Source organism: Litorisediminicola beolgyonensis, from assembly GCF_042679605.1.
Taxonomy (GTDB): Bacteria; Pseudomonadota; Alphaproteobacteria; order Rhodobacterales; family Rhodobacteraceae; genus Litorisediminicola; species Litorisediminicola beolgyonensis.
Genome location: NZ_JBHTMU010000004.1, coordinates 107,502 through 150,147 on the forward strand (window position 1 = coordinate 107,502; position 42,646 = coordinate 150,147).

Annotated in this window: 46 protein-coding genes and 1 riboswitch (1 of these 47 running past the window's edge); of the genes, 24 read left to right on the plus strand and 22 right to left on the minus strand. The window is 68.6% G+C overall.

Annotated features, from left to right (window positions below; genetic code table 11):
- The 3 genes from gcvH to ACFQ4E_RS03790 form a co-directional block, all read right to left on the minus strand.
- Positions 1-258, minus strand: partial view of a glycine cleavage system protein GcvH gene (gcvH, locus tag ACFQ4E_RS03780; RefSeq protein ID WP_386801587.1) — the 5' portion only. It extends 105 nt beyond the left edge of the window; 258 of the gene's 363 nt are visible here — the first part of the coding sequence; it begins with the start codon at positions 256-258; the stop codon falls past the left edge of the window.
- 28 nt (positions 259-286) lie between these two features.
- Positions 287-1,564, minus strand: a complete 1,278-nt coding sequence (gcvT, locus tag ACFQ4E_RS03785) for a glycine cleavage system aminomethyltransferase GcvT (protein ID WP_386801588.1) — start codon at positions 1,562-1,564, stop codon at positions 287-289.
- Positions 1,565-1,738: 174 nt separating this feature from the next.
- Positions 1,739-1,828: riboswitch (glycine riboswitch) on the minus strand.
- Between the two features lie 18 nt (positions 1,829-1,846).
- Positions 1,847-2,326, minus strand: a complete 480-nt coding sequence (locus ACFQ4E_RS03790; protein ID WP_386801589.1) for an RrF2 family transcriptional regulator — start codon at positions 2,324-2,326, stop codon at positions 1,847-1,849.
- A 121-nt stretch (positions 2,327-2,447) separates the two neighbouring features.
- Between ACFQ4E_RS03790 and ACFQ4E_RS03795 the strand changes: the two genes are divergently transcribed.
- Both ACFQ4E_RS03795 and ACFQ4E_RS03800 read left to right on the plus strand, forming a co-directional pair.
- On the plus strand, positions 2,448-2,975 hold the full coding sequence (locus ACFQ4E_RS03795; RefSeq protein ID WP_386801590.1) for a gamma-glutamylcyclotransferase family protein: 528 nt from the start codon (positions 2,448-2,450) through the stop codon (positions 2,973-2,975).
- On the plus strand, positions 2,972-4,225 hold the full coding sequence (locus ACFQ4E_RS03800; RefSeq protein WP_386801591.1) for a DUF2254 domain-containing protein: 1,254 nt from the start codon (positions 2,972-2,974) through the stop codon (positions 4,223-4,225). Before ACFQ4E_RS03795 ends, ACFQ4E_RS03800 begins: the two co-directional genes overlap by 4 nt.
- A gap of 62 nt (positions 4,226-4,287) precedes the next feature.
- Here the strand turns inward: ACFQ4E_RS03800 and gltX are convergent, their stop codons facing one another.
- Positions 4,288-5,625, minus strand: coding sequence for a glutamate--tRNA ligase (gene gltX, locus ACFQ4E_RS03805; RefSeq protein WP_386801592.1), 1,338 nt, complete (start codon positions 5,623-5,625; stop codon positions 4,288-4,290).
- 121 nt (positions 5,626-5,746) lie between these two features.
- On the opposite strand from gltX, the gene thpR reads away from it, so the two are divergent.
- Entirely contained in the window at positions 5,747-6,277 is a 531-nt protein-coding gene (gene thpR, locus ACFQ4E_RS03810) for an RNA 2',3'-cyclic phosphodiesterase (RefSeq protein ID WP_386801593.1), read from the plus strand.
- On the opposite strand, the gene ACFQ4E_RS03815 is transcribed toward thpR, so the two are convergent.
- On the minus strand, positions 6,274-6,687 hold the full coding sequence (locus ACFQ4E_RS03815; RefSeq protein ID WP_386801594.1) for a DUF1801 domain-containing protein: 414 nt from the start codon (positions 6,685-6,687) through the stop codon (positions 6,274-6,276). The two genes, thpR and ACFQ4E_RS03815, sit on opposite strands and share 4 nt — an antisense overlap.
- Before the next feature lie 39 nt (positions 6,688-6,726).
- Positions 6,727-7,278, minus strand: coding sequence for a prolyl hydroxylase family protein (locus ACFQ4E_RS03820; RefSeq protein ID WP_386801595.1), 552 nt, complete (start codon positions 7,276-7,278; stop codon positions 6,727-6,729).
- Between the two features lie 127 nt (positions 7,279-7,405).
- Here ACFQ4E_RS03820 and ACFQ4E_RS03825 point away from each other — a divergent pair, with 127 nt between their 5' ends.
- Entirely contained in the window at positions 7,406-7,795 is a 390-nt protein-coding gene (locus ACFQ4E_RS03825) for a metallopeptidase family protein (protein ID WP_386801596.1), read from the plus strand.
- Between the two features lie 22 nt (positions 7,796-7,817).
- On the opposite strand, the gene ACFQ4E_RS03830 is transcribed toward ACFQ4E_RS03825, so the two are convergent.
- Together ACFQ4E_RS03830 and ACFQ4E_RS03835 are read right to left on the minus strand one after the other, a co-directional pair.
- Positions 7,818-8,249 (minus strand): phosphate-starvation-inducible PsiE family protein, encoded by a 432-nt coding sequence (locus ACFQ4E_RS03830; protein WP_386801597.1) that lies wholly within the window; start codon positions 8,247-8,249, stop codon positions 7,818-7,820.
- Between the two features lie 41 nt (positions 8,250-8,290).
- Positions 8,291-9,958, minus strand: coding sequence for an NAD+ synthase (locus ACFQ4E_RS03835; RefSeq protein WP_386801598.1), 1,668 nt, complete (start codon positions 9,956-9,958; stop codon positions 8,291-8,293).
- Between the two features lie 171 nt (positions 9,959-10,129).
- On the opposite strand from ACFQ4E_RS03835, the gene ACFQ4E_RS03840 reads away from it, so the two are divergent.
- From ACFQ4E_RS03840 to ACFQ4E_RS03850, 3 genes are all read left to right on the plus strand, one after another.
- On the plus strand, positions 10,130-11,602 hold the full coding sequence (locus ACFQ4E_RS03840) for an MORN repeat-containing protein (RefSeq protein WP_386801599.1): 1,473 nt from the start codon (positions 10,130-10,132) through the stop codon (positions 11,600-11,602).
- 239 nt (positions 11,603-11,841) lie between these two features.
- The gene (locus ACFQ4E_RS03845; RefSeq protein ID WP_386801600.1) at positions 11,842-12,054 is read left to right on the plus strand and encodes a hypervirulence associated TUDOR domain-containing protein; all 213 of its coding nucleotides are present in this window, start codon (positions 11,842-11,844) and stop codon (positions 12,052-12,054) included.
- 66 nt (positions 12,055-12,120) lie between these two features.
- Entirely contained in the window at positions 12,121-12,915 is a 795-nt protein-coding gene (locus ACFQ4E_RS03850) for a glutathione S-transferase family protein (protein ID WP_386801601.1), read from the plus strand.
- Between the two features lie 3 nt (positions 12,916-12,918).
- On the opposite strand, the gene ACFQ4E_RS03855 is transcribed toward ACFQ4E_RS03850, so the two are convergent.
- From ACFQ4E_RS03855 to truA, 3 genes are all read right to left on the minus strand, one after another.
- The gene (locus tag ACFQ4E_RS03855) at positions 12,919-14,445 is read right to left on the minus strand and encodes a cryptochrome/photolyase family protein (protein ID WP_386801602.1); all 1,527 of its coding nucleotides are present in this window, start codon (positions 14,443-14,445) and stop codon (positions 12,919-12,921) included.
- Positions 14,442-15,107, minus strand: a complete 666-nt coding sequence (locus ACFQ4E_RS03860; protein WP_386801603.1) for an SDR family NAD(P)-dependent oxidoreductase — start codon at positions 15,105-15,107, stop codon at positions 14,442-14,444. The genes ACFQ4E_RS03855 and ACFQ4E_RS03860 overlap by 4 nt, the downstream gene beginning before the upstream one ends.
- 178 nt (positions 15,108-15,285) lie before the next feature.
- Positions 15,286-16,056 (minus strand): tRNA pseudouridine(38-40) synthase TruA, encoded by a 771-nt coding sequence (gene truA / locus ACFQ4E_RS03865; protein ID WP_386801604.1) that lies wholly within the window; start codon positions 16,054-16,056, stop codon positions 15,286-15,288.
- A 114-nt stretch (positions 16,057-16,170) separates the two neighbouring features.
- Between truA and ACFQ4E_RS03870 the strand changes: the two genes are divergently transcribed.
- The 9 genes from ACFQ4E_RS03870 (at position 16,171) to ACFQ4E_RS03910 (ending at position 26,451) form a co-directional block, all read left to right on the plus strand.
- Complete coding sequence (locus ACFQ4E_RS03870; RefSeq protein ID WP_386801605.1) at positions 16,171-17,580, plus strand: YcjX family GTP-binding protein; 1,410 nt, start codon at positions 16,171-16,173, stop codon at positions 17,578-17,580.
- A complete protein-coding gene (locus ACFQ4E_RS03875; protein WP_386801606.1) occupies positions 17,577-18,023 on the plus strand; it encodes a GNAT family N-acetyltransferase in 447 nt (148 codons plus the stop codon). Before ACFQ4E_RS03870 ends, ACFQ4E_RS03875 begins: the two co-directional genes overlap by 4 nt.
- A complete protein-coding gene (locus tag ACFQ4E_RS03880; protein ID WP_386801607.1) occupies positions 18,020-19,048 on the plus strand; it encodes a YcjF family protein in 1,029 nt (342 codons plus the stop codon). The genes ACFQ4E_RS03875 and ACFQ4E_RS03880 overlap by 4 nt, the downstream gene beginning before the upstream one ends.
- 375 nt (positions 19,049-19,423) lie before the next feature.
- A complete protein-coding gene (locus ACFQ4E_RS03885) occupies positions 19,424-19,747 on the plus strand; it encodes a CBU_0592 family membrane protein (protein ID WP_386801608.1) in 324 nt (107 codons plus the stop codon).
- Between the two features lie 203 nt (positions 19,748-19,950).
- Complete coding sequence (ileS, locus tag ACFQ4E_RS03890; protein ID WP_386801609.1) at positions 19,951-22,953, plus strand: isoleucine--tRNA ligase; 3,003 nt, start codon at positions 19,951-19,953, stop codon at positions 22,951-22,953.
- 166 nt (positions 22,954-23,119) lie between these two features.
- Positions 23,120-24,883 carry a DNA polymerase III subunit gamma/tau gene (locus ACFQ4E_RS03895; protein ID WP_386801610.1) on the plus strand — a complete coding sequence of 588 codons (1,764 nt, stop codon included), beginning with the start codon at positions 23,120-23,122 and terminating at the stop codon, positions 24,881-24,883.
- A gap of 166 nt (positions 24,884-25,049) precedes the next feature.
- Positions 25,050-25,394 (plus strand): YbaB/EbfC family nucleoid-associated protein, encoded by a 345-nt coding sequence (locus ACFQ4E_RS03900; RefSeq protein ID WP_386801611.1) that lies wholly within the window; start codon positions 25,050-25,052, stop codon positions 25,392-25,394.
- Positions 25,395-25,401: 7 nt separating this feature from the next.
- A complete protein-coding gene (gene recR / locus ACFQ4E_RS03905; RefSeq protein WP_386801612.1) occupies positions 25,402-25,995 on the plus strand; it encodes a recombination mediator RecR in 594 nt (197 codons plus the stop codon).
- An 87-nt stretch (positions 25,996-26,082) separates the two neighbouring features.
- Positions 26,083-26,451 carry a DUF805 domain-containing protein gene (locus tag ACFQ4E_RS03910; RefSeq protein ID WP_386801613.1) on the plus strand — a complete coding sequence of 123 codons (369 nt, stop codon included), beginning with the start codon at positions 26,083-26,085 and terminating at the stop codon, positions 26,449-26,451.
- 139 nt (positions 26,452-26,590) lie between these two features.
- Here ACFQ4E_RS03910 and ACFQ4E_RS03915 read toward each other — a convergent pair whose 3' ends face one another.
- Positions 26,591-27,361 (minus strand): DUF1013 domain-containing protein, encoded by a 771-nt coding sequence (locus tag ACFQ4E_RS03915; RefSeq protein WP_386801614.1) that lies wholly within the window; start codon positions 27,359-27,361, stop codon positions 26,591-26,593.
- Between the two features lie 140 nt (positions 27,362-27,501).
- Between ACFQ4E_RS03915 and ACFQ4E_RS03920 the strand changes: the two genes are divergently transcribed.
- A complete protein-coding gene (locus ACFQ4E_RS03920) occupies positions 27,502-28,131 on the plus strand; it encodes a ribonuclease T2 family protein (protein ID WP_386801615.1) in 630 nt (209 codons plus the stop codon).
- Positions 28,132-28,353: 222 nt separating this feature from the next.
- On the opposite strand, the gene ACFQ4E_RS03925 is transcribed toward ACFQ4E_RS03920, so the two are convergent.
- Both ACFQ4E_RS03925 and ACFQ4E_RS03930 read right to left on the minus strand, forming a co-directional pair.
- Positions 28,354-29,100 carry an FG-GAP repeat domain-containing protein gene (locus ACFQ4E_RS03925; RefSeq protein ID WP_386801616.1) on the minus strand — a complete coding sequence of 249 codons (747 nt, stop codon included), beginning with the start codon at positions 29,098-29,100 and terminating at the stop codon, positions 28,354-28,356.
- On the minus strand, positions 29,100-29,423 hold the full coding sequence (locus tag ACFQ4E_RS03930) for a 2Fe-2S iron-sulfur cluster-binding protein (protein ID WP_386801617.1): 324 nt from the start codon (positions 29,421-29,423) through the stop codon (positions 29,100-29,102). Before ACFQ4E_RS03930 ends, ACFQ4E_RS03925 begins: the two co-directional genes overlap by 1 nt.
- Before the next feature lie 165 nt (positions 29,424-29,588).
- On the opposite strand from ACFQ4E_RS03930, the gene ACFQ4E_RS03935 reads away from it, so the two are divergent.
- The 4 genes from ACFQ4E_RS03935 to ACFQ4E_RS03950 all read left to right on the plus strand — a co-directional run bounded on the left by ACFQ4E_RS03935 (position 29,589) and on the right by ACFQ4E_RS03950 (position 31,690).
- Positions 29,589-30,008 carry an OB-fold nucleic acid binding domain-containing protein gene (locus ACFQ4E_RS03935; protein WP_386801618.1) on the plus strand — a complete coding sequence of 140 codons (420 nt, stop codon included), beginning with the start codon at positions 29,589-29,591 and terminating at the stop codon, positions 30,006-30,008.
- A gap of 39 nt (positions 30,009-30,047) precedes the next feature.
- Positions 30,048-30,557: a peptidoglycan-binding domain-containing protein gene (locus ACFQ4E_RS03940; RefSeq protein ID WP_386801619.1), complete on the plus strand. Its 510-nt coding sequence runs from the start codon at positions 30,048-30,050 to the stop codon at positions 30,555-30,557.
- A gap of 25 nt (positions 30,558-30,582) precedes the next feature.
- Positions 30,583-31,197, plus strand: coding sequence for a glutathione S-transferase family protein (locus ACFQ4E_RS03945; RefSeq protein WP_386801620.1), 615 nt, complete (start codon positions 30,583-30,585; stop codon positions 31,195-31,197).
- Positions 31,198-31,279: 82 nt separating this feature from the next.
- Positions 31,280-31,690: a VOC family protein gene (locus tag ACFQ4E_RS03950; RefSeq protein WP_386801621.1), complete on the plus strand. Its 411-nt coding sequence runs from the start codon at positions 31,280-31,282 to the stop codon at positions 31,688-31,690.
- A gap of 81 nt (positions 31,691-31,771) precedes the next feature.
- Here the strand turns inward: ACFQ4E_RS03950 and ACFQ4E_RS03955 are convergent, their stop codons facing one another.
- The 8 genes from ACFQ4E_RS03955 to ACFQ4E_RS03990 form a co-directional block, all read right to left on the minus strand.
- Positions 31,772-33,214, minus strand: coding sequence for a DegQ family serine endoprotease (locus ACFQ4E_RS03955; RefSeq protein ID WP_386801638.1), 1,443 nt, complete (start codon positions 33,212-33,214; stop codon positions 31,772-31,774).
- Positions 33,215-33,505: 291 nt separating this feature from the next.
- Complete coding sequence (locus tag ACFQ4E_RS03960) at positions 33,506-33,703, minus strand: DUF2065 domain-containing protein (RefSeq protein ID WP_386801622.1); 198 nt, start codon at positions 33,701-33,703, stop codon at positions 33,506-33,508.
- A 4-nt stretch (positions 33,704-33,707) separates the two neighbouring features.
- Positions 33,708-34,787, minus strand: a complete 1,080-nt coding sequence (gene hflC, locus ACFQ4E_RS03965; protein ID WP_386801623.1) for a protease modulator HflC — start codon at positions 34,785-34,787, stop codon at positions 33,708-33,710.
- A complete protein-coding gene (hflK, locus tag ACFQ4E_RS03970; RefSeq protein ID WP_386801624.1) occupies positions 34,787-35,944 on the minus strand; it encodes an FtsH protease activity modulator HflK in 1,158 nt (385 codons plus the stop codon). Before hflK ends, hflC begins: the two co-directional genes overlap by 1 nt.
- A 62-nt stretch (positions 35,945-36,006) precedes the next feature.
- Positions 36,007-37,512 carry an FAD-dependent oxidoreductase gene (locus ACFQ4E_RS03975; protein ID WP_386801625.1) on the minus strand — a complete coding sequence of 502 codons (1,506 nt, stop codon included), beginning with the start codon at positions 37,510-37,512 and terminating at the stop codon, positions 36,007-36,009.
- 107 nt (positions 37,513-37,619) lie between these two features.
- Positions 37,620-38,108: a T6SS immunity protein Tdi1 domain-containing protein gene (locus ACFQ4E_RS03980; protein ID WP_386801627.1), complete on the minus strand. Its 489-nt coding sequence runs from the start codon at positions 38,106-38,108 to the stop codon at positions 37,620-37,622.
- An 11-nt stretch (positions 38,109-38,119) separates the two neighbouring features.
- A complete protein-coding gene (gene rpiA, locus ACFQ4E_RS03985; protein ID WP_386801628.1) occupies positions 38,120-38,908 on the minus strand; it encodes a ribose-5-phosphate isomerase RpiA in 789 nt (262 codons plus the stop codon).
- A 78-nt stretch (positions 38,909-38,986) separates the two neighbouring features.
- Complete coding sequence (locus ACFQ4E_RS03990) at positions 38,987-39,595, minus strand: Hint domain-containing protein (RefSeq protein ID WP_386801629.1); 609 nt, start codon at positions 39,593-39,595, stop codon at positions 38,987-38,989.
- 281 nt (positions 39,596-39,876) lie between these two features.
- Here ACFQ4E_RS03990 and ACFQ4E_RS03995 point away from each other — a divergent pair, with 281 nt between their 5' ends.
- From ACFQ4E_RS03995 to ACFQ4E_RS04005, 3 genes are all read left to right on the plus strand, one after another.
- Positions 39,877-41,250 carry an L-serine ammonia-lyase gene (locus tag ACFQ4E_RS03995; RefSeq protein WP_386801630.1) on the plus strand — a complete coding sequence of 458 codons (1,374 nt, stop codon included), beginning with the start codon at positions 39,877-39,879 and terminating at the stop codon, positions 41,248-41,250.
- A gap of 115 nt (positions 41,251-41,365) precedes the next feature.
- Positions 41,366-42,355: a pyruvate dehydrogenase (acetyl-transferring) E1 component subunit alpha gene (gene pdhA / locus ACFQ4E_RS04000; protein ID WP_386801631.1), complete on the plus strand. Its 990-nt coding sequence runs from the start codon at positions 41,366-41,368 to the stop codon at positions 42,353-42,355.
- Positions 42,348-42,646 (plus strand): biotin/lipoyl-containing protein (locus tag ACFQ4E_RS04005; RefSeq protein WP_386801633.1); only part of this gene is annotated, 299 nt, incomplete at its 3' end. The genes pdhA and ACFQ4E_RS04005, both read left to right, overlap by 8 nt.

The window sequence follows — 42,646 nt, forward strand, 5'->3', positions numbered from 1 at the left end:
ATTGACCTTGCCGGGCTCGTCGACGATCGCCTCGTTGACCTCGACGATCTCCCCGTCGAGGGGCGCGAGGATGTCCGAGGCCGCCTTGACGCTCTCGATCACCACCACCTCGTCATCCTTCGAGACCGTGGCCCCGACCTCGGGCAGCTCGATGAAGACCACGTCGCCCAATTGCTCGGCGGCGTGTTCGGTGATGCCCACGACGACGATATTGTCGTCCTCGGGGCGGAGCCATTCGTGTTCTTCGGTGAATTTCATCGGCGCATCTCTCCCAATTGCCGTGTCGTTATCGTTTGAAATTCGCAGGGACGAAGGGCAGCTCCGCCACCTCGACCGCCATGCGCTTGCCGCGCACCTCGCCCCAGAGGCGTGTGCCCGGCGACTTGAGCGCGGCGGGGACATAGCCCATCGCCACGGGGCCGCCGACGGTCGGGCCGAACCCGCCCGAGGTCACCGCTCCCACCGCCTCGGCGGCGTCCTCGCTGTCGAAAAGCTGCGTGCCCTCGCGCATCGGCGCGCGTCCCTCGGGGCGCAGGCCAACCCGCGCGCGCGGCGCATTGCCGCCGAACTGCGGCAGGATCGCCTCGGCGCCGGGGAAGCCGCCCGCGCGGTCGCCGCCCTTGCGCCGGACCTTCTGGATCGCCCAAGCCAGCCCTGCCTCGACCGGCGTGGTGCCGGTGTCGATGTCGTGCCCGTAAAGGCAGAGCCCCGCCTCGAGCCGCAGCGAATCCCGCGCGCCGAGACCGATGGGCTCCACATCCTCATGCGCCAGGAGCCGCCGGGCGAGGGTTTCGGTCGCCGCCTCGGGCACCGAGATCTCGAACCCGTCCTCGCCGGTATAGCCCGAGCGCGACACCCAGCATTCCGCGCCCTCGAGCGTCACCGTGGCGACATCCATGAAGCGCATCTCGCGCAGTTCGGGCGCAAGCTCGGCCAGCACCGCCTCGGCCGCCGGTCCCTGCAGCGCCAGAAGCCCGCGATTGGTGATTTCCTTGATGGTGACATCTGGCTCCAGCGCCGCGCGCATCCGCGCGATGTCCTCGGCCTTGACCGCGGCATTGACGACCAGAAACAGGTGATCGCCGCGATTGGCGACCATAAGGTCGTCCTCTATCCCGCCGGTCTCATTGGTGAAAAGCGCGTAGCGCTGGCGCCCCTCGGCAAGGCCGATGACATCCACCGGCACCAGCGTCTCGAGCGCTTCGGCGGCGTCGCGCTTGCGCGAGCGCAGCACGACCTGCCCCATGTGGCTGACATCGAAGAACCCGGCCTTCGCGCGGGTGTGCTGATGCTCCTTCATCACGCCGAGAGGATACTGCACCGGCATCTCGTAGCCCGCGAACTCGACGATCTTGCCGCCGAGCTCGACATGCAGATCGTAGAGCGGCGTGCGTCTCGGCGCGTCCGGATCGGGGTCGGGCTCGGTTGCGCCGCCGCCCTGGTGATGGTGATGCTCGCCCGGACCATGCGCGACGCCGCACCCGCAGATGTCGCGCGTTTCCATGTCCTTGAACCGGTCCTCGCCCGTGCCGCCTCCGTTCCCGGTCTCGTCGCTGTCGCTCATGTCGCCCCCACGGTCTCGATGCGACAGGCCGTAAGGACCTGCCGGTGACGCTATCGCGGCGCGGAGAGACCCTCCCCGTGCCCGGAACGCCCCCTCTGTCCTTTCGCCTGAGATCGTTATCCCGTCGGCGGCCCCGCGCACTTCAGGAAGTGGCGGGACTCTCTCCAGAGTCTCGACATCGCAACGGTCCTGACAGCCTGAGAGTTTCCGGGGCGGTTGCTCCTTCGGCACCGGCGCGAGGGCCGGTTCTCCCGATGCGATAAAGCGACGCTAGATCAAGGCTCAGCCGCTGGCAACCCGTGCCGTGCGGAAGGGAGGCGGCTCGGACCGCCCACCGCCGAAGATGGCCACGAGGGGTGCATTGTCGTCGATCAGCGTGTCGAGGGTCACGCTGTCGAGACTTGCATAGAAGGCCTCCGCCGCTGCCGCGAGCGCCGGTTTCATCCGGCAGGCCGTGATCAACGGGCAGGTATTGGCCGCCTCGTCGAAGCACTCGGCCATCGGCACGGGGGCTTCAAGCTCGCGAAAGACCGATCCCAGGGATATCTCCGAGGCCGGTCGCGCCAGCGCGATGCCGCCGTACCGTCCACGCCAGGTATCGAGGAACCCGAGCGTCGCCAATTGGTTGACGATCTGCCCAAGGTGATGTTCGGACGCATTGCAACTTCGGGCAATGTCGCTTTTCGTGACGCGAGCGTCAGTATGTGCAGCGCAGTACATCAGTACGCGCATAGCTATGTTTGTACGCTTAGTGACGCGCATCGGTCCGCCTCCCGAAAGCCGCCTGGGGGTGCCAAAATGTAAAGGCACGATTTAGTAAATGCAGCATGCCTCGGATTCGGTTCCAATGACCACCTCTTTTTTCTTCGGTTACGGATCTTTGGTGGATCGCAGGACACATATCTACGCGCCGTCCTTTCCCGCGCGGGTCGTCGGCTGGCGTCGTTCCTGGCGCCAATCGCCGGTGCGGCGGGTGGCGTTTCTGACCGTGCAGCCCGACCCCGGGACGGTGCTCGACGGGCTTGTCGCGGCTGTCCCGCAGGGCGATTGGGCCGCACTCGATGCGCGCGAGGCGAGCTATGATAGGGTCGATACGACGCTGCAGGTCGATCCCCTGCCCGAGCGCGCGGCCCAGGTCGCGATCTACACCGTCCCGCATGAGCGCGCGGCGCCCGCGGGGGCCGACCATCCTATCCTTCTGAGCTATCTCGACGTCGTTCTCGGCGGCTATCTCGACCAGTTCGATGCCGCGGGGGCCGAGCGATTCTTCGAAACGACCGATGGCTGGGAGGCCCCGGTTCTCGACGATCGCGCCGCGCCGCTCTATCCGCGGTCGCAACCGCTCTCCGAGATGGTGCGGCATTGGGTCGACGGCGCATTGGCGCGCCGCGGCGTGGAGGTGACGAAATGAGCCTTTCGGCACTTCTCGACCGGCTGAAGCGGCTCTCGCGCAGGCTCGGCGTCCGGGTCCTGGCGATGGCGCTGGTGGCGCTTCTGGCCACGCTCTTCGCGCCGCTTCTGAACGGCTTCATCCCCGAGGGCCTGAAGGAGCGGTTCGATCGGCAGGCGGTCGAGCCGGTTCTGAACATCCTCGCCTCGACCATGCTGGCGGTCACGACCTTCTCGCTCGGCGTGATGGTGCAGGCGTTCCAGAGCGCCTCGGGCCAGGCGACGCCGCGCGCCTACCGCATCCTGATGCGCGACGGCACGACGCAGACGGTGCTCGCCACCTTCGTCGGCGCCTTCCTCTTCTCGCTCACCGCCTTCGTGCTGTTCCGCGCGGGCTTCTACGGCGATGCCGCCGCGGTGGTGGTCTTCGGACTGACGGCGCTGGTGATCCTCCTGATCATCATCGCGATCCTGCGCTGGATCGGCCATCTGAGCGAGCTCGGCAACATGGACCACACGCTCAGGCTCTGCGAGGACGCCGCGGCGATGGCGCTCGGCACCCATGCGCGGCAGCCCTATCTCGGCGGACGAAAGGCGCACGGCCCGGAGCCGCAGGGCTGGATCGCGCTCCCGGCGCCGCGGTCGGGCTATGTCGTGTCGGTGGCGATGGCCGCGATCGACGACGCCTGCGCCGAGAGCGACACCGAGGCCCGGCTGGCGGTGCGCCCCGGCGATTACGTGCTCGAAGGCGCGCCGCTCCTCTGGATCGCCCGCCCGGTCGACAGCGACGTGCTCGACACCGCGATCGCGCTCGGACCCGAGCGCGAGCCGCAGCAGGACCCGCGCTTCGGCCTTCTGGTGCTGGCGGAAATCGGTGCGCGCGCCCTGTCGCCCGGGGTGAACGATCCCGGCACCGCCATCGACGTCATTCACCGTCAGACGGCGCTTCTGTGGCACCACGCGCTCGAGGCCGAGCAGCCGGACGCGCCCGAATTCGAGCGGGTGAGCTGCCCCGGCATCGAGGCCGAGGCGCTGGTCGCGGACGCCGTCGCGGTCCTGATCCGCGACGGGCGCGCGCGGGTCGAGGTGATGGAGCGGGCGCTGAAGATGCTGGATCGTCTCGCCACCGCGCCCGAACCGGGGATCGCCGAGGCGGCCGCGGGGATGAAGAGCTATGCCGAGGCGCAGGCGCGGGACGGCATCGCGCTCGAGGCTGACCTGAAGGCGCTGGGTCTGACCGCCGAGATCACCCGCGACCCGGACGCGAGCTGAGCGCGACGGCCCGCTTTCCGAACCGGAAAGCGCGCGATTTCCGGTTCGGAAATCGGCCCCGCTCAGCCCTTGGCGAGATCGCGGGCCCGAACGGTCTGCATCAGCGGCATCACGTCCGCCATCTCCGGCCCGCGGTCCTGTCCGGTCACGGCGCGGCGGAGCGGCATGAAGAGCGCCTTGCCCTTGCGGCCGGTCTTGTCCTTGACCGCGCTCGTCCAGCTGCTCCAGGTGTCGCGGTCGTAGGGCGGCGGCGGCAGAAGCGCCATGGCGTCCGCGACGAACTCCGCGTCCTCCTCGGCGACGAGCGGCTCGGCGCCCTCGGTGAAAAGCCGCCACCAATGCGCGAGGTCCTTGCGCGTCGTAATATTCTCGCGCGCCACCTGCCAGACATCGGCACGCTGCGCCTCGGGGACGCCAAGTGCAGCCAGGTCCTCGGACACCGCCTCGAGCGGCAGCGCATGCAGCTTGCGCGCCGTCAGCGGATAGAGGTCGTTCACGTCGAACTTGGTCGGCGCCGATCCGAACTGCGACAACTCAAAGCCCTCGGCGATCTCCTCGAGGCTCATCCGCAGTTCCACCGGCTGCGACGAGCCAAGACGCGCCATCAGCGACAAAAGCGCCTCGGGCTCGACGCCCTGCTCGCGCAGGTCTTTCAGCGCCAGCGATCCGAGCCGCTTCGACAGCCCCTCGCCCTGCGGGCCGGTCAGCAGCGAATGATGCGCAAAGGAGGGATGCCCGAAGCCCAGCGCCGCCATGATCTGGATCTGCGTCGCGGTGTTGGTCACGTGGTCCGAGCCGCGCACCACATGGGTCACGCCCATCTCGGTATCGTCGACCACCGAGGCGAGTGTATACAGCACCTGCCCGTCGCGCCGGATCAGCACCGGGTCCGAGACCGAGGCCGCGTCGATGGAGATCTCGCCCAGGATCCCGTCCTGCCAGACGATGCGCTCCTGATCGAGCTTGAAGCGCCAATGCCCGTCGCCGCGCTCGGCCCGGAGCCGATCGCGATCCGCGTCCGAGAGCGCCAGCGCCGCGCGGTCATAGACCGGCGGCTTGCCCATGTTGAGCTGCTTCTTGCGCTTGAGATCGAGCTCGGTCGGCGTTTCGAACGCCTCGTAGAACCGGCCGTTGGCGCGCAGCTCGTCCGCCGCCGCGGCATAGCGGTCGAGCCGCTGGCTCTGCCGCTCGGTGCGGTCCCAGGTCAGGCCCAGCCATTCCAGGTCGCGCTTGATGCCGTCGACATATTCCTCCTTCGAGCGCTCTGCATCGGTGTCGTCGATGCGCAGGATGAAGGTGCCGCCTTCCTTCTTGGCGATCAGCCAGTTCATCAGCGCGGTGCGCAGGTTTCCGACATGGATGTGGCCGGTGGGCGACGGCGCGAAACGGGTGACGGTCATGGGTGCCTCCTGATTGGCGCTGGCTGTCTCACGGAACGCCGCGCTTGTCCAGTTGGGCGCGGGGTTGCGCACTGCCACGCGCGGCGCGAGGGTGGCCGAAACCACGACCCCCGGAGCCTCCATGCGCGCCTTCATCGCCCTGCCCCTGCCCCCCTCGGACGCCGAGGTCCTGGCCGCGATGGGCGAGCGGCTGGGCTTCGGCCGCGCCGTGCCCGAAGAGAACATGCACCTGACGCTGGCCTTCCTCGGAGAGGTCGAAGAGCCGGAGCTGCGCGACCTGGCCGAGGGGCTCGAGACGCTGACGTCGCCGGGGCTCGCCGCCCGGCTCTCGGGCATCGGCAGCTACGGTCCGGCGCTGGCGCTGGCTGCCGATGGTGGCGGTGCGCTGACCGACCTGCAGGCGCGGGTGAAGTCGCGCTGCCACGGCGCCGGTCTGGTGCTCGAACGGCGGCGCTTCCGGCCGCACGTGACCTTCGCCCGCCTGCCGCGCCGGCTCTCGCCCGAGGAAGAGCGCAAGCTCGCAGGGTTCCTGTCGGTCGAAGGCGCGATGGTGCTCGACCACGTGCCCTTCCCCGAGCTCGTCCTTTACGAGAGCCACCTCACGAAGGACGGCGCGATCTACGAGCCCCTGGCGGAGTTTCCCCTGGGCTAGGTCGGCGCGACCGGCCAATGGGTCGCGAGATCGTCGAGCCCGGCGCGGATCAGCTCGGCCAGCACCTCTTCGTCGACGCGGTCGAGCCGCGTGACATAGACGCAGGAGCGGCCCTTGCTGTGCGGCCCGAGCCGGTCGAGGATCGGCGCGAAATCGGTGTAGCCGGGCAGGATGTAGATCGTGAGCTTGGCCTTCCTGGGCGCGAATCCCGTCGCAAGCCAGGTGCCGGTGCGCCCCGAGGGATAGGTGTAGTCGTAGCTCCCGTAGCCCAGCATGTCGCCGCGCCAGAGCCGCGGCTTCCAGCCGGTCACGCGGCGGAAAAGCGCGTCGAGCCTCCGCGCTTCGTCGCGACGGGCCTCGGGCGTGACCTGTTCGAGATAGGCGTCGGCGTTTTCTGTGGGCTCGGACATGCGCGCAGAGTGCCTCTCCCGGGGAATCCCTGCAAGCGTCTAGCGGAAAGCCGGACCGTGGACCCATTGCGTGAGCGAGGCGCGCGTGCCTTCGGTCACCGGCGTCACGCGATGGAGCAGGAAGGATGGAAACAGGATCGCGCTGCCGCGCTCCCGCGGCGCGGCGATCACCTGCGCGCTCGGCATGATCTCGAGCGCACCGCCCGCGTAGGCCCCGGGGTCGGACAGCTGCACCACCAAGGTCAGCTTGCGCCGCCGGGCCACAGGACCCTCGCCGATATCGGCATGCCAGTCGAAATGCCCGCCCGTCGCCGCCGGGTATTCCGCGACCTGCGCGCTTTCGGCGAACTCGGTCAGATCGAAACCGAAGCTTTCGCGATTGGCCACGCGCACCAGATCGGCAAGCCGGTCGGCCACCCAACCGGTCTCTTCGGCCTCGTCGAGCCAGGAGAGCGTGGCGCGGCGCTGGCTTGGATCGTGCTGCTGGCCGACGAGCTGCGCCTCGCGCCGGGGCGCGGTCTTGGCGAGCGCCAGGATGCGGTCGCATTCGGCGGGGGAAAAGGCGGCGGGAACGGTCTTTGGGGTCAGCATCGGCGTCTCGAAGCACTGCGCGGACGGGCGGTGACACGATTGCGCGACGCCCGCATCTCCGGCGCCGACAGCGATGTCGTTTTCGGTCGCTCTTGCAGGCCCGCGCCCCGCGCGCCATGTCACGCAGATGACCGCGCCCAGCCTCTCCGAGATCGAGACCTTCGCCCGCCGCGCCGCCGAGGCGCTGCCCGCGCCGTTCCGCCGCTGGGCCGCCGAGGTGCTGATCCGGGTCGAGGACTGGCCTGAGAGCTGGATGCTCGACGAGCTGGAGATGGACGACCCGCTCGATCTGACCGGGCTCTATGACGGCATCCCTATGACCGAGAAATCGGTGGCCGAGCCGGACTGGCGGCCGGACACGATCTGGCTCTTCCGCGAACCGATCCTCGAAGAATGGCGCGAGCGGGGCAACGTCACGCTCGAAGCGCTCGTGGCCCATGTCACCGTGCATGAGTTCGCGCATCATTTCGGCTGGTCGGACGAAGAGATCGCCGAGATCGACCGCTGGTGGGAATAGCTCGGCGCGACCGGGCGGCGCGCTAGCCGGTATCCGTCTCGCGCTCGATCCAGACGAGGATCGCGAAAGCGATCCCGAGCGCCAGCACCGCCGCGGCCAGCCCCAGGAGCAAGGCGCCAGAGACGGCCTCGAGCTCGACCACGATGAGCTTGCGCACCACGGCCAGGAGCCCGATCACCAGGACGATCCGCACCTGCGCGTAGATCGACCCGCCGCTCAGCATCAGATGCACCGAATGCGCGAGCTCGATGGCGATCACCGCGCCGAGCAGGAGATCGAAGAGCGCCTGCAACGTGGTGTAGGAGACCGACAGCCCCGACTCTGCGGCGACCTGGAAGGTCAGGCGCAGGAAACTCGCGGTCGCGAGCCCGATCACCGCCATGGTGCCCAAAAGCAGCAGCACCGCAACGAGCGCCGTCGCATGATGGTAGAGCCGGTCGAACGCGTCCTTCATCTTCCGCAACCTAGGGCGTCAGGCCCGCGCGGAAATGCCGCTCAATCCTCGGACGAGGGCGAGCGCCAGCGGTTCACGATGGGGTAGCGGCGGTCGAGCCAGAACGCCTTGGCCGAGAGCCTCGTGCCCGGCGCGGACTGGAAGCGCTTGTATTCGCTGATGAAGAGCAGGTGCTCGACCTTGGCGGCATCCTCGCGCGCATAGCCCGCCGCGACGCAATCGGCGACCGATCCATCGAGATCCACGAGGATCTCCAGAATGCCGTCGAGCACCGGGTAATCCGGCAGCGAATCGCTGTCCTTCTGATCCTCGCGCAGCTCCGCCGAGGGCGGTTTCGAGATCACCCGGTCGGGCATCACCCGCCCGTCGGGGCCCTTCATCCAGTCGCGGTAATGGGCGTTGCGCCAGCGGCAGATCTCGAAGACGCGGGTCTTGTAGAGATCCTTGATCGGATTGTAGCCGCCCGCCATGTCGCCATAGATCGTGGCATAGCCCACCGCGACCTCGGACTTGTTGCCGGTGGTCAGGAGCATCTCTCCGAACTTGTTCGAGAGCGCCATGAGAAGAAGGCCGCGCAGGCGCGACTGGATGTTCTCTTCGGTCAGGTCCGCGGGCAGATCGCCGAAGAGCGGCGCCAGCGTCTCGGTGATCGCGGCGCGGCCCTTGTCGATCGGCACGAAATCATAGGTGCAGCCAAGCGTCTCGGCGACGGCCTTGGCGTCTTCCAGCGAATGGTCCGACGTATATGCCGAGGGCAGCATCACGCAGCGCACGTTCTCGGGGCCCAGCGCATCGACCGCGATGGCGGCGACAAGCGCCGAATCGACCCCGCCCGACAGGCCCAGGAGCACCTTGCCGAAGCCGGCCTTGCGGCAATAGTCGCGCAGCGCCTCGGTGGTGGCGCGGTAATCCTGCTCGAGCGCGTCCGGATGCGGCGCGACCGCACCGGGCGCCGCGCGCCAGCCCGCCTCGGTCCGCTCGAGGTCGAGATGCGCGATCTCCTCGTCGAAGACCGGCATCTTCAGCGCCATCTGCCCGCCGGGGTTCAGAACGAAGCTGCCACCATCGAAGATCTGATCGTCCTGGCCGCCGACGAGGTTGAGATAGACGAGCGGCAGGCCGGTCTCGACCACGCGCGACACCATGTGATTGAGCCGCAGGTCGAACTTGTCGCGGTGATAGGGCGAGCCGTTCGGGACCAGGAGGATCTCCGCGCCGGTCTCGGCCAGCGTCTCGGCCACGTCCTCGTACCAGGCGTCCTCGCAGATGGGCGAGCCGATCCGCAGCCCATCGACGACATAAGGCCCGGTGACCGGCGCGGAGGCGAAGATGCGCTCCTCGTCGAAGACGGCGGCGTTGGGCAGGTGGTGCTTGAGCACGCGGGCGGCGACATGCCCGCCCTGCAGGATGAAATAGGCGTTGAAGAGCGACGCGCCCTCGACCCAGGGGCCGCCGATGGCCAGCGCGGGCCCCTCGGCGCACTCGGCCGCCAGCGCCTCGATGGCGGCGATGGCCTCGAGGTGGAAGGCGGGCTTCAGCACCAGGTCCTGGGTGTTGTAGCCGGTGATGAACATCTCGGGCAGCGCCACCAGATCGGCGCCCGCATCGCGGCCCGCCTCCCAGGCGCGGCGCGCCGCGCGGGCATTGCCCTCGATGTCGCCGACCACAGCGTTCAGCTGGGCCAGGGTGAGGCGGAAGGTCTCGGCCATGTCGTCGCGTCCCGTCTGTCTTTGGGCGCCCACATAGCAGATCGCGCCCCGAGGGGAAGGCATGCGCGTCTCCGCCGCAGGCTGCGCCCTGTCGGGGAATTGCGTTGTGCCCTGCCAGCGCCTCCCCTATTTTCGGCCCGCAGCGAGGCAGGCAAGAGCGGAGACAGGCGGATGAGACGAGACCTGGCAGGCATACTGGGCGCGGCGCTTCTGGCTTTTCCGCTGGGCGCGGCCGCGCAATCGGGCGAAGTGCTGACCAAGCAGTACGATGACGGGGGCGTCTACCAGGGCACGTTCCGCGACGGGCTGCAGGACGGCACCGGCACCTACACCCTGCCCAACGGCTACGAATATACCGGCGACTGGGTCGCGGGCGAGATCCGCGGCCAGGGCGTGGCGCATTTCCCCAACGGCTCGATCTACGAGGGCAGCTTCGCCAAGGGCAAGCCCGAGGGCCAGGGCAAGATCACCTTCGCCGACGGCGGCACCTATGAGGGCAGCTGGCAGGACGGCAAGATCACCGGACAGGGCGTCGCGACCTATGCCAACGGCGTCCGCTACGAGGGCTCGTTCCGCAACGCGCTCCATCACGGGCGCGGAACGATGACCTCGCCGGGCGGCTACGCCTACGAGGGCGACTGGGTCAACGGCGTCAAGGAGGGGGTCGGCACGATCACCTATCCCGACGGCTCGGTCTACGAGGGCCGCGTCGCGGGCGGCGCGCGCGAGGGCGAAGGCAAGCTCGTGATGCCCGACGGGCTGGTCTACGAGGGTACTTGGGCCGATGGCCAGATCGACGGGATCGGGACGCTCACCCAGCCCAATGGCGATGTCTACGAGGGCGATCTCCGCGAAGGGCGGCGGCACGGCCAGGGCAAGGTCACCTATGCCAATGGCGATGTCTACGAGGGCCAGTTCGCCGACGACCAGCGCCAAGGCCAGGGCACGTTCCGCGGCCAGGACGGCTACGAATATTCCGGCCAGTGGGAGGCCGGCCAGATCGCGGGCCACGGCCGCGTCACCTATCCCGACGGCTCGGTCTACGAGGGCAGCTTCGACGGCGATCTCGCCAATGGTGTCGGCAAGATCACCTATCCCGACGGCTCGACCTACGAGGGCGAGTGGCGCGACGGGGTGATCGAGGGCGAGGGCCGCGCCGAATACGCCAACGGGCTTGTCTACGAGGGCGGCTTCCGCAACGCCCGCAACCACGGCCAAGGGGTGATGACCTATCCCGACGGCTACCGCTACGAGGGCGACTGGGTCGACGGGCAGCGCGAGGGCCAGGGCACCGCGACCTATCCCGACGGCACCGTCTATACCGGCGGCTTTGAGGGCGGCCAGCGCCATGGCGAGGGCCGGATCGAGATGGCCGACGGCTTCGTCTACGAGGGCGAATGGGCCGATGGCGAGATCTCCGGCCGGGGCGTCGCGACCTATGCCAATGGCGATGTCTACGAGGGCATGTTCGCCGCGGGCAAACGCCAGGGCGAGGGCGAGATGCGCTACGCCTCGGGCGAAACCGAACGCGGCGAGTGGGTGAACGGCGCCCTGGCCGAGCGCGAGGCGCCCGAAGAGGCGCCCGAGGCCTCGGATGAGACCGGCGACGGCGCCGCTGGCGAGGCCACGCCCGAGGACGGCTGAGGTCAGCGGTCCGGGTCCCTGCGGGCCCCGGGCATGTCTGGCGTGCTGATCGTGCCGATCATCACGCGATGCGAGGGGCGCTGCCCCTCGCGCTCCCCGGGATATTTTCGGACAGATGAGACCCGCTTGGCGGCGCGCCCGGCAGGGGGGACGTGGGTCACGCGGGCGGTCACGAGGTCACGGAACCGGGGCGGTTGCGCGCGGGTTCCCCTTCAGAGACGAACGTGACGAGGTGGATCATGGGCTATGCGACCGGCGACAAGGTGGAATGGGACTGGGGAAATGGCACCGGCACCGGCGAGATCGTCGAGCGGTTCACCGAGAAAGTGACGCGCACGATCAAGGGCACCGAGGTCACGCGCGACGCCAGCGTGAACGACCCGGCCTTTTTGATCGAGCAGAGCGATGGCGACCGGGTGCTGAAATCGGCCTCCGAGCTGCGCAAGGCCTGAGCCTCGCGTGGCAAGCCTCCCGCGCATCGTCACAGTACCGAGAGAGATTGCCGAAGGAGCGCTGCCATGGCCGACCGTCCCATCCTCTACCACATTCCCGCCTGCCCGTTTTCGCAGCGCCTCGAGATCCTCCTGGCCCTCAAGGGGCGGCAGGACGCGGTGGAGATGCGCGTGGTGGACATCACCAAGCCGCGTGATCCCGACCTTCTCAAGAAGACGCGCGGGACGACCGCGTTGCCGGTCCTCGAGATGCCCGACGGGCGGGTCCTGAAGGAGAGCCTCGTTCTTCTGGAGTTCTTCGATCTCTGGCTGGGCGGCCCGTCGATCCGGCGCGCCGATCCGTTCGAGCGCGCGGCAGAGGCGCTTCTGGTCACGCTCGAGGGGCCGTTCACCGGCGCGGGCTACCTGATGGTCATGAACCAGGACCGCGCCAAGCGGCAGGAGCATCTCGACAAGCTTCTGGAGGTCTACACCAAGATCGAAGGGCATCTCGAGGATGCGGGCGGCCCGGGGCCGTTCCTCTTCGAGGAGTTCGGCTATGCCGAATGCGTCTTCACGCCGATGTTCATGCGCTTCTGGTTTCTCGACTATTACGAGGATTTCACCTTCCCCGAGAGCGGCTTTGCCCGGGTCGCGGCCTGGCGCGAGGCCTGCCTTGCGCATCCCGCGGCCCAGCAGGTGAGCCGCGAGGAGATCGTGAAGCTCTATTACGATTACGCCCAGGGCTCCGGCAACGGGGCGCTGCCCGAGGGGCGCACGGTGTCGAGCTTTTCCTTCGAGCCGGATTGGCGCGACCGGCCCTGGCCGCCGACGGCGAAGTACGGAACCTCGGCCTCCGATGCCGAACTGGGCCTCGTCTGAGGCTCAGACCGTCTCGCCGCCCGAGAGTTTGCCGAGGAACGTCTCGGCCTCCGACAGGATGGTCTTGCGCTTGTCAGCGTCCATCCGTTCCCAGGTCGCGTACATCTGCGCCATGCGCGGGTTCTTTTCGAACCGGTCACGGTGGCGGTCCATGAAGGCCCAGTAAAGGAGGTTGAACGGGCACGCCCCCTCGCCCGTCTTGGTCTTCACGCTGTAATGGCACTCGGCGCAGTAATCCGACATCCGGTCGATATAGGAGCCTGACGACACGTAGGGTTTCGAGGCGATGATGCCGCCATCGGCGAACTGGCTCATGCCGACGACGTTCGGCGCCTCGACCCATTCGAAAGCGTCGATATAGACCCGGAGATACCATTCGTGGACCTCGTGCGGGGTCACTCCGGCGAGAAGCGCGAAATTGCCGGTCACCATCAGGCGCTGGATGTGATGGGCATAGGCCTCGTCGCGGGTCTGCTCGACCGCCTTCGACAGGCAGCGCATCTTCGTCTCCGCGCCCCAGTAGAGCGGCGGCAGCGCGCGCTGGTGGTTCAGGGCGTTGCGGCGCGGGTAATCCGGCCCCTCGCGAAAATAGATACCACGCATGTATTCGCGCCAGCCGAGGACCTGGCGGATATAGCCCTCGGTCGCGTTGAGCGGCGCGTCGCCTGCGCGGTAGGCGGCCTCGACCGCGTCGCAGATCTCGCGTGCCGACAAGAGGCCGATATTCAGATAGGCCGAGATCACCGAGTGATAGAGGAAGCGCTCCTCCCCCATCATCGCGTCCTGGTAATCGCCGAAGCGCGGCAGCGCGTGCTTGACGAAATGCGTCAGCGCCCGGCGCGCCTGGCCCTGATCGGTGGCGTACCAGAAGGGCCGGAGGGTGCCGAAACTGTTGCCGAAGCGGGCCTCGACGAGATCGAGCACCTCCTCGACGGTCTCGTCGGGGGTGAACTGCATCGGGCCGCCGAAGTCGATCTCGTCCGGGGCGGGCTTGCGGTTCTCCTGGTCGTAATTCCACTGGCCGCCCTCGGGATCGTCGCCATCCATGAGGTAGCCGTGCTCGCGCCGCATCTCGCGATAGAAATACTCCATCCTGAGGCTCTTGCGGCCCTTCGCCCAATCCTCGAACCTCTCGAGGCTGCAGAGAAACCGGGTGTCTGGGAGCTGGGTGACCTTCAGGCCCATCTCGTCGAGAAGGCCGATCAGTCGGAACTCGCCGGGCTGGGTGGCGATGACCTCGGTCGCGCCGGTCTCGTCGGCCCGGCGCAGAAGCTCGCCCGGGATCGAGCCGGTATTGTCGCTGTCGTCGAGCTCGGAATAGCGCACGTCCCAGCCGTCATTCCTGAGCCGCGCCGCGAACTTGCGCATCGCGGCGAAGATCAGGGCGATCTTCTTCGGGTGATGCTGGACGTAGCTCGCCTCGTCGGCGACCTCGGCCATGACGACGACATCGCCGTCCTTGTCGGCCTCCTGAAGCGCCGAGAGATCTTCGGAGAGCTGGTCGCCGAGGACGAGGATGAGACGGCTCACCAGGGGATCTCCTCGAAGGCGTAGTCGAAGAACCGGCCGGTATGCTCGGGCGTGAGCTGTTCGAGAAGGTCGACGAGCCGCGCCGCTGCGGTCTCGGGCGTCACGGTCGGGTGGCTGTCCTGGTAGTCGGCGGTGAAGCGGGTCTCGACCGTGCCGGGATGGAGCGCTACGCAGGCAAGCTGCCGGTGACTGCGGGAAAGCTCGATGGCGGCGGTGTGCACGATCTGGTTCAGCGCTGCCTTCGCGGCGCGGTAGCCGTACCAGCCGCCGAGTCCGTTGTCGCCGATCGACCCGACCCGCGCAGAGAGGCAGGCGAGGACGGCAGGCTCGCGCCGAGGCAGGAGCCGCTTGGCATGTTTCAGGATCAGCGCCGGACCGATGGCGTTGGTGGCGAACTGGTCGGCCAGCGGTTTGGCAGCGAGATCGGAGAGGCTTTTCTCCGGGGCCGCGCCGTCGATCTTGAGCGCGCCGGTGGCCACGAAGATCAGGTCGAACGGGCCCTCGAGCGCGCCGAGATGATGCTCGACCGAGGCCTCGTCGGTGATCTCGAGCCCGTCCTCGGCGCGCGAGAGGCCGGTGACCGCGACCCCGCGCGCCTCGAGCTCCTGGGCCAGGGCCGACCCGATGCCGCCCGAGCGGCCGATGATGAGGGCTGTCTTCATGTCCGGGCGAGCTAGCGGGCGACGGGGCGGGTTCAAGCGGACCGGTCCGGTCCCTCACACCGGCGTGACGCGGGCGGAGAGGTCGGATTGGATATTTATCTGACAGATGAAGCCTGGAGCGCCGCGCCCGGCAGATGGGCGTGGGACGCGCTGATGGTGGTCGGGAGGGGTGTCCCGCTCAATCGGCGAAGGGATCCTCGGGATAGCCCACCGCCATCAGGTAGAGGCCCTGCGGCGGGGCGACGGGTCCGCAGGCGGCGCGGTCGCGGGCGGAGAGCGCCTCGGACACGCGCCGAGGCTCCCAGGCCCCCGCACCGACCCGTTCGAGCGTGCCGACGAAGCTTCGGACCTGGTTGTGCAGGAAGGAGCGCGCGGCGAGGCGCAGCTCGATCTCGCGACCCGCGCCGGTCTCGATCTCGGTGATCTCGAGGCTGTCCAGCGTCTTGACCGGCGAGGCCGCCTGGCACTGGGTCGAGCGGAAGGTCGTGAAATCGTGCTTGCCCACCAGATAGGCGGCGCCCTCGCGCATGGCGCCGAGATCGAGCGGATGCGGCACCTGCCAGACGCGGCCTGCCTCGAGCGTCGGGCGCGCGCGGCGGTTGAGGATGCGGTAGAGGTAGCGCCGCTCCCGCGCCGAGAACCGCGCGTGCCAGTCCTCGTCGACCCGCGCGCCCGCGGTGATCGCCACCGGCGCGGGCTTCAGGTGGTGGTTCAGAGCCGAGACCAGCCGGAACGGATCCCAGTCCTTTTCGAGATCGCAATGGCAGACCTGCCCGCGCGCATGCACGCCCGCATCGGTGCGGCCCGCGGCGGCGATGGTGTGGGGGCCGGGCTCGAGCCGCGCCAGCGCCGCCTCGATCGCGCCCTGCACGGACGGATGCTCGGCCTGGCGCTGCCAGCCCGCGAAGGGCACCCCCTCGTATTCGACCCTGAGCGCATATCTCGGCATGGTGCCGCCTCTAGCGCCCCGCCCGGCCCGGAGCAAGCGCCGCCCTTCCCCTTTGGCCGTCCTGCGCCTATCTCTCCGAGCAGCGGATATGGAAGCACAGGAGCGGCAGACGGCATGATCGGACCCCTCGCGGACAGCCTCGCCCGGGGGGTGGAACAGGTCGCCGGCACGGTGTCCGAGACCTTCTTCGAGCCGGTCGTGCGGCTGGGCGTCACCGGGCTCGCGCGGTCGGGCAAGACGGTGTTCATCACCTCGCTCGTCGCCAACCTGATCGACCGGGCGCGCATGCCGCAGCTCTCCGCCGCGGCGCAGGGACGGATCAGCGCCGCCTATCTCCAGCCCCAGCCCGACGACACCCTGCCGCGCTTCGATTACGAGACCCATCTCGGACGCCTGATGGCCAACGAGCCGTCCTGGCCGGAAAGCACCCGGGCGATCTCGGAGCTGCGGCTGTCGTTCAATGTCCGCGCGGGCGGGTTTCTCGGCAGCGTGCAGGGGCCGCGCCGGGTGCATCTCGATATCGTCGATTATCCCGGAGAATGGCTTCTGGACCTGGCGCTGCTCGACAAGGATTATGCCGGCTGGTCGCAGGAGACGCTCGCCCGTCTGGAACACCGCGACTGCGCGCAGGCCTATCTGGCCGCGGCGCGGGCCGAGGACGGTGCCGCCAAGCTTGACGAGCCCCGGGCGCGCGCGCTCACCGATCTCTTCACCGCCTATCTCGAGGCGGCGCGCGTCGAGGGCTGGTCCGACCTGAGCCCGGGGCGGTTCCTTCTGCCCGGCGATCTGGCGGGCTCGCCGGTCCTGACCTTCGCCCCCTTGCCGCCCGCCGAGAGCGCGGGACGCGGATCGCTCTGGCAGGAGATGTCGCGGCGGTTCGAGGCGTATAAATCGCGCGTGGTCAAACCCTTTTTCCGCGATCACTTCGCCCGGATCGACCGGCAGGTGGTGCTGGTGGACGCGCTCGGTGCGCTTCATCGCGGGCCGCGCGCGGTCGAGGATCTGCGCCGGACCATGGCCGAGATTCTCTCGGCCTTCCGGCCCGGGCGAAACGCGTTCCTGACGCGGGTTCTCCTCGGCAAACGGGTCGAGAAGATCCTCTTCGCCGCGACCAAGGCCGATCACCTGCACCACACCCAGCATGGCCAGCTCACCCGGATCATGCAGGCGCTGACCCGCGACGCCGCCGAGCGCGCGCGCTTCGCCGGGGCCCAGACCGAGGCGATGTCGCTGGCGAGCCTGCGCGCCACCACCGAGGAGACGATCGCCCATGAGGGCCGCGACCTGCGCGGCGTGCGCGGGCGGCTCGCGAACGGGCGCACCGCGGTGGTCTGGCCGGGCGAGTTTCCGGACGATCCGGCGCGGCTTCTGTCCTCGGCGCGCGAGGGGCAACAGAGCTGGCTCGACGGCGATTTCGGCGGCACCCGCTTCGAGCCGCCGCGCCTCTCGCTCCGGCCCGACGAAGGCCCGCCGCATATCCGGCTCGACCGCGCGGCGCAGTTCCTGTTCGGAGACCGGCTGTGAGCGTGACGCTGCGCCCTGCCCGGCCGCTCGATGCGGGCGCGCTTGGCGCGATACTCGATGGTTGGGTGCGCGCGACGCCCTGGATGCCGCAGCTCTACAGCGGCGCCGAGGCGGTGTCATTCCTGTCGCAGATGATCGACGCGGGCTGGGTCACGACCGCCGAGACCGACGGCGCCCCGGCGGGTTTTCTCGCCCGGGACGGAGGCGATGTCCACGCGCTTTATCTCGGCGAGGGCGCGCGCGGGCGCGGAATCGGCGCGCGGCTTCTCGACGCGGCCAAGAGCGGGGAGAGCGCGCTGTCGCTCTGGACCTTCGAGGCCAATACCGGCGCGCAGCGCTTCTATGACCGCGAGGGGTTCGTGCCGGTCCGGCGCACCTCGGGCGACAATGACGAAGGCCTGCCGGACATCCAGTTCCGCTGGCAAAGGAGCGAGACGACATGAGCGACGCCAGCCGCAAGACCCGCTTCGGCCCCGTCACCATCGAGATCGACGAGGACGTGGCCAGCGCCCTGCCCGGCCCCGACCGCGCGCCGCCGGTCCCCGATGAGAGCGACCGTCCCGAGGGCCGCGCCATGACCACGGCGGCGGTCCTCGCCGCGCGCAAGCCCTCGCGGCTCGCGCGCTGGTTCTGGGGGCTGGCGGGCGCGATCCTGGCCACGGTGCTCGCGGCGGCGGCGTGGGAGTTCGTCACCGGGCTCTTGGCCGCCTATCCCATGCTCGGTTGGGCGGTGGCGGGGCTCTTCGGGCTCTTCGCCTTCGTGGTGCTGGCCATCGCGGTCAAGGAGATCGCCGCGATCTCGCGGCTCGGGCGTCTCGATGCGCTGCATCGTGATGCGCAGGCGGCGCGGGACGGCGGCGGGCTCGAGGCCGCGCAGGACGTGGTGGCACGGCTCGAGACGCTCTACGCGGGGCGCGAGGATACGAGCTGGGGCCGCTCGCGCCTTGCCGAGCGCAAGGGCGACGTGTTCGATGGCGAGGCGCTTCTCGACCTCGCAAGCCGCGAGCTTCTGGCGCCGCTCGACGCCGCCGCGCGCCGCGAGGTCGAGGCCGCCGCCCGGCAGGTCGCGGGCGTCACCGCCTTGGTGCCCCTGAGCTTTGCCGATGTCGCCGCCGCGCTGGTGTCGAACCTGCGCATGATCCGCCGCGTCGCCGAGATCTACGGAGGCCGCTCCGGCACCATCGGAAGCTGGCGGCTGATGCGCGCGGTCTTCACCCATCTTCTCGCCACCGGCGCGGTCGCAGCGGGCGAAGACATGATCGAGCCGCTCCTGGGCGGCAACGTGCTCGCCAAGCTCTCGCGCCGCTTCGGCGAAGGCATGGTCAACGGGGCGCTGACGGCACGGGTCGGCGTCGCGGCGATGGAGGTCTGCCGCCCTCTGCCCTTCACCCCCAAGGAGCGCCCCTCGGTCCGGGGTCTCGTCGGGCGCTCGCTCACCGGGCTCTTCGACCGCAAGCGCGACGGCTAGGCGCGCGGGTCGCCGTCCAGCTTTAAGGAAAGGGGGGGGCGAGGCCGCGGGGATCAACCGGACCTCGCCGGACGCCGCGGGACACTGATGCGACGTCATTCCGCGATCCGGCTGCTGCTGCCCGGTCGCGTGTCGACCTTCCTGACGTCCCGCGACCGCTCCGAAAAGAGGCCTTTTCGCATCAAGGACTTGGTCGGCAAAGCTTTGCCGCGTGGTCACGAAAAGATCGGCCAATCCCTGCCGACAAAGACGGCCCCGAACGATTGCCGCGTCGACCGAGGTTCTGACGCAACAGAAACGCCCGCATCACGCTGCGTCAGTATCGGTTTTCCCAAGCGCGCCGGTCCGGCGCACCTGCGCCTGGGAGTTTTCAGAATGATCGTCCTTACCGAACTTGACCTGCCGCTGATCTGCGAGGCCGTGGGGCTGGTCGGCGTCTCGCTCTATGCCTGCAACTACATCTGCCTGTCGCTCCGCATCCTGAGCAGCGAGTGCATCCCCTATTTCGTCCTGAACACGATGGCGGCGATCTGCGTCCTCGTCAGCCTGACGCAAAGCTTCAACCTCGCCTCGGCGCTTATCCAGAGCTTCTGGATCGCCGCCGGGTCGCTCGCCGTCTCGATCCGGATCCGCGACCGCCGCCGGGGCCGCCCGAGGCCCGTGCCGCCCATCTCTGGAACCGCCACAATCGAGCGATAGGCGCGGCCACGCGTCCCGCTCTGGACCATGACCGCGGGCAGGCCTATAAGGCGGATCATGACCCCGGCATTCGCGATCCTCATCCGAATTAGCTGCCCGGCGTAAGCACCTGCTGCGCCGGGATTTCAGGCGTCCGACCCTTCGCGCCGACACGTATCCAGACCGACCCTGCCCAGATCGACTTTGACCGAGGACGCAGCCCCATGTGCGCCGAGACCGTGACCGACACGCCCGACTACAAAGACACCCTGAACCTGCCCAAGACCGATTTCCCGATGCGCGCGGGCCTGCCCAAGCGCGAGCCCGAATGGCTTGCCCGCTGGGCGGAGATCGGCATCTACGACCGCCTGCGCGAGACCGCGGGAGAGCGGCCGCCCTTCACGCTCCATGACGGCCCTCCCTATGCCAACGGGCATCTGCATATCGGCCACGCGCTCAACAAGACGATCAAGGACATCATCGTGCGCTCGCACCAGATGATGGGCCATGACGCGCGCTATATCCCCGGCTGGGACTGCCACGGCCTGCCCATCGAGTGGAAGATCGAAGAGCAGTATCGCAAGAAGGGTCTCGACAAGGACAAGGTCGACACCGTCGATTTCCGCCAGGAATGCCGCCGCTTCGCCGAGGGCTGGATCGACATCCAGCGCGAGGAGTTCAAGCGCTTGGGCATCACCGGCTGCTGGGACCGCCCCTACCTGACGATGGATTACCGCGCCGAGCGGATCATCGCGGAGGAGTTCCAGAAATTCCTGATGACTGGCACGCTCTACCAGGGCTCGAAGCCGGTGATGTGGTCGCCGATCGAGAAGACCGCGCTGGCCGAGGCCGAGGTCGAGTATCACGACAAGGAAAGCTTCACGATCTGGGTGAAGTTCAAGGTGGCCGAGTTCGCGTTGCCCGATCTCGACGTCTCGGACGAAGAGGCCGGTGACGAGGAGCGCGAGGCGCTGGCCGAGGCGCAGGCGGAGGCCGCGGCGCGTCTGCAGGGCGCCAAGGTCGTCATCTGGACGACCACCCCTTGGACCATCCCGTCGAACAAGGCCGTGGTTTACGGAGAGACCATCTCCTACGGCCTCTACGAGGTCACCGACACGCCCGAGGAATGCTGGGCCGAGCCCGGCGAGCGCTTCATCCTCGCCGACAACCTCGCCGCGCAAACCTTTGCCAAGGCACGCCTTTCCGACGATCAGTGGGCCCGCGTCGGCGATGTCTCGCAGGCACAGCTTTCCGGCATGAAGCTCGCCCATCCGCTGCGCGGCGCCGAAGGCTCGAACGGCGAATGGGACGATCTGCGCGATTTCCGCGCCGCCGATTTCGTCACCGACGACGAGGGCACCGGCTTTGTCCATTGCGCCCCGAGCCACGGCATGGAGGAATACGAGCTCTACCGCGATCTCGGCATGCTCGATCAGGTCATCACCTACAACGTGATGGATGACGGCTCCTTCCGCGCCGACCTGCCCTTCTTCGGAGGTCATTTCATCCTGTCGCGCAAGGGCGCCGAGGGCACCGCGAACAAGGCCGTGATCGACAAGCTCGTCGAGGTCGGAGGCCTTCTCGCGCGCGGCAAGATCAAGCACTCCTACCCGCATAGCTGGCGCTCGAAGGCGCCGGTGATCTACCGCAACACGCCGCAATGGTTCGCCGCCATCGACCGCACAGTCGGTGACGGCCAGGACACCTACGGCACCACCATCCGCGAGCGGGCGCTGACCTCCATCGACCAGCTCGTCCAGTGGTGGCCGCGCACGGGCCGGAACCGGCTGTACTCGATGATCGAGAGCCGTCCCGACTGGGTGCTCTCGCGCCAGCGCGCCTGGGGCGTGCCGCTGACCTGCTTCACCAAGGCCGGCGCGCTGCCGACCGATCCCGATTTCCTGCTCAAGGACGACGCGGTCAACGCCCGCATCCTCGAAGCCTTCGAGGCCGAGGGCGCGGACGCCTGGTACAAGCCCGGCGCCAAGGAGCGGTTCCTCGGTAACGACTACGATCCCGCCGAGTGGGACCAGGTCTTCGACATTCTCGACGTCTGGTTCGACAGCGGCTCGACCCATGCCTTCGTCCTGCGCGACCGCGAGGACGGCACCGCCGACGGCATCGCCGATGTTTACATGGAGGGCACAGACCAGCATCGCGGCTGGTTCCACTCCTCGATGCTGCAGGCCTGCGGCACGATGGGCCGCGCGCCTTACCGCAACGTGGTCACGCATGGCTTCACGCTGGACGAGAAGGGCAACAAGATGTCCAAATCGCTCGGCAATACCGTCGCGCCCGAGGACGTCGTCAAGCAATACGGCGCCGACATCCTGCGGCTCTGGGTGGCGCAGACCGACTATACCGCCGACCAGCGCATCGGCCCGGAGATCCTGAAGGGCACCGCCGACAGCTACCGCCGCCTGCGCAACACCATGCGATTCCTCCTGGGCGCCGTGGGCCATTTCTCCGAGGACGACCGCGTCGAGCCCGCCGACATGCCCGAGCTCGAACGCTGGGTGCTGCACCGTCTGGCCGAGCTCGATGAACGCGTGCGCAAGGGCTATGCGGAGTTCGATTTCCAGGGCGTCTTCCGCGCGCTCTTCGACTTCGCGACGGTGGAGCTCTCGGCCTTCTATTTCGACATCCGCAAGGATGCGCTCTACTGCGATGGCGATACCCCGCGCCGCCGGGCGGCCCGGACGGTCATGGACATCCTGTTCCACCGCCTGACCACCTGGCTCGCGCCGATCCTCGTCTTCACCATGGAAGAGGTCTGGCTGGAGCGGTTCCCGGGCGAGACGAGCTCGGTGCATCTCCAGGACCTGCCCGAGACACCGGCCGAGTGGCGCGACGACGCGCTCGCTGCGAAATGGGCCCGCGTCCGCCGGGCCCGCCGTGTCGTGACGGCGGCGCTCGAGGTGCAGCGCGCCGACAAGGTGATCGGGGCGAGCCTCGAGGCCGCGCCCATCGTCTACGTCACCGATCCCGAGACCCGCGCGGCGCTCGAGAGCGTGGCCTTCGACGATCTCTGCATCACGTCGGCCGTGACCCTGACCGGCGATCCGGCCCCGGAGGACGCCTTCCGGATGCCCGAGGTCGAGGGCGTCGCGGTGGCCTTCGCCAAGGCCGCGGGCGAGAAATGCCAGCGCTGCTGGAAGATCCTGCCCGATGTCGGCACGCATGCGCATCCCGAAACCTGCGCCCGCTGCGACGCGGCGCTCGACTGATGCACGGACCTGCCGCCAGAATTTTACCTAAAATTCTGGCGGTGGCTGATCCTGGTCCTTCTCACACGGCCAGACCGCGCGTCTCGCGGGTCACCAGAATTTTACCTAAAATTCTGGTGGCGGCGCGCTCTGGACATACACCCCGAGACGCGGGAGCATCGCGGTCATGAGCGAGCACGACAGCCCCAAGCCCTACCAGGTCCTGGCGCGGAAATACCGCCCCGAAACCTTTGCCGATCTCGTCGGCCAGGACGCGATGGTGCGCACGCTGAAAAACGCCTTCGCCGCCGACCGAATCGCGCAGGCCTTCATCATGACCGGCATCCGCGGCACTGGGAAGACCACCACCGCCCGGATCATCGCCAAGGGCCTGAACTGCATCGGTCCCGACGGCCAGGGCGGCCCGACCACCGATCCCTGCGGCGTGTGCGAGCCCTGCCGCGCGATCATGGAAGGCCGCCATGTCGACGTGCTCGAGATGGACGCGGCCTCGAACACATCCGTCAACGATATCCGCGAGATCATCGACAGCGTGCGCTACCGCGCCGCCTCGGCGCGCTACAAGATCTACATCATCGACGAGGTGCACATGCTCAGCACCTCGGCCTTCAACGCGCTCCTGAAGACGCTCGAGGAACCGCCCGAGCATGTGAAGTTCATCTTCGCCACCACCGAGATCCGCAAGGTGCCGGTCACCGTGCTCTCGCGCTGCCAGCGCTTCGACCTGCGCCGAATCGAGCCCGAGGTGATGATCGCGCTCCTGCGCCGCATCGCCGGGGCCGAGGGCGCCGAGATCACCGATGACGCATTGGCGCTCATCACCCGCGCCGCCGAGGGCTCGGCCCGCGACGCGACCTCGCTTCTCGACCAGGCGATCAGCCACGGTGCGGGCGAGACCGGGGCCGAGCAGGTGCGCGCCATGCTCGGCCTCGCCGATCGCGGGCGGGTGCTCGACCTCTTCGAGAAGATCATGCGCGGCGATGCCGCGGGCGCCCTGACCGAGCTCTCCGCACAATATGCCGATGGCGCCGATCCGCTGGCGGTGCTGCGCGATCTCGCCGAGATCACCCATTGGATCAGCGTGGTGAAGATCACGCCCGATGCCGCCGAGGATCCGACGATCTCGCCCGACGAGCGCGCCCGCGGACAGGCCTTCGCGCAGGAACTCGGCATGCGCCCGCTGACGCGGCTCTGGCAGATGCTCCTGAAGGCGCTCGACGAGGTGGCGCAGGCGCCGAACGCGATGATGGCCGCCGAGATGGCGGTGATCCGGATGACGCATGTCTCCGAACTGCCCTCGCCCGAGGAGCTCTTGCGGAAATTGCAGGAAACGCCTCCCCCCGCCCCGGGCCCGGGCGGTCCCGGCGGCGGGCTGGCGCAAGGCGGTGGCGCGACCTCCATGACCGAGGCGCGCGGCATGCCCCAGGCGACCCATTCCGGTCCCTCGGGCCCCTCGGCCAGCCTCGCGCCCGCGCGCGCGGCCGAGACCGCGCTGGGGCGCTACCCGACCTTCGAGCACGTGATCGAACTCATCCGCGCCAATCGCGACGTCAAGCTCCTGGTCGAGGTCGAAGGCGGTGTCCGTCTCGCCGCCTACCAGCCCGGCCGGATCGAGTTCACGCCCGCCGAGGGCGCGCCCGCCGATCTTGCCCAGCGTCTCGGCGCGGCGCTCCAGCGCTGGACCGGCAACCGCTGGGCGGTCATCCTGGTCAACGGTGCCGAGACCACCACGATCACCGAGCGCCGCGACGCCGCCGCGCTTGCGCTGCGCGGCGAGGCCGAGGCGCATCCGCTGGTGAAGGCCGCGCTCCTGGCCTTCCCGAGTGCCAAGATCGAGAAGATCACTAGCGCCGAGGACGAGGCCCGCGACGCCCAGGCCGAGGCCCTGCCCGAGGTCGAGGACGAGTGGGACCCGTTCGAGGAGGAGTGAGCGGCGCGCCAACACGCGCGCGCCGGCACCTGGTGAAGCGCTCGGCCCCCACCGGCGCCGATTTCCGAACCGGAAATCGCGCGGGTTCCGGTTCGGAACCCGGCAGCCCTTGTTCCACCGCCCGCGCCCCCGTATCTCAGAGGAAAGAGATGACAGGAGAGACGAGATGCTCAAGGGACTAGGCGGGCTTGGCGACATGGCCAAGATGATGAAGGCCGCGCAGGAGATGCAGACCAAGATGGCGCAGCTCCAGGAAGACATGCATGCGATCATCGTCGAGGGCGAGGCCGGCGCGGGCTTGGTGAAGGCCACCTGCACCGCCAAGGGCGAGCTGAAGACGCTCGACATCGACCCCTCGATCTTCAACGGCGACGACAAGGAGGTCGTCGAGGACCTGATCCTGGCCGCGATCAAGGACGCCCAGCTCAAGGCGCAGGAGCGCTCCAAGCAGGAGGTCTCGAAGCTCGCCGAGAGCATGGGCCTGCCCGCGGACATGAACCTGCCCTTCTGACCCGGCAGTGTCCGAGCGGTCCGACATCGACGCGCTGATCGAGCTGATGGCCCGGCTTCCGGGCCTCGGCCCCCGCTCGGCGCGTCGCGCGGTCCTGCACATGATCCGCAAGCGCGGGCTGATCCTCAACCCGCTCTCGGAGCTCATGGCCACCGTCGCCGCCACCGCGCGGGAATGCCTCAACTGCGGCAATATCGGCACCTCGGACATCTGCGCCATCTGCGCCGACGAGCGCCGGTCCAACGGCATTCTCTGCGTCGTCGAGGACGTGGCCGATCTCTGGGCGATGGAACGCGCGGGCGTCTTCAAGGGCCGCTACCACGTGCTGGGCGGCACGCTCTCGGCGCTCGACAATATCGGCCCCGAAGAGCTGGGCCTGCCGCGGCTTCGCGACCGGGTGCCCTCCGAGGAGATCACCGAGGTCATCCTCGCGCTCAACGCCACCATCGACGGGCAGACCACGGCGCATTACATCGCCGATCTCCTCGAAGGCCAGGTGACGCTCACCTCGCTGGCCCAGGGCGTGCCCATTGGCGGCGAGCTCGATTACCTCGACGACGGCACGATCACCGCGGCGCTGAACGCCCGCAAGGCGATCTGACCGGCCCAACGCGGAAAAGCACGTGCGGCGGCGCGCCCGAGCGCCTAGGCTCCATGCCATTCTCGCGAATGAATTGGAGCCGTTACGATGACGTCCCTGACCAATGCCTTTCAGCACGGGCTGAGCCACTACGCCAGTTTCGCAAGCCGCACGGACCGCGCCACCTTCTGGTGGTACGTGCTGGCCGTCTTCCTGATCATCGTGATCACCAACGTCATCGACGGGCTGGTCTTCGGCTGGGCCCCGGAGGCCGGCGAGCCGATCTCCTTCCTCGTCGCGCTTGCCCTGATCCTGCCCAACATCGCCATCGGGGCGCGGAGGCTGCACGATACCGGCCGATCCGGCTGGTGGCTCCTGCTCTGCTTGATCCCGGTGATCGGGACGCTGGTGCTGATCTGGTTCTACATCCAGAAGGGCGAGCCCGGGCCGAACGCCTATGGCGACGCGCCGCGCTAGGCGCGCCTCTCACGGACCGGCACCGGTCGCGACGGGACTGCGCCCGCCAAGGGACCAACCGCAGCCACCCTAAGATGCCCGAAACGAAAGAACCCGCGCCGGGGCGCGGGTCCTGCTGGTCCGAAGACGGAGCGGTTGATCAGCGGCGCGGATCGTCGCTGTCATCGTCCTCGTCATCATCACCCTCGGGCAGGTTGAAGAACGAATCCGCATCCGCGTAGTTCTTGTCGTCGCGCGGATCCTCGTCGTCGCTGTCATCGCGCGGATCGGAGAGCGAGAAGGTCTCGAGCCCCTCGATCGCCGAGGGCAGGCGCGGTTCGGGATCCATGCCGAGCGATTGCTCGGTCGACACCAGCTTGCGGCGCTCGTCGTCGTTCATCACCGCGTCGGACTTCTTCGAGGCCTTGGCCACCGCCGCGTCCAGCTCGGACTGCTTGCAGAGCCCCAGCGCGACCGGGTCGATGGGCTGGATGTTCGCGATGTTCCAATGCGTGCGCTCGCGGATCGCCTGGATCGTCGGCTTGGTGGTGCCGACGAGCTTGCCGATCTGGCCGTCCGACAGTTCGGGATGGAACTTCACCAGCCACAGGATGGCGGCCGGACGGTCCTGGCGCTTGGAGAGCGGCGTGTAACGCGGACCGCGGCGCTTTTCCTCGTCCCGGGCGGCCGGGTTGAACTTGAGCTTGAGCTTGTAGAGGACGTCTTTCTCGCCCTTGTCGATCTCGCCCTGCTCGAGCTGGTTGTTGGCCACGGGGTCGAAGCCTTTCACACCGGCGGCCACATCGCCATCGGCGATGCCCTGCACCTCGAGCTCGTGCATCTCGGTGAAATCGGCGATCTGCTTGAAGGTCAGCGTGGTGTTGTCGACCAGCCAGACAGCGGTCGCCTTGGGATGCAGGAGCTTTGCCATCGTCTTTCTCCTCGTCGAATAATATCTACCTCGGCCCCGGGCTCTGGGCCGCGGGAGGATCCGGGAGGTCCGGACCGGGTTGCCGTTGTCGGGAAACTTGGCGGGCTTATAGTCGCTGCAGGTGACGGAGGAAAGTGGAAATGCGGTGGATCGTGGCGCTGGTCCTGGCAGCAGGCATGGCGCGGGCCGAAGGCGAGCTTGCGGGCGAGTTCGACTATTACGTGCTGTCGCTCAGCTGGTCGCCCAATTGGTGCGCGCTCGAAGGCGATGCGCGCGGCGCCGAGCAATGCGCGCCCGAGCGCGATGCGGGCTGGGTGCTGCACGGGCTCTGGCCGCAATATCACCGCGGCTGGCCGTCCTATTGCCGCACACCCCACGCCCCGCCCTCGCGCGCGATGACCCGCGCGCTCGGCCCCGAGATGGGCTCGGCCGGGCTAGCCTGGCACCAGTGGAAGAAGCACGGCACCTGCTCGGGTCTCGATGCACAAAGCTACTACGACCTTGCGCAAGAGGCCTATGACACGCTCGCCAAGCCCGAGGTGCTGGATCGTCTGACGAAACCCGTGAAACTTCCGGCGAAGCTGGTCGAAGAGGCCTTCCTCAAGGCCAATCCCGGGCTCGAGCCGGATATGCTGACCGTGACCTGCCGCGAGGACCGCATCCAGGAGGTCCGGCTCTGCCTGTCGAAATCGCTCGACCCGGTGCCTTGCGGCGCCGATGTGGTCCGGGACTGCACGCTGAAAGACGCGCTTTTCGATCCCATCCGCTAACCGGCTCTTAACCATTCCGCGCGATAAGAGGGATGTGGGGCCGCTGCGATGCGGTCCCGGTACCGGAGAAGCTCTTGACTGGCCGGGGCGCAGGTGCGGGGGCGCCTGCCTCCCGGCCTTTTGTCCGGTGGACGGCGCGGCGATCCCGTCGCCTGCCGGCCTGCCCGTTTTGATCGGAAAGACTGCTCCGTCAGGCGCTCACACTCGCCAGAACGCCCGCCCCTACCCGCAGGACAGCGCCCGACGCGCCGCCTCCGCGCTCCACGGCCCGAGGGAGCTCCGCGCGAACTCCGCCCCGTCGAAGCGCAGCGCCACCAGCTCCAGCCAATCGCCCGAGCCCAGCACCAGTTCCGGCCCGTCCCCGCAATCGCGCGCGCCGCCGATGATCACGTCCCAGCCGATCTGGTGGTTGGAGACACCGCCGTAGGAGGCGACCCGCTCCAGCCCCTCGCCCGCGATCCGCCAGAGCTGCAGCTCCTTGGCGAGATGCGGACGGTCGACAAGCGCGATCTCGATGCGGCCGTCCCCGTCCAGATCGACCGCCGCCACCGGCGCCAGCCAGCGGTTCGCGCGACCGATGAACGGCCCCGCGGCGATCCGCCCCGAGGCGCCCCAGACCGCCAGCCGCGCGCCCCGGTCGAGCGCCGTCTCGACCACGACGATCTCCGACAGACCGTCGCCATCGACATCCCAGAGCCGCGGCGCGAGGTCCTCGAAGACCATCGTCTCGGGCAGCGCGGCACGCAGGCTGCGCCCATCCGAGAGCGTCCATTCCAGCGCCGCCCATTCGAGCGCATCGCCCAGAACCCCATGCGCGTAGCGCGCCGTGGGTTCGGCGAAGCGCGCCGCGACGATCTCCTGCGCGACCGAGCCGCACGCGCCCGCCAGCCACAGGCCCGACGCCGCCACCGCGCCGCGGGCAAGACGCCGCCACGCAGCGGACCCGGGACGCGGCGCCCGGGCAGGCATCAGATCTGCTTTTCGGGCATCTGCACCTTCAGACCGTCCAGCGCGTCCGAGACCTTCAGCTGGCAGGTCAGGCGCGAGCGCGCGGGATCGGGCTCGTAGGCGAAATCGAGCATGTCCTCTTCCATGTCCTCCTTGGGCGGCAGCTTCTCCACCCAGGCGGGATCGACATAGACATGGCAGGTCGAACAGGCGCAGGCGCCGCCGCAATCGGCTTCGATGCCGGGAATGCCGTTGTCGCGCGCCCCTTCCATCACGGTCAGCCCGTTCGCGACCTCGACCACGTGCTCGGTGCCGTCATGTTCGACATAGGTGATCTTTGCCATCGTCGTCTCCTCGAAAGTGTCGGAGCATGTGGTATCCAAGCGCGCGGGACGTTTCCAGCCCGGATCGCGCAGAGCGCACCGATCACCCCGATCGGGTGTTTCGATGACCGCTGGACCCCATTCCGGGACTTGGCGCTCCGCCGAAAATGTTCTATATTTGTTCACATGCAGATCCTCCGCCCGCCCCCTCGCGCCCCTCTCTCCACGCAACGCGACACGCGGCCCGTCTGGCCGCGCCCGCCCGCCTGCCTCACCGCCGAGCGGATCGAGCTGCCGCCCGAAGGCGCGCGGGTGGCCGTCGCCGGGCTGGTGATCCTGCGCCAGCGTCCCGGCACCGCCAAGGGGGTGATCTTCCTGACGCTCGAGGACGAGACCGGCGTGATCAACATCATCGTCTGGAAATCCATCTACGAACGCTTCCGGCGCGCGGTGATCGCCGGGCGGCTTCTCAGGGTCACCGGCCGGGTCCAGCGCAGCCACGGCGTCACCCATGTGATCGCCGAAGAGGTCGAGGACATCTCCGCGATGCTCGACCGGCTCTGCGATCCTGCCGGAGTGCTTCCCGCCCCCGCCGAAAGCGGCTAGGCTCGGCGGCAAAACCGCCCCGAGGCCCGAGCCGCCGCCATGATCCGCCCCCCGTTCCGTGCCGCCGCGCTCCTGGCGCTGACCGCCGCCTGCGCGGAGACCGGTCCCGCGCCCGAAGACGCCGAGCCCCCGCCGCCGCTCGAGACCGCCGCCGACGGGCGCTGCTACGCCACCGAGATCACCCCCGCCGTCTACGAACAGGTGCCGGGCCAGGTGCAGGTCGTGCAGGCCGAGCTCGCCGCCGACGGCACCGTGATCCGCCCGCCGATCTACCGCAACGCCACCGTGCCCCGCGTCGTGCGTCCGCGCGGCGAGACCCGGTTCGAAGCGCCCTGCCCGGCCGAGATCACGCCCGAGTTCCTGGCCACCCTGCAGCGCGCCCTGGCCGCCCGCGGGCTCTATCGCGGACCGGTCACCGGCACGCTCGACGCCGCCACCCGCGACGCGATCCGCGCCTACCAGTCGACGCGCGGTCTCGACAGCGCGCAGCTGTCGCTCGAAAGCGCGCGCGCCCTGGGCCTCGTGATCTCCCCCCTCTCCGAAGGCTGAGCGAATGACCGCCCCGACACACCCAATGATCCTCTACATCGCCCCCGCCACCATCGCCGTCGCCGCCGCCGTCGCGCTCGAAGAGGCAGGTCTGCCCTACGAGGCCCGCCGCCTCGAGTTCCGCGCCTCAGAGCAGCGCGGACCCGATTACCTCGCGCTCAATCCCAAGGGCCGCGTGCCGCTTCTGATCGACGGCGAACTGCGGCTGACCGAGACCGGCGCGATCCTCGAATACATCCACGCCCGCGCCCCCGAGGCGGGCCTCATGCCCGAGGGCGCCGAGGCCCAGGCCCGCATCCGCGAGGCGCTCCACTATTTCGCCGCCACGATGCATGTCGCCCATGCCCACAAGCTCCGCGGCACCCGCTGGGCGGATCGCGACGAGAGCCTGGCCGACATGCGTGCCAAGGTGCCCCAGACGATGGGCGACTGCGCGGCCCATGTGGAGGCGCATATCCTGACCGGCCCCTTCGTTCTCGGAGACCGCCTCAGCATCGCCGACGCCCATCTCTTCGCGATCACCTGCTGGCTGCCGGGCGATGGCGTCGACATCACAGCCTATCCCAAGCTCGCCCACTTCCACGAGACGATGGAGGCCCGCCCCTCGGTGCAGGCCGTCCGCGCGGCGGGCTTTTGCTGACCCCGCGCGCCACATCCACCGAGGCCGCGCCGACCGCGCGGGGCCTCGTCACCCGACCGGCCCGCCCCGAGGACCGGACCCGATGATCGCCTATGTGACGGTCGGCGCCGATGACATCGCCCGCGCCCGACGCTTCTATGACGTGGTGCTGCCTGCCTTGGGCTACGCCGTCAGCGAAGGCCCCGAGGGGCTGAGCTACACCCTGCCCGGGGCCGAGGAACGCGGCCTGCCGGATTTCTACGTCAAACCGCCCTTCGACGGGCGCGGGGCCGCGCCCGGCAACGGGACGATGGTCGCCTTCGAGGCCCGCGACCAGGCGCAGGTGCGGGCCCTGCACGCGGCAGCCTTGCGCGCGGGCGGCACCGACGAGGGCCAGCCCGGCTTTCGCGCCTCCTACGGGCCGCGGTTCTTCGTGGCCTATCTGCGCGATCCGCAGGGCAACAAGATCGCGCTCTTCTCCAGCCATCCCGACGATCCGGCCCGCGACGGCTGACACGGATCGCGCCTCCCGAACGACACGGGGCGCCCCCATGACAGGGGCGCCCCGTTATCGGCGAGAGACCCGCCTGTCAGATCATTCGGCTTCGTCGAGCCCGAGCGCCACGAAGCGCGGGTCGCCGTCGCGGCGGACGAGCAGCAGGAGCGACTTCCGCCCCGCCTCGCGCGCCTCGTCGATCCGCGCATCGAGATCCTCGACCGACAGCACCTCGGCCTGACCGGCCTCGGTGATCAGGTCACCGGCGCGCAAGCCCTTCTCGAACGCCTCGGAGGTCTCGTCGACATCGGTGACCATCAGCCCCTTGGCGCTGTCGGAGAGGTTGAACTCCTCGCGCAGCTCCGCGGTCAGCGGCGACAGCGTCAGCCCGAGGATCTCGGCCGCCGCGGGCGGCTCCTCGGCCTCGGGCGTTTCCTCGGTGTCGGTCTCGGCGCTCTCGGCGTCTTCCCGGCGGCCGAGCGTGACCTTCAGCGTCTCCGTCGCGCCCTCGCGGTTGACCACCACGCGCACCGATTTGCCGACCTCGGTATTGCCGACCTGCCGGACGAGGCCGCGGGTATCCTCGACCTCCTTGCCGTCGAAATTCAGGATCACGTCGCCCGCGAGCATGCCTGCATCCTTTGCCGGACCGTCCGGCACGTCGGTCACGAGCGCGCCGCGCGCCGCTTCGAGCCCCATCGCCTCGGCCACGTCCTCGGTGACGTCCTGGATGCGCACGCCGAGCCAGCCGCGCCGGGTCTCGCCGAACTCCTTGAGCTGGTCGACCACGCGGATCACCACGTTCGAGGCCATCGAGAAGCCGATGCCGATCGAGCCGCCGGTCGGCGACAGGATCGCGGTGTTCACGCCGATCACCTCGCCATCCATGTTGAAGAGCGGGCCGCCCGAGTTACCGCGGTTGATGGCGGCGTCGGTCTGGATGTAGTCGTCATAGCTGCCCGAGAGCGCCCGGTTCCGCGCCGAGACGATGCCCGCCGAGACCGAGAAACCCTGCCCGAGCGGGTTGCCCATCGCCATGACCCAGTCGCCGACGCGCGCGAGGTCGCTGTCGCCGAAGCTGACGAAGGGCAAGGGCGTGTCGGCTTCGACCTTCAGAAGCGCGATGTCGGTGTTGGGGTCGGTGCCCACCACCTTGGCGTCGAGCTCGGAGCCCGAGAAGAACTCGATCGTGACCTCGTCGGCGCCGTCGATGACGTGGTTGTTGGTGACGATGTAGCCGTCTTCCGAGATCACGAAGCCCGAGCCCAGCGCCGAGGAGCGGCGCGGGCGGTTGCCCTCGCCGTTGCGGTCGCGGAACTCGCGGAAGAAATCCTCGAAGGGCGAGCCTTCGGGCACCATGCCCTCGGGGCCGGTGCGTCCTTCGACCATCGTGGAGGTGGTGATGTTCACCACCGCATCGCTGATCTCCTCGGCCAGGTCGGCGAAGCTTTCCGGCGCGCCCCGCGCCTGGCTTGCGATGGCGGTGAGGCCCAGGAGAAAGAGCGCGAGCGTCGCGACCCAGACCGCGCGCAGCGCGGTCATCGGCACGCGGGCGGCGGCACTGGTCTGGTGTCTCGGGGCGGTACGAGGGGCAGGTCGGCTCACCAGCTGGGTCAAATCATACTCCTGTTGTCGCGCGGCCTGCGAAAACGCATCGCGGCCGGTTCTGATGCTTTAGCGTAAAGATATGGTGTTTGCCGTCGCGCAAAAAGCGCGATTTTTTCTGTCACTTGCTCGTGACCCGAAAACGAGCGGCAGGCGGCGCGGCCTCTTCCCCGAAGAGGCCGCGCCGCCGGGCCTGCCGGGCTGGCGGATTTCGCTTCGAAATCCGTCTCAGAGCGCAAACCACAAGAGGATCAGGCCGGTCACCGCGGTAAGCGCGCCAAGGGTGCGCCGCGCGTCTTCGGGCAGCGCTGCCAGCGCTTCGAGCATGCGCTCGACAAGCGAAGGGGCCAGCCCGTAGGCCAGCCCCTCCAGGATCAACGCGCCTGCGAGCATCACGAAGACGATCTCGGCGGGCGACAGCGTCATCGGCTCAGTTCACCGGCGCGGGGTCGTCCTCGCCGCTCTCGTCCTCTGGCGCGGGCAACTCGCTGTCGAGCATGCCCTCGGCCTCCTCGGCGTCGCGCTCGAGCTGCTCGCGCGCGGTGTCGGGAAGATCGGGCGACAGCTCGCTGGCCGGAGCCAGTTCGCGCAGCCGCTCGATATCGGTCTCGGTGATGTTCACCGCGTCGATGCCCTCGGCCCGGATCGCCTCGAAGAGCGGTCCGACAAAAGCGCTGTCGGGCGAGATCACCAGGGTCGAGTTGTCCCGCTGGAGCGAGTTCTCGAGCGCCGAGAGCGAGCGGTAGAAGGCGAAGAACTCGGGGTTGTCGCCATAGGCTTCGGCGAAGACCCGGTTCCGCTCGGCATCGGCCTCACCGCGGACGATCTCGGCCTCGCGATTGGCGTTCGAGGTGGTCTCGACCACGGTCCGGTCGGCAGCCGCGCGCACGCGCTGCGCCGCCTCGTTGCCGCGGGCGATCTCGTCGGCGGCCTCGCGCTCGCGCTCGGCCCGCATCCGGGCGAAGGTCGCATCGAGGTTCTGCTGCGGCAGGTTGGTCTGCTTCAGCCGCACGTCGACGATCTGGATGCCGAGGCTGTTGGCCTCGTTGCGGGCCTGTTCGCGGATTCGCAGCGCAAGATCGCGGCGCGCGTCCGAGAGGATCGTGTCCGAGGTCACCTGATCGGCACCCAGGACCTCGCGGATCTGCGCGTTCAGGATCGAGCTCAGGCGGTCCTCGGCGGCGCGGATGCCGCCCACGCCCACGGCCTGGCGGAACTGCACCACATCGGCGATGCGGTAGCGCGCGAAGGCGTCCACGACGAGGCGGCGATCGTCGGACGGGGTGACCTCGATGGTCTCGGTGTCGAGCGACAGGATCCTGTCGTCATATTTCACGACCTCCTGGATCAGTGGCACCTTGAAGCCGAGGCCCGGCTCCTCGACCACCTGCTTGATCTGGCCGAACTGCAGGACCAGCGCCTTTTCGCGCTCGTCGACAATGAACACCGCCGAGGCCACCACGACGATGGCAACGACCACGGCAATGAGGAGAGCATTCAGACGGGACATCAGTTGCCTCCCTGCGTCGGAGCGGCGGTCCGGCCGCGGTTCAGTTCATTGAGCGGCAGATAGGGCAGCACGCCCTGCCCGCCGGCACCGGCCTGGTCGAGCACGATCTTGTCGATCTCGCCGAGTGTGCGCTCGATGGTCTCGAGATAGAGGCGGCGCTGGGTCACGTCGGGCGCCTGGTTGAACTCCTGCGCGACCGAGATGAAGCGCGAGGCCTCACCGATGGCCTCGTTCACCACCTGCGCGCGGTAGCCTTCGGCCTGTTCGAGCGTCTGCGCCGCGGAGCCGCGCGCCTCGGCGAGGACGCGGTTGGCATAGGCGTCGGCCTGGCGCTGGAGACGGTCGCGCTCCTGCTCGGCGGCCTGCACTTCGCGGAAGGCGTCGATCACCTCGGCGGGCGGATCGGCCCGGTCGAGGTTGACCCGGACGACATTGATGCCGGAATCGTAATCGTCGAGCGTCTCCTGGATGTTCTGGAGCGCGGTATCGGCGATCAGGCCCCGGTCCCGGTTGAGGATCGGTGCGAGGTTCGACGCCGCGATAATCTCGCGCATCACGCTTTCCGACACCGCCTGCACGGTCAGCTGCGGGTCGCGGATGTTGAAGAGAAGCTTCGCCGGATCCTTGATGTTCCAGACCACCTGGAAGTCGATATCGACGATATTGGCATCCGTGGTCAGCATCAGCCCGTCGCCGTTCTGACCGCGCCGGTCGCCGATATTCTCGGTCCGCTCCGAGGTCACGTTGACCACTTCGTAGGTCACGAGCGGCCAGGGCGCGAAGTTCAGACCGGGCTCGCCGGTCGAGCTGTATTCGCCGAGGAAGAGTTCCACCGACTGCTCTTCGGGGCGCACCGTGTAGAAGCTGGAGAACGCCCAGACGCCCAGCGCCGCAACGGCTCCGATCACCAGCGTGGTGCGGTTGAAGGAGGGCCCGCCCCCGCCGCCTGCGCCACCGGTCGATCCGCCGCCACCGCGACCGCCCATCAGGACGCGCAGGCGCTCCTGGCCCTTGCGCACAAGCTCGTCGATTTCGGGGATCTGGTTGCCATTGCCGCCCTCGGGTCCGCGGCCACCGCCGCGCGGGCCGTCCGGGCCGCGATCACCGCCGCCACCCTGTCCACCGCCGCCCCAAGGGCCGCCGTTGTTGCCTGCCATTAATGCTTACCTCGACTGGTCCTGTTCCGTCCCCGAAAAACTTGGGGAACAAACTGTGATATTCAAGCGCTGCGCACGGGTTTGCGCATGGTCACGATCTCTTCGGACATGGTCGGATGCACCGCGCAGGTCCGGTCGAAATCCTCTTTCGTCGCGCCCATCTTCACCGCGATGCCCGCGAGCTGGATCATCTCGCCCGCGTTCGGCGCGACGATGTGACACCCCAGGACGCGGCGCGTCTCCTTGGAGACGATGAGCTTCATCAGCACCCGGTCGGGGCGATGGATGAAGGCCGTCTGCATCGGGCGGAACGAGGTGCAGTAGACCTCGATCTCCTCCTGGTCGCGGGCGTCCTCTTCGCTCATGCCGACGGTGCCGAGCTCGGGCTGGGTGAAGACGGCCGAGGGGATCAGCTCGTGGTCGATGGGCGTCGGGTTGCCCTTGAACACCGTCTCGACAAAGGCCATGCCCTCGCGGATCGCCACCGGCGTCAGGTTCACCCGGTCGGTCACGTCGCCGATGGCGTAGATCGAGGGCACCTTGGTCTGGCTGTACTCGTCGACCTCGATCTGGCCGTTCCGCCCGAGCGTCACGCCGACCTCCTCGAGCCCCATGCCTTGGGTCGAGGGCTTGCGGCCGGTCGCGAAGAGCACCGCGTCGAAGACCTGCTCGCGGCCATTGGTGGCCTTCACCCAGATCGGCCCGTCGCGGGCATCGTCGGCGCGGTCGTCCTGCGCGGCCGCATCGCTGACCGTCGAGGACATGCCGGTATCGCCGGTGACCTCGCCCTCGTCGCCCGCGGGCGCGCCCATGGGCGGCGCGTCGCGGCCGATCTCGGAGGGCTCGGCGCAGCGCATCTCGACGATGTTCGACCCGGTGTGCAGGTCGATCCCGCGCTCGCGCATCGCCTCGGCGATGAGCCCCCGCGCCTCCTCGTCGAAGCCGCGCAGGATCTGCGCGCCGCGGTAATACTGGGTCACCTCGACGCCGAGACCGGCGAGGATGCAGGCGAACTCGCAGGCGATGTAACCGCCGCCGACGATCAGGATCGAGCGCGGCAGCTTCTCCATCTTGAAGACGTCGTCCGAGACCATGCCGAGATCGGCATTGGCCATCTCGGGGCGGACCGGATGGCCGCCGGTCGCCACCAGAATATGCTTGGCGGTCTTGGTCTCGCCGTTGTCGAGCTTGACGGAATGCGGACCCGCGATGGTGGCGCGGCAATCGAAGGTCTCGACGCCCGCGTCGCTCAGAAGCTTGCGATAGACGTTTTCCAGCCGGTCGAGCTCGCCCCGCAGATGGTCCGAGAAGGTCTCCCAGTCGAAGCCGTCATTGGTGAGCGACCAGCCATAGCCCTTGGCGGTCTCGCAGACCGCGCCGTATTCGGAGGCGAAGACCATGATCTTCTTGGGCACGCAGCCCCGGATCACGCAGGTGCCGCCGTAGCGGCTTTCCTCGGCCAGGGCGACCTTCGCGCCCGCCTCGCCCGCCGCGACACGGGCCGCGCGCACGCCCCCCGAGCCGCCGCCGATCACGAAAAGATCGTAGTCGAAGTCGCTGTCGCTCATCCCGTCTGCTCCCGCGGCTGATCCCGCCGGACGGTATTCCACAGCCCATGGGGCTTGGCCAGAGCGCGGGCGGGTTTTTCCGGGCCGCGAGGGTCCCGATCAGCGGCTCACTCGATGACGCGCAGGCGCACCTCGGCACCGTCCGGCAGATCGCGGATCTGCAGCGCCACCTCGCCGGAAAAGGAAATCTGCTCCAGCAGCGGCACGATCCGCATGTTCTCGGGCGTGTAATCACCGCCGAGCGGCGCGGGATGGACGAGATGGAAGACCCGCCCCGGCGCCGGTGCGCCCAGGGTGTGGATCGCCACGGTCACGAGCCGCAGCATCTCCCAATCCTCGACGAAGCCCGGCTCCGACAGGAGCGCATCGCGCTCGGCCGCACTGTCGGCAACAGGCTCGCAGGCGAGCTCTTCGGGCACGATCCGCCAGGTCGTCCCGACCCGATCCTCGATCAGGAGATTGCCGAAGGCGTTCCGCGCCAGAAGCCGCGCGGGCTCGATCCCGGTCCACTCCCAGGCCTCGGCCACGGCGGCGAGCACGGTCGCGTCGTCGGGGTCGCGCGCGGGCGGCTCGGTGTCGGGAAGCTGGCGTGCCATCGCCGCCCCGCTCAGTCGCCCAGATCGGAGAAGAGGTTGTCGCTCTCGACGAAATCCAGCCGGTCCTCGGTCACCGTTCCGGCGTTGATGTCGCGCAGTTCCACCCGGCCGTCGCCATGCCCCACCACAACCACGTCGCAGATGTCGATGAAGAGCCCGTTCTCGACCACACCCGGCATCTGGTTCAGCACCATCGCGAGCTGGCGCGGATTGCCGATCCGGTCGAGATGTAGATCGAGGATGAAATTGCCCTCATCGGTCACGAAGGGCTGGCTGCCGTTCATCCGCAGCGTCGTCTCGCGGCCCATCACGTCCATCGAGACCAGCGTCTCTTCCACCAGCGCGCGGGTCGCGGTCCAGCCGAAGGGCACGACCTCGACCGGCAGCGGGAAGGCGCCCAGCGCATGCACTTCCTTCGCGGCATCGGCGATGACGATCATCTGGTCCGAGGCCGTGGCCACGATCTTCTCCTGCAACAGCGCGCCGCCGCCGCCCTTGATCAGGTTCAGCTCGCCATCGAACTCGTCGGCACCGTCGATGGTCAGATCGAGCCACTTCGCCTCTTCGAGGCTGATCACCTCGATGCCCACTTCGCGGGCAAGCTCTGCGGTGCGGGTCGAGGTCGGCACGCCGCGGAACTTGAGCCCGTCCTCGCGCACCATCTCGCCCAGGCAGCGCACCAGCCAGGCGGCGGTCGAGCCGGTCCCGAGACCGACGCGCATCCCGTCCTCGACGTAATCCGCCGCCCGGCGGGCGGCGACGAACTTGGCCTTGTCGATGGGTGACAGCTCTGCGGACATGTGCGCTCTCCCTCACGATACCGTTGGTCGCGCTTATAGGGGCGCGCGAGCGCAAGTGCGAGGGAGAATGACCGGGGCTCAGGCCACGACGCGCAGGATGTCGTCGAATCTGGCACCCGGCGTGCGCAGTTCGAGATTTGCCCGTCGCCAGGCGCCGACGCGGATCCGGCGCCGCGCGGCGCTCCATTCGGGTTTGCCGGTCAGGCCGGGCAGATGATCCATGATCTCGGACCGGGCGCGCAGGCTCATCGCCCGCATCACAGGCTCGGAGGGCAGCAGGCTTTCGACCGCGGCGCCCTGCGCAAAGACGATCTCGTGCCGGTCGAAGAGCAGATGACGAAAGCGCAGGTGCCGGCCCGGCGCGAAATCGATTCCCGGTTGGCCGACCAGCGCGCGGATGGGCAGCAAGAGCTCTTCGCCCGCGACACGGACGATCACATGGTGCTCCGGCGCCAGTATCAGCGGCGTCTCGTTGCAGAGCGCGCCCGTCTCGACACGAACCGGCGCCACGCCGCGGCATCGCTCGGGCGCGACGTCGCCCGTCCAGGCCAGACGGCGCGGCCCGTTATCCATGGTGATGACATAATCGCCCGGCTTCAGGCTGTCGGCAGTGCGCGCGCCCTGCGGCGTCGCGAGAACGGTATCGGCGCTGAAGGACGCCGCAAGCATCCGCGCGCGGTTCAGCATCGGCCCAAGGGCGGAGGGACCGGCGCGCGTGTCCGGCGAGTGAGACGGAAGAGTTGCCTGCGACGTCATGGCTGCCGATCGTCCTGCTCTTTATTATTCCCGCCAGAACATCCGGGAAAAGCGGCCAAAGTGAGAAACAATCGGGATATATTCATGTGACTTGCCACTGGTGCGCTGTGGCCCTCACGGATCGGAAAAGGTCGTTTTCAGCCTGCCGATCCGGGCGCGCGGGGGTAGAAAGGGCGCGACTCGCCCTCTGCCCCGTGCCGCAAGGAGCCCGCATGTTTCTCAGCGTTTTCGACATGTTCAAGATCGGCATCGGGCCGTCGTCGTCGCACACGATGGGCCCGATGGTCGCGGCGGCGCGCTTTCTCGACGCGATGCGCGCCTCGGAGCATCGCTTCGCAGGTGTGAAGGGATCGCTGCACGGCTCGCTGGCCTTCACCGGAGCGGGCCACGCCACCGACCGCGCGGTGATCCTGGGTCTCGCCGGGTTCGAGCCCGAAAGCTACGATGCGGAGGCCGCCGAGGCAGCTCTCGAAGAGATCCGCGACAGAAGGACAATCTCGCCCGACGGCCTTGGCACGCTCGCCTTCGACCCCGGGACCGATCTGGCCTTCGATTATGACACCGCGCTTCCGGGACATGCCAACGGCATGCGGCTCTGGGCGACCGACGCGCAGGGCGACACGCTCCTGCAGGAGACCTACTACTCCATCGGAGGCGGCTTCGTGCTGACCGAGGCGGAGCTCGAGGCCGGGCGCGACACCGATGTCGGCCCACCGGTCCCCTACCCGTTCAAATCCGCCGCCGAGATGCTCGAGATGGCGACCGCCTCGGGTCTATCGGTTGCGCAGATGAAACGCGCCAACGAGCTCTCGCGCGGCGGCACGGCCAAGCTCGACGACGGGATCAAGCGCATCTGGCAGGTGATGGAGGACTGCATCGACCGCGGTCTTTCGACCGACGGCATCCTGCCCGGCGGGCTCAAGGTGCGCCGCCGCGCCAAGCCCATCCACGACGCGCTGCAGGCCGAGCGCGGCCGCAATCTCGACGCGCCGCACATGATCAACGACTGGATGGCCGCCTATGCGATGGCGGTGAACGAGGAGAACGCCGCCGGGGGCCAGGTGGTGACCGCGCCCACCAACGGCGCGGCGGGCGTGGTGCCCGCGGTGATCCGCTACTGGCTCGACCATGTCCCCTCCGCGAGCCGCGACCGCATCCCGGATTTCCTGCTGACCGCCTCGGCCATCGGCGGGCTGGTGAAATACAACGCCTCGATCTCGGGCGCCGAGGCCGGCTGCCAGGCCGAGGTCGGCAGCGCCTCGGCGATGGCCGCGGCGGGTCTCTGCGCGGTGATGGGCGGCACGCCCGCCCAGATCGAGAACGCCGCCGAGATCGCGCTCGAGCATCATCTGGGCATGACCTGCGATCCGGTCCGCGGTCTCGTCCAGGTGCCCTGTATCGAGCGCAATGGCCTGGGCGCGGTGAAGGCCGTCACCGCGGCGAGCCTCGCGCTCCGGGGCGACGGGGTGCATCTCGTGCCGCTCGACGCCTGCATCGAGACCATGCGCCAGGTCGGCGCCGACATGGCCGAGAAATACAAGGAAACCTCGCTCGGCGGCCTCGCCGTCAACGTGCCCAACTGCTGATATGCCAGCGGTGCAACGCCGCAAGTCACGATCCCGGCTTTGACAGGATCGGCCGCGCAATATAATTTCGCCTCCTACGGTTCAACTTTGAACCACGGCCTTGGGAGGGTTCGGCATGGCGGCGCTCGACGTCGAGGACGAGGACGGCGCCCGCGCGACCGAACTCATGGGATTTTACCGTGACATGCTGCGCATCCGCCGCTTCGAGGAGAAGGCCGGACAGCTTTACGGCATGGGCCTGATCGGCGGGTTCTGCCATCTCTATATCGGCCAGGAAGCGGTGGTGACCGGGATCGAGGCCTGCCTGCGCGACGGCGACAAGCGGCTCACCTCCTATCGCTGCCACGGCCACATGCTGATGGCGGGCATGGACCCCAAGCGCATCATGGCCGAGATGCTCGGACGCGAGGACGGCTATTCGCGCGGGCGCGGCGGCTCGATGCACATGTTCTCGCCCGAGCACGGCTTCTTCGGCGGCCACGGCATCGTCGGCGCGCAGGTGCCCATCGGCGCGGGCCTGGCGCTGGCCGAGAAGACGCTCAAGACCAACAAGATCGTGACCTGTTATTTCGGCGATGCAGCCGCCGATCAGGGCCAGGTCGCCGAGACCTACCTGATGGCCGCGCGCTGGCAGCTGCCGGTCCTCTTCGTGATCGAGAACAACAAGGCCGAGCCGGGCCAGCGCGCCGCCCCCAAGGGCACCCGCCTCATCGACCGCGCCCATGCCTACGGAATCGAGGGCGCCGAGGCCGACGGCATGGACGTGCTGGCGATGAAGGAGACCGCCGAGCGCTTCGTGCTCGACATCCGCGCGGGCAAGGGCCCGCGGGTGATCGAGGCCAAGACCTATCGCTACCGGGGCCACTCGATGGCCGACCCGGCCAAGTACCGCACCCGCGACGAGCTGCACCGGATGCGCGCCGAGCGCGATCCGATCGAACAGGTCCGCCAGATGCTCCTGCGCGACGAGGGCATGAGCGAGGACGATCTCAAGGCGGTCGACAAGGAGATCAAGGCCGAGGTCTCGGCCGCCGCCGAACATGCGCGCGGGGCCGCCGAACCGGCCTCGGACGCGCTTCACGACGGGGTCTACGCGCATGTCTGAGCCCGCCCAGATCCGCATGCCCGCGCTCAGCCCCGGCATGGAAGAAGGCCGCCTCGCCCGCTGGCTCGTCCGCGAAGGCGACCGCGTCGAGGCCGGCGACGTGATCGCCGAGATCGAGACCGACAAGGCGACGCTTGAGTTCGAGACCGAGGAAGGCGGCGTGATCGGCGCGCTGCTCGTCGCGGCCGGCACCTCCGGCATCAAGGTCGATACCCCCATCGCCGAGCTGGGCAGCGGTGCCGCCGCGCGCACGCCCTCCGCCGACCGCTCGGAGCCCCGGCCCGCCGCCCC

Coding starts and splice junctions, on each gene's coding strand:
- gcvT (WP_386801588.1), bottom strand. CDS start 1,564: ATGAGCGACAGCGACGAGACCGGGAACGGAGGCGGCACGGGCGAGGAC.
- ACFQ4E_RS03790 (WP_386801589.1), bottom strand. CDS start 2,326: ATGCGCGTCACTAAGCGTACAAACATAGCTATGCGCGTACTGATGTAC.
- ACFQ4E_RS03800 (WP_386801591.1), top strand. CDS start 2,972: ATGAGCCTTTCGGCACTTCTCGACCGGCTGAAGCGGCTCTCGCGCAGG.
- gltX (WP_386801592.1), bottom strand. CDS start 5,625: ATGACCGTCACCCGTTTCGCGCCGTCGCCCACCGGCCACATCCATGTC.
- thpR (WP_386801593.1), top strand. CDS start 5,747: ATGCGCGCCTTCATCGCCCTGCCCCTGCCCCCCTCGGACGCCGAGGTC.
- ACFQ4E_RS03815 (WP_386801594.1), bottom strand. CDS start 6,687: ATGTCCGAGCCCACAGAAAACGCCGACGCCTATCTCGAACAGGTCACG.
- ACFQ4E_RS03820 (WP_386801595.1), bottom strand. CDS start 7,278: ATGCTGACCCCAAAGACCGTTCCCGCCGCCTTTTCCCCCGCCGAATGC.
- ACFQ4E_RS03825 (WP_386801596.1), top strand. CDS start 7,406: ATGACCGCGCCCAGCCTCTCCGAGATCGAGACCTTCGCCCGCCGCGCC.
- ACFQ4E_RS03830 (WP_386801597.1), bottom strand. CDS start 8,249: ATGAAGGACGCGTTCGACCGGCTCTACCATCATGCGACGGCGCTCGTT.
- ACFQ4E_RS03835 (WP_386801598.1), bottom strand. CDS start 9,958: ATGGCCGAGACCTTCCGCCTCACCCTGGCCCAGCTGAACGCTGTGGTC.
- ACFQ4E_RS03840 (WP_386801599.1), top strand. CDS start 10,130: ATGAGACGAGACCTGGCAGGCATACTGGGCGCGGCGCTTCTGGCTTTT.
- ACFQ4E_RS03845 (WP_386801600.1), top strand. CDS start 11,842: ATGGGCTATGCGACCGGCGACAAGGTGGAATGGGACTGGGGAAATGGC.
- ACFQ4E_RS03850 (WP_386801601.1), top strand. CDS start 12,121: ATGGCCGACCGTCCCATCCTCTACCACATTCCCGCCTGCCCGTTTTCG.
- ACFQ4E_RS03860 (WP_386801603.1), bottom strand. CDS start 15,107: ATGAAGACAGCCCTCATCATCGGCCGCTCGGGCGGCATCGGGTCGGCC.
- truA (WP_386801604.1), bottom strand. CDS start 16,056: ATGCCGAGATATGCGCTCAGGGTCGAATACGAGGGGGTGCCCTTCGCG.
- ACFQ4E_RS03870 (WP_386801605.1), top strand. CDS start 16,171: ATGATCGGACCCCTCGCGGACAGCCTCGCCCGGGGGGTGGAACAGGTC.
- ACFQ4E_RS03880 (WP_386801607.1), top strand. CDS start 18,020: ATGAGCGACGCCAGCCGCAAGACCCGCTTCGGCCCCGTCACCATCGAG.
- ACFQ4E_RS03885 (WP_386801608.1), top strand. CDS start 19,424: ATGATCGTCCTTACCGAACTTGACCTGCCGCTGATCTGCGAGGCCGTG.
- ileS (WP_386801609.1), top strand. CDS start 19,951: ATGTGCGCCGAGACCGTGACCGACACGCCCGACTACAAAGACACCCTG.
- ACFQ4E_RS03895 (WP_386801610.1), top strand. CDS start 23,120: ATGAGCGAGCACGACAGCCCCAAGCCCTACCAGGTCCTGGCGCGGAAA.
- ACFQ4E_RS03900 (WP_386801611.1), top strand. CDS start 25,050: ATGCTCAAGGGACTAGGCGGGCTTGGCGACATGGCCAAGATGATGAAG.
- ACFQ4E_RS03910 (WP_386801613.1), top strand. CDS start 26,083: ATGACGTCCCTGACCAATGCCTTTCAGCACGGGCTGAGCCACTACGCC.
- ACFQ4E_RS03915 (WP_386801614.1), bottom strand. CDS start 27,361: ATGGCAAAGCTCCTGCATCCCAAGGCGACCGCTGTCTGGCTGGTCGAC.
- ACFQ4E_RS03920 (WP_386801615.1), top strand. CDS start 27,502: ATGCGGTGGATCGTGGCGCTGGTCCTGGCAGCAGGCATGGCGCGGGCC.
- ACFQ4E_RS03925 (WP_386801616.1), bottom strand. CDS start 29,100: ATGCCTGCCCGGGCGCCGCGTCCCGGGTCCGCTGCGTGGCGGCGTCTT.
- ACFQ4E_RS03930 (WP_386801617.1), bottom strand. CDS start 29,423: ATGGCAAAGATCACCTATGTCGAACATGACGGCACCGAGCACGTGGTC.
- ACFQ4E_RS03935 (WP_386801618.1), top strand. CDS start 29,589: ATGCAGATCCTCCGCCCGCCCCCTCGCGCCCCTCTCTCCACGCAACGC.
- ACFQ4E_RS03940 (WP_386801619.1), top strand. CDS start 30,048: ATGATCCGCCCCCCGTTCCGTGCCGCCGCGCTCCTGGCGCTGACCGCC.
- ACFQ4E_RS03945 (WP_386801620.1), top strand. CDS start 30,583: ATGATCCTCTACATCGCCCCCGCCACCATCGCCGTCGCCGCCGCCGTC.
- ACFQ4E_RS03950 (WP_386801621.1), top strand. CDS start 31,280: ATGATCGCCTATGTGACGGTCGGCGCCGATGACATCGCCCGCGCCCGA.
- ACFQ4E_RS03955 (WP_386801638.1), bottom strand. CDS start 33,214: ATGACCGCGCTGCGCGCGGTCTGGGTCGCGACGCTCGCGCTCTTTCTC.
- ACFQ4E_RS03960 (WP_386801622.1), bottom strand. CDS start 33,703: ATGACGCTGTCGCCCGCCGAGATCGTCTTCGTGATGCTCGCAGGCGCG.
- hflC (WP_386801623.1), bottom strand. CDS start 34,787: ATGTCCCGTCTGAATGCTCTCCTCATTGCCGTGGTCGTTGCCATCGTC.
- hflK (WP_386801624.1), bottom strand. CDS start 35,944: ATGGCAGGCAACAACGGCGGCCCTTGGGGCGGCGGTGGACAGGGTGGC.
- ACFQ4E_RS03975 (WP_386801625.1), bottom strand. CDS start 37,512: ATGAGCGACAGCGACTTCGACTACGATCTTTTCGTGATCGGCGGCGGC.
- ACFQ4E_RS03980 (WP_386801627.1), bottom strand. CDS start 38,108: ATGGCACGCCAGCTTCCCGACACCGAGCCGCCCGCGCGCGACCCCGAC.
- rpiA (WP_386801628.1), bottom strand. CDS start 38,908: ATGTCCGCAGAGCTGTCACCCATCGACAAGGCCAAGTTCGTCGCCGCC.
- ACFQ4E_RS03990 (WP_386801629.1), bottom strand. CDS start 39,595: ATGCTGAACCGCGCGCGGATGCTTGCGGCGTCCTTCAGCGCCGATACC.
- ACFQ4E_RS03995 (WP_386801630.1), top strand. CDS start 39,877: ATGTTTCTCAGCGTTTTCGACATGTTCAAGATCGGCATCGGGCCGTCG.
- pdhA (WP_386801631.1), top strand. CDS start 41,366: ATGGCGGCGCTCGACGTCGAGGACGAGGACGGCGCCCGCGCGACCGAA.